Below are 57,671 nucleotides of genomic sequence, written 5' to 3' on the forward strand. Positions count from 1 at the left end.
AAGCTCTAGAGCTTTGCGAATTCAATCAAGTTAAGTTCCAAGTTCAGACCCGACCCCGTCTTGGCTCCTGTTTCGCACCCGGAGGATCTCGAATCACGAGCCTCCTGCCAACCTCAAACCTCCGGGTGCGCTGCACTCCATAGGGCCTGTCTCCTGAATCCTGGCTCCTGAACCCTGGCTCCGGTTTCGCACCGGGTCGCGGCCGTGAGTGATCGTTCCGATCGTAAGAAGCTGGTCATCGTCGCCAATCGCCAGCCGTACGCGCACGAACGGACCGAGGAGGGGATCACCGTGTCGCGGCCGGCGAGCGGGCTCGTCACCGGTCTCGAGCCGATGGTCGCGGACGTGGCGGGGACGTGGATCGCGCATGGAGGAGGATCGGCGGACCGTGAAGTGAGTCCCGAAGGGGTCGTTCAGGTCCCTCCCGATGATCCGACGTACGAACTGTCCCGGATCTGGCTCTCGGACGAAGAGATCGAAGGCTACTATCAGGGTTTCGCGAACGAAGCGCTATGGCCCCTCTGCCATCTCGTCTATGTGCGGCCTCGCTTTCGCGAGCGCGACTTCACGATCTACAGCGAGGTGAACGAGAAGTTTGCGGAACGGGCTTCGGCAATCGCCGGCGACGATGGGATCGTGCTCGTCCAGGATTACCATTTCGCGCTCGTGCCCGCGGCGCTGCGCCAAAGAAACCCCGATGTGACGATCTCGACGTTCTGGCACATCCCATGGCCTCCTCGGGAGATCTGGAGGATCTGTCCCTGGGCGCGGGAGCTGATCGAAGGGCTGATCGCATCCGACATCATCGGGTTCCACATCGACGAGTACGGCGAGGCGTTTCTCGACTGTGCGGATGATCTCGGTTTCGAGGTCGACCGGGAGGCGCGCGAGGTGCGCGCCGGTGAGCATACGGCGGCGATTCGAACCTATCCGATCAGCGTCGAATGGAGCGAAGACCGCCCCTCGCGGCAGTCAGGGCGCGATCTCGCCGCGGAGCTCGGTCTCGACGGGATGCACATCGCGCTCGGGGTCGACAGGATCGATTACACCAAGGGACTTCCGGAGCGGATCGAGGCGATCGAGCTCTTTCTGGAGAACTACCCCGACTGGCATGGCCGCTGGGTCCACGTGCAGCTAGGCTCGCCGAGCAGGACCGCCCTCGATGAGTACGCCACCGTGACCCGGCGCTTCCACGAAGCGGTCGATCGGGTCAACTCCCGATTTGCGTCGGATGAATGGCGACCGGTCGTTCTGGTCGAAGAAACGCTCTCCCGCGATCAGCTCGACCGTTACTTCGCAATGGCCGACACTGCGATCGTGACGTCCCTTCACGACGGGATGAACCTCGTTGCAAAGGAGTACATCGTTTCCTGTGTCGATGATGCGGGGGCGCTCATTCTCAGCCAGTTCGCCGGCGCCGCCGAGGAGCTCGACGAGGCGATCCAGGTCAACCCGTGGGACACTGTGGAGGTTGCCGGTGCGATCCATGCCGCGGCCGTGATGGGTGATGCCGAGCGCACGAAACGAATGACGGCGCTTCGCAACGTCGTGCGCAATCACACGATCCATGACTGGGCACGGCTTTTACTCCGCGATGCACGCGAAGTTGCAGCGAGGCGCCAGTGACGAAAGTCAGACTGCTGCTCGCAAGCGACTTCGACGGTACCCTCGCTCCCATCGTGCCGGTACCGGAGGATGCGGAGATCGACGAGGATGCGAAGGAGCTCCTGATCCGCGCGTCGCAGATTCCCGGCGTGGTCGTCGCACTTCTTTCGGGCCGCGACCTCGAAGATCTTTACAATCGCTCGGGCGGAATCCGGGCGATTCGCAGCGGGTCGCACGGCCGGGAGATCTCGAGCGAGAAGGGGGAGATGATCCGCACCGAGAACGGGATCGAGTCCCGGCCTCCCGACGAGTGGGTGCGCGATCTGGAGGCGAAGGGATTCCGACTGGAGAAGAAGAAATACGGCGCCGCGCTTCACTGGCGAGGCGTCGAGGGAGCCAGCGAGGCGTCGCCGGAGGTCGAGGCGTTTCGGGAATGGGCCGCCGGCGAAGGCCTGACACTACAGTCCGGAAGGGCAGTGCTGGAGGCGGCGCGTGGAAAAAGATCGAAGCGTGACGTGATCGAAGAGCTGACCGACGCCACGGAAGCCGAGCGGGTCGTCTACGCAGGCGACGATCTCACCGACTTCGGCGCGATCGAATGGGCGGCTGAACGGGGTGGCGGCTATTTCGTTCGGAGCAGCGAGCGAAATGAAACTCCGCGCAACGCGACCGTCGTAAATGGGATTGGCGAACTTCTGGAACACTTCGCGAATGAGCTGAGAGATCTCGAAAAGGAGAAAAGAGGATGAAACGAATGACGAGCATCGGGGCGCTGATCGCGGTTTCGCTGATCGTTGCCTCATGCGGAACCAGCTCGATGAATCCGTTCTCGCGTCCCGCTTCGCGAACGGGGACGTTCAGCGATTTCTTCATGCATGCACCGACCGGGGAGGTCATCGGCGTGGAGCTCCGGATCGTCGAGACTTCGACCGGATATCAGGGAGCGCTGCAGATAGGAAGTGGAACGGCGGGAGGGCTCTCACCGCTGGTCATCGTCGACGTCTATTACGAGGATGAAGATTCACTGTCGTTCACCGTTCCGGCCGATCATGCGTGGGCCGGGCGTTTCGAGGGGAACGTCCGCCGCGACGGGCTGGTCGGCACCTTCACGCTCTCCTCGGGGGAGGATCGCTTCGTCGTCCTCGACCGCGGCAGGAGCTTCTGGGACTGACGTGCCGATTCGAGGGCTCGTTCTCGATCTCGACGGGACGCTGATCGACTCGAACGATCAGCACGCCGAGGCGTGGCAGAAGGCGTTCGCGCACTTCGGGCGGATCCATCCGGTCGATCTCGTCAGAATGCAGATCGGAAAGGGCGGCGATTATCTCGTCCCCGATCTCCTCTCGGCGAAGGAAGTGCGCGAGATCAGTGAGGAGCTGCGGGAGTATCGTTCGCGCCTCTTCCGGGACTCCTATCGCGAGAGCGTCCGTCCGTTTCCGAAAGTCCGGGAGGCGCTCGAGACGTTTCGTGATCACGGCCTCCGGATGGTGCTCGCCAGCTCTTCCAATGAGGAGGATCTCGACTGGTTCGTCGAGCTGCTCGGCATCGCCGATCTGCTCGACGGCCGGACTACCGCGGACGACGTCGACGACCCGAAGCCCGCGCCCGACGTCTTCGAAGCGGCGCTCCGGACGCTCGACATGCCCCCGGAAGAGGTGCTGGTGGTGGGGGATACTCCCTGGGATATCCTCGCCGCTCATCGGAACGGCCTGGCGATCGCCGCGGTGAGGTCGGGCGGCTTTCCCGACGAGACACTCGAAAAGGCGGAGATCATCGTCGACGACATTCACGAGCTCGCCACGCATTGGGAGGATTTGCATGCAACAGTCTGAACGCGCGGAATCAGCCAGAGACCTGCATCGGCGGCTTCTGCTCGTCGATGGTCACTGCGATGCTCCATACCGCCTTCACCGTCACCAGACGGATCTGGGAGAGCGCGACGCCACCGCCCAGGTGACTCTGGAGTCGCTCAGGGAGGGCAATGTCGGCGCGAGCTTCTTCGTCGTCTATGTACCGCCGGTCTATGCCGGGAACGGCGCAGCGCGATTCGCCCGACGACTCTTCGACATCGTCGACAGACAGGTCGACCGCTATGAGGAGGATCTCGCGTTTGCCGACTCGACCGCCGGGATCGAGAAGGCCCGGGCGACGGGACGGACCGCGATTCTGATCGGCGTCGAGGGGGGGCACGCCATCGAGGACTCGCTCGAGGTCCTCGACGAGTTTCACGAACGGGGGGCGCGCTACATGACCCTCACCCACGTCAACAACAACAACTGGGCGGACTCCTCCGGCGAGCCGCCGCGTCACGGCGGGCTGACTTCGTTCGGGCGTGAAGTCGTCCGACGGATGAATCGGATCGGAATGATCGTCGACGTTTCCCACGTCTCCGACGATACGTTCGATCACGTGCTGGAAGAGACCTCGGTTCCGGTCATCGCAAGCCACTCATCGTGTCGGGCTCTCGCCGCGCATCCTCGAAATCTCACCGATCGGATGCTCCGCGATCTCGCGAAGAACGGCGGCGTCTGCATGATCAACTTTTTTACGGGATTTCTCGTTCCGGAAGCCGCAGAGGCCCTGACGAGCTCGAAGAGGAACCGTTCGGGACCGGCCGATGGGGAGTTCGAAGAAGTGGCACGCGACCGGCGCGACTGGGAGGGATTCATCTCCTGGTGGAGAGCCCTCGGGGTGCCGCCTGGCGACGTCGATACGGTGGTCGACCACATCGTTCACGCCGCGTCGATCGCCGGTCTCGATCATGTGGGGATCGGAACCGATTTCGATGGCGTGCCGGGTCTGCCGGCCGGTCTCGAGACGCCCCACGGTCTGGTATCTCTGACCGAGCGCCTGCTCGCCCGCGACTTCCGGGAAGAGGAGATTCGCGCGATTTACGGGAGCAATTTCATGCGGGTCTTCGGGCAGATCGAATCCGCCGCGCGTCCCTGACACGGAGAGTCGGATCGCTTGCTCTCGCAACTTGCAAACACTCCTCAATCCTGAGCAATTGACCGGCGCGTTTCGACGGCGAAGCGGACATGACACCCGTGAGTGCAGAAACAACCGCACTCGCGTACTCAAACCGACGTCATCCTGAGCGGGCGGTCGGGCGGGCAGGCGAAGGACCTCGCAGGTTGGGACATCAGACCAAGCGAAGCGCTGCAAAGGGTCGACTCCTCGGCAGTTCAGGATGACCTCGGGTCTCGTTTCGGAGATCCTGTTGCTTCGGAGGCGGCGATTCGGTAATCCGAAGACCTCGTTCAGTCTGCTGGTGCCCGGGGTGGCGAGAGGGGGATCAGTTGCCCGGATCTTCGGATTTTTGTTTTACGGAAACCCCACGTCTGGCAGGCGTCAATTTCGCACGTCGAATCGGTGTTGCCCGACCTTCGTCATCCTGACGACTGCAGAACTGGGGATCGATCCTGACGGTGTACGGCCTGCAGGTGACCCTTTTCAGCCAGAAGTCATCGAGCGCGAAGGCCGATTCAAAAAAATCTGACCGATGCGAAAGGAAAGATGATGAAGAGAATTTGCTTGATACTGATGGTTCTGGTGATGGCGGTTCCCGCCTTCGCTCAGGAGTTCACGGCGACCCTGACCGGTGCAGCGGAAGTCGGTGGTGGTGATCCGGACGGCTTCGGTAGGGCGAACATCGTGATTGAAGGTACAACGATTCATTTCGAGCTCTTCGTGCTGTACATCGAACCGCCGACGATGGCGCACATTCACGAGGGCCCAGCCGGGGTGAACGGACCGATCGTGGTCGACTTCATGCCGAACTTCGACGGATCGACTGCGACCGGCTCGGTGACGGCCAGCCAGAGCGTCATCGACAGGATCCTCGCAAATCCGTCCAGTTTCTACGTCAACGTTCACAATGTGCCCTTTCCGGGCGGCGCGATCAGGGGACAGCTCGAAGGCGGCGTCAGTGAGACGCTGATCTTCCCCATCGTCGGAAGCACCGAGGGTGTGAACAACACGCGGTTCGTCACGGATCTCAGGATCGTCAACCCGACAGATTCACCGGTCGCTGTGACGATTGAAATGTTTGAAGCCAGCTCTGATGGAATCCCTGTCCCGACTGCCACGGAGAACATCACGATTCTGCCGAATGTGCAGGCTGCTTTCGACGATGTCACCGGAGATTTCCTCGGACAGCCCGGAAAAGCGGGAGCGCTCGTTCTCCACGCCGATGGCGACATCGCCGCCCACGTTCGCGTGATCAACGATCAGCGGGGGATCAACGAGGGAACCGCCGGCATCTCGCTTCGAGGCCAGGCTCCATCGGAAGCGAAGACCAGCGGAGTTCTGCCGCTTCTCTCGCAGGCTTCTGCGGCTGATCGCGGGTTGGGTCTCGGTTTCCGGACGAACATCGGCTTCTACAATCCGGCTGATACATCCGGGCAGATCAGATTCACGGCGCATGCGGCGAATGGCACGATGATCGGCACCGCAGTCGTCGAGGTCGGGCCCTACCAGCAGACGCAGAAAGGGGTGTTCGACATGATCGACACGGTGATGGAGGGCAACCGCGTCCAGGACGACTTCTACGTCATCTGGGAGGCCAGCACGCCGGTATTCGTGTACGGAACGACCGTTGACAATACGACGGGCGATTCGGTTTTCGTAGACTGATCGCAATCTCGCGGCGGCGGCCGAGCCGGCCGTCGCCGCTTGCGGGTTGGAGGTTGGAGGTTTGAAGTTTGAGGTCAAAGCACGTGCTCGCGAGATCAATCATCACCGGGAGAGCGCGGCGCCTGCCGGGTCGGGACCACGCGACCTGGATCCTGTCCCCAGGTCCCAACCTTCTCCATCCGCCCCGGACGGTCACGTCGCTCAGTACCCGGGCCCCATCAGAAGAGTTCAGAAGGGCGAGTAGCTGAGACTCAGGCTCGACTCCGGTGGCGGAGCGGCCGAGATTCCGGAGGTGGCTCTCGCGAACCCGAACATTCGTCATCCTGAGCAAGTGACCGGCGCCTTGCGACGGTGAATCGGATATGACACCCGTGAGTGCAGAAACAACCGAACTCGCGTACTCAAACCAACGTCATCCTGAGCGGGCGGTCGGGCGGGCAGGCGAAGGACCTCGCAGGTTGGGACATCAGCCCAAGCGAAGCGCTGCAGGAGGGTCGAAGTCCAACAATTTCATGGCCGTTTCATCCTGAGCCGCCGAAGGACGGCGAAGGATCTGGTCGGGGGCTCGTGAACGCAGAGGCGCGCGAGGGCATCACGCGGATTCACGACCCGCCCCCAGATTCTTCGCCCGCGCTCCGCCGGGCTCAGAATGACGAGTGTTGTGTTTGCGCGAAGCGGCGAGTTTGTCGGGACTGGACCGGTTGTCGGACAGGTCGGACTCCTCGAACCTCCAACCTCCGTCTTTACATCGAATTTACATTGACCGACTTTCCCTTCACAGGCGCTTTCTAGAATCGGCGTGTGCTGAAGACAAACGAACCCGCAGGCGAGCGTGTCGAAGGAAGACGTTCGCCGGTCTCGGGACCGGGCAGGTCATTGAGCGGCGATATAGAATCCCGGCGCATGCAGGGTTCGGCCAGGGCAATCAGACGGTTCGCGTTGCTGGCGGCATTCGTTTCCCTTCCCGCGTTTGCCCAGGACGACGACGCTGCGGTCGAGCGGCTGAAAAACGAGCTCGAGAAGCTGAAAATCTCCGGCTATCTGCAGTCGGAGTATCTGACCAGAGACGAGGGGGTCGACGAATTCCGGGTTCGACGAGGACGCCTCAAGTTCACCTACCGGGCAAACGACTATGCGAGCTTCGTGATCCAGCCTGATTTTTCATCCGCAGGAGTCAGCGTGAAAGATGCGTATCTGGAGGTGACCGAGGACTGGACCGGCTGGGACAACACGCTGACTGCCGGGCAGTTCAAATGGCCGTTTGGCTTCGAGGTGCTCCAGTCCTCGAGCAATCGCGAGGTTCCGGAGCGCGCGCGGGTCATCCGGGAGCTGTTTCCCGGCGAGCGCGACCGGGGCATGATGTTCTCCGGAGAGATTCCGGGGGGACGTTACGACTACCGGATCGGGGTCTTCAATGGAAACGGGACGTCCGATTCAGAGGAGGTAGACTCGGCAAAAGACATCGTAGGGCGTTTTGGCGTCGGCTTCGGAGCGGTTCGCGGGGGAGTTTCCGGCTACCAGGGGGAAAGCAACGGCATGGACAAGACGCGCGCCGGTTTCGACGTTCAATGGGACACGCCGCTACCGGGTGTCGAGTTGAGGGCCGAGTGGATGACCGGTGAGGAAGAGGGAGCCGATGTCGACGGGTGGTACACCTATGCGATCTGGGATTTCACCGAACGGCAGACTCTCACCGTCCGAGTCGATGAGTACGACGACGAGATCGAGGCGATTACGACATTCGTAGGGGCGTACTCGTACGAGGTGACTTCGAACACGAAACTGATGGTTGCGCTCGAGCATCCCGACGAGGGAGGCGATGTCGGGACGCTGAGGTTTCAATACAAGTTCTGATGAACGCGGCCAAAGGGCCGCGGAGGAGATCCGATGAGACGGTTTCAGGGTATTTTTGCAGCGTTCTTCGCAGTCATTGCGTTGGCGGGTTGTGGAGGGGGCGAATCCGCGACCGGCGACAGCGCCGCAGCGGGGGGCGCCTCGGGCGAGATCAGCCTCGACGGCTCGAGCACGGTTTTCCCGATCACCGAAGCGATCGCCGAGGAGTTCAGAAGGAACCATCCCGGAGCGCGGGTCTCGATCGGGGTGTCGGGTACGGGTGGTGGATTCAAGAAGTTCTGTGCCGGAGAGACCGACATCCAGAACGCCTCGCGCATCATCAAGGAATCCGAGATCGCAGCATGCGCGGAGGCGGGGATCGAGTGGATCGAGCTTCCGGTGGCCTACGATGGGCTTGCCGTCGTTGTGAATCCGGAGAACGACTGGGTGAATATGATTACGGTCGAGGAGCTCAGGACGATATGGGAGCCGGCCGCGCAGGGAGAGATCATGCGGTGGAGCGACGTCCGTCCCGGCTGGCCGGACACGGAGCTTCATCTTTACGGTCCTGGAGTCGATTCGGGGACCTTCGATTACTTCACCCTGGCAATCAACGGAGAAGAGGGAGCGAGTCGCGGCGACTTCACGGCCAGCGAGGACGACAACGTGCTCGTCCAGGGGATCGCGAACGACCGGAACGCGCTCGGGTTCTTCGGATTCGCCTATTACGATGAGAACAGGAGCCGGCTGAAGATCGTCCCCGTCGATGACGGCGATGCGAGCAACGGCGCTGGCGCGATCGTTCCCTCCATCGACACGGTGCGCAACTCGACATACCAACCGCTTTCCCGGCCAATCTTCATTTATGTTCGAAAAGATGCGCTGGAAGAGCCGGTCGTTGCCGAGTTCATCGATTTCTATCTCGAAAATGCGGAGGATCTGGTAGGAGAGGTCGGCTACATACCGCTTCCGGCCAATGCATACAGGATGGCGCAGGCCAGGGTGGACGACCGGATAACCGGCTCGATGTTCGAGGACGCTGGCTCGCAAGTGGGTGTCTCGATCGAAGACCTGCTCAACGTCGAATCCCGGTCCGCTGCGCCAGACCGGCCGGCCGAAACGACGACGACCGAGTAGATCGTTCGCTGATGGAGAGAAGCCAGTTCGAGACTTCACTGAGCGTGCCGCAGGCGCCCAGCGAGCGTGCCGCTCACGTCATTCTGTTCATCTGCGGATTCGTTTCCGTTCTGACGACGATCGGGATCGTTTTGATTCTGGCCTGGGAGTCCTTCCAGTTTTTCCAGGTCGTGCCGCTTCGCGATTTTCTCTTCGATACGCAGTGGACGCCGCTGTTCAGCGAAAAGCACTTCGGGATCGCGGCGCTTCTTTCGGGGACGCTGCTGACGACGGTGATCGCGATCCTGGTCGCGCTTCCGCTCGGGCTGTCGGCGGCGGTGTTCCTGAGCGAGTTCGCGCACGAGAAGGTCCGACGGGTTCTGAAGCCTGCCCTCGAGGTCCTGGCGGGGATCCCGACGGTCGTGTACGGCTACTTCGCCCTCACCTTCGTCACTCCGATTCTCCAGAAGATCGTGCCCAATCTCTCCGGATTCAATGCATTGAGCCCGGGGATCGTGATGGGAGTGATGATCGTGCCGATCATCGCTTCGCTGAGCGAGGATGCGATCTATTCAGTCCCCCGGAGCATTCGTGAAGGGGGATGGGCGCTCGGTTCGGCGAGGCTTGCGACGATCATCAGAGTGGTCATACCTTCTGCCTATTCGGGCATCGCGGCATCGGTGATTCTCGGCTTCTCGCGCGCGATCGGGGAGACGATGATCGTGACGATCGCCGCCGGCCTGCAGCCGCGGCTCACCTTCGATCCGAGGGTTCCGATCGAGACGATGACCGCTTACATCGTTCAGGTGTCGATGGGGGACACACCTTCCGGAACGCTCGAGTACAAGACGATCTTCGCGGTCGGGATGGCGCTTTTCCTCCTGACGCTCGTGCTGAATCTGATCTCGTTCGCGCTGAGGCGAAGGGTCATGAAGGGGAGCGGATGAGCGAGCCGGTGATGACACCTCTGCTCGAAGACGACATCAACCTGATCGAGGATCCGGATCTGGTCGCGCGATCGCTCGACGAGCGCATCGAAACAGCGTTCAAGGCGATCTGTTTTCTCGCGCTCCTGCTCCCGCTGATGCTGCTCGCGGTCCTCTTCGGTGACGTCATGCTCGACGCGATTCCACGGCTCAGCCTCGATTTCATTCGAAACTTCCCGTCGAGGCTTCCGATCCGCGCCGGAATTCTCCCCGCGCTCGTCGGGAGCGCCTGGCTCATGGTGCTGACCGCGGCGATCGCGATTCCTCTCGGAGTCGGCGCGGCACTCTATCTGGAGGAGTATGCCCGGCCGGGTACCCTGACCTCGATCATCGAGATCAACATCGGCAACCTCGCGGGCGTCCCCTCGATCATCTACGGTCTGCTGGGGCTCGAGCTGTTCGTTCGGGTCATGCAGATGGGGCGGAGTCTGCTCGCTGGTGCGGCGACGCTCGCTCTCCTGGTACTTCCGGTCGTGATCATGTCGTCCCGCGAGGCGTTGCGAACGGTTCCGAACCCGCTTCGGGAAGCCGCGTGGGGCCTCGGTGCCGACCGGTGGCAGACGCTTCGCCGGGTGATTCTTCCGATGTCGGTCCCGGGCATCCTGACGGGCATCATCCTCAGTCTCGCCAGGGCGATCGGGGAAACGGCGCCTCTGATTGCTCTCGGAGCGATCACCTACATCGATTACCTCCCCGACTCGGTACGAAGCAAGTTCACCGCATTGCCGATCCAGATCTTCAACTGGGTTTCACGACCCGACCCGGAGTTTCATCTGAATGCAGCCGCCGGCATCGTCGTGCTTCTCGCGTTGATGCTGTCGATGAACGGAATCGCGATCTGGTTAAGGATCCGCCTCCAGAAACGAGCGAACTGGTGAGAGGAGCCCGATGATCGAGACTTTGAGCGAAAACACGGCGCTCGCCGAGCCCGGAGATAGAATGGAAACGATGGACGGGACCGCGCAGGCTGAGGAGATCAGTCCACAAACCCCGATCAAGCTGAGAACCGAAGGTCTCCGCGCCTGGTATGGCGATACGGAGGCGGTCAGGGGAATCGACCTCGAATTCGAGCAGAACTCGGTGATGGCGATCATCGGACCATCGGGTTGTGGGAAGTCGACCTTCATCCGCTGCCTCAACCGGATGCACGAGGTCGTGCCGGGGGCCCGAGTCGAGGGGAGGGTGCTGGTCGACGGGTACGACATCTACTCCCCGAAGGTGAACCCGGTGCGGGTGCGCCGGCACATCGGAATGGTGTTCCAGAAGCCGAATCCGTTTCCGACGATGTCGATTCGTGACAACGTGCTCGCGGGTCTGAAGCTCCAGGGAATCCGGGTATCCAACCCCGACGAGCTCGTCGAGGGGGCATTGTCGCGGGCGGCATTGTGGGACGAGGTGAAGGACGATCTTGACCGCTCGGGGATGAGCCTTTCGGGCGGCCAGCAGCAGCGTTTGTGCATTGCCCGGGCCCTGGCGCTCGAGCCGGAAATCATTCTGATGGACGAGCCGGCCTCGGCGCTCGACCCGATCGCCACGCAGAAGATCGAGGAGCTGATCTACGAGCTCAAAAACAACTACACGATCATCATCGTGACCCACAACATGCAGCAGGCAGCGCGGGTTTCGGACAGGACTGCGTTTCTTATGCTCGGCGAGCTGATCGAGTGTGACGAGACGCGCCAGATTTTCATGAAGCCTCGTAAGCGAATCACAGAGGATTACGTGACCGGGAGATTCGGTTGATTTCTGACGAGAGGGAGGGGGAGAGGATGAACAGGCATTTCGACCGTGACATACAGCGGCTGACGGAAAAGCTGCTCCGGCTGGGAGCGATGGTCGAGGATTCGATTCGTGACTCGATCACGGCACTGCTCGAAAGAGACAGCGACCTGGCGGAAGCGGTGATCAAGCGTGACAAGGAAATCGACGCTCTCGAGCTCGAGATCGACCAGGCGGTGCTGGAGCTCATCGCGACGATGCAGCCTGCCGCGGTCGACCTTCGATTCGTCGCCGCCATCATGAAGATCACGCCGGATCTCGAGCGGATCGGCGATCTCGCGCAGGACGTTTGTGAACGGGCCATCGAGCTCAATCGTGAGCCTCCGCTCAAGCGGCTCAGCGAGCTGGAGACTCTGGCGAGAACGGCGCAGGAAATGGTCCGGCAGGCGCTCGACGCATTCGTCAACCGCGATGCGGTCATGGCGAGAGAAGTGATTGCGAGAGACGACCTGGTGGATCACCTTACCGAGCAATCGTTCCGGGAGCTGCTCACTTACATGGCAGAGAGCTCCGACTACATCGGCCGGGCGATCCGGCTGACGTTCATCGGAAAGTACTTCGAGCGAATGGCCGACGGTGCGACGAATCTGTGCGAGATGGTGGTCTATCTCGTCGAAGGGAACGTGATCAAGCACGCGAAGCTCGCCGAGGCGCGTCGCTGAGATGCGCGTCGCTCTGATCGAGGACGATCGTGACATTGCGTACACGATCAGTCTCAATCTGGAGCGAGAAGGCTGGACGGTCGATCATTACACTAACGGCCAGGAAGGACTGGTTGCAGTCGAGCGAGCGGGGTACGACTTTCTGATCCTCGATCTGAACCTTCCCGACCTGGACGGTTTCACGATCTGCCGTGAGATTCGGCGTGGAGCCTCGACGCGCGATCTTCCCATTCTCATGCTGACCGCTCGAACCTCGGAGCGCGACCGGATCACGGGTCTGGAGCTCGGGGCCGACGACTATCTGATGAAGCCCTTCTCGCCGCGCGAGCTGATCGCCCGGGTGAAGGCGATCCGGCGCCGCAGCGACGGCTACGGGACCGAAGCGGCGGTCTACGAAGACAGAACCCTGCGGGTCGATCACGCTACGTTCCGGGTCAACGTCGAGGGGGAAGAGGTCCATCTGGCCCGCAAGGAGCTCGAGCTGCTCTGGTTGCTGATCCGGAACCGGCCGACGGTCGTTTCGAGGGATCGAATTCTGTCCGAGGTGTGGCAGATGGCGGACGACGTGGAGACGCGAACGGTCGATGCCCATGTCCGGAATCTGAGGAAAAAGATCGGGAAGAATCGGATCGGAACCGTCATCGGTTTTGGATACCGGTTCGAGGCGGATCCTCCCGAGAAACGGCTCTGAGCGCCCGTTGAGAGAGCTCGTCGTCGCCCTTCTGATCGCGGTTGCAGCAACGATCGTCGTCTGCGTTCCGGTCTTCGCTATGATCCGAATGGAAGATCGCGGCGCGGCGTTCCTCCTCGTATCGTCGGGGATGCTATTTGCGACTCTCTCCGCGCTTGCGATTGAGCGACGGCGCGCGACAGGGGCGAAGAGAAAAGTCGAGGATGAAGTGCGGGAAGTGCACGATCTTCTCCTCGACGATGCGTCCAACCCGACGGCAGTCTGGCCCTCGCTGACCGATCCGGCCGTCAGCGAGCTGGCCGAGCTCGTCGTGGAACGCCAGCTCGAGCTGACGGCGAGAAAGGACACGCTCGCCGGGATACTCGATGGGTTTGGCGAAGGAATTCTGGCAATCGATTCGAATGAGACGATCACGCTGGCGAATCAGCGATTGTTCGAGCTGTTCGACATCCGGACGGAGATCGTCGGACGCAAATACTACGAAGCAGTTCGCGACGTCCGGGTCAGAGACGTCGTGAAACAGGCGCTCGGAGGCTCCCCGGCGAGCGCGCGAATCCCGGTCATGTTCGGCTCGGAGCAGAGGACGTTGCAGTTGCGAGGGGCGCCGACGAGACGGGGAGACGCGGTTGCGCTCTTCGTCGACATCACCGAGCTCGAACGTCTCTCGAGAATCCGGCGGGACTTCATCGCCGACTTCTCGCACGAGGTCCGGACTCCGCTGACTGCGCTTCGGTCGTCGATGGAGACACTAGAGGAGGGGGGCCTCGAGCCCTCGCAGGAAAGCGAGTTGCGCCAGATCATGCTGAGGCAGCTCGCGCGTCTCGAGAAGCTCGTCTCGGGTCTGTCCGAGCTCAGGACCCTCGAGTCGGGAGAGGTGAAGCTGAAGCGCGAAGAGGTGGACATGGTCGCTCTTCTCGAGGGTCTCCGCAGGGATTTCGATACACGGGCGATCGAGGCGGGCGTGAAAATCAATCTCGACAGCATCGGCGAGACCGTCGTTCTGGGAGATCGGATCCGGCTCGAGCAGGTCTTCTCGAACCTGATCGACAACGCTCTTCGCCATGCGACCGACACCGAAACACTCCAACTGAATGTCGCGAACGAAGGGGATTTTGTCGTCGTCCGGGTGATCGATCAGGGTCCCGGCATTTCGCCCGCGGACCGCGAACGGATCTTCAATCGCTTCTATCGGATCGACAAGAGCCGCGAGAGTGGAGGTACCGGGCTCGGACTCGCCATCGTCAGGCATCTGGTGCTGTTACACGGCGGCTCGATCCGGGTCGAACCGGGCGAGCCGGACGGCTCCATCTTCGTCGTCTCCCTCCCTTCGGCCTGATGGCCGGTTGCCGGTCGCCGGTTGCCGGTTGCCGGTGTGCCAGTTGTCGGTTGCCCACCGCCACGAGCTTGCGTGATGTCCAGCATCACCGGGAGGGCGAAGCTCCTGCTGAGCCGCCCCGTCGCGTGCCACCGAAATGTCACCTGAGGACCATTCTGTCTCGGCCCGCTCTCGATCTTTGCAATTGAACGAACTTTCCGCCATTCCATGACGGTGCGGCTCGGCAGGAGCCTCGCCCTCCCGGGGGTGATGTTTGATCCTGCGAGGTCGCGGCTCCCTGCACGATCCCCCGCGGCGACTCGCAACTGTTGATTGGAGCGCCAACACACAGCCGGACACCCCGCCGAAAACTGCTGGACACGATGGTTTCGACCTCCGTATCTGAACGAGATGGAGCAGCCTGCCGCGCAGAATCCGGACGAGTCGCGAGCTCATCGGACGATCCTCCTCGCGCTGAGCCTCGCACTGCTGCTCGGCTACTTCTTCTATCTCTATACGAAGTCGTCCTACGCTGCGGGTGGCGCCGATTCGTCGGGCTACATGAATGTGGCTCTTCAGATGATGCGAGGGGATCCTGTTCGCGACCGGCAGCCCGAGATCGCCGGGATCCCGACGTCCTCCGAAGCATATCGACCTCTCGGATTCATCGAAGGCCCGCGGGCCGGAACGCTCGCCCCGTACTATCCGACGGGCCTTCCCCTCGCCATCGTCGCGCTCGTCGGTGTCACTGGCGAGTGGTCGGCCGCCGCGCTGGTCAACCCGATGTTTGCGACTCTCTCGCTGGCGGTGATGTTTCTTCTCGGCCGGGAGCTCGGCCTGTCTCGCGCACTCGCAGCAGCGGGCTCCGCGATCCTCGGACTCTTTCCCGCCTGGATCTTTCATTCGGTCCAGCTCATGAGCGACGTCGCCGCCGCGTTCTGGGTGATGCTCACGATTCTCGCCGTACTGAAGTCGACCAGACACGCCGCCTGGGCGGCTCTCGGGGGTTTCGCGTTTTCAATGGCCATCGCCACGAGGCCTACGAATGCACTCGCCATACTGGCGATCGCGGTGATCTTCCCGCTTTCGGGCAAAGCCGTCCTGGCATTCCTCGCGGGCGGAACACCGGTCGGCCTCTTCGTCGGATGGTGGAACGTCAGGGCTTACGGGCGCGCGATCACGACGGGATACGCGGGATTCGAGAATGACTTTGCGCTTCATTACTTCGAGGATCGCTTCACTCACTTCCTGCAGTGGATATCCCGCCCGGCAAGCCCCCTTCTCATCGGAGGATGGGCCCTCGTGCCTCTGCTCAGAGACGTCGGGCTCAGGCGCCGGATCCTCCTGATTGTCTGGTTTGGAAGCTACTTTCTCTTTTACTGCTTCTACCTCTTCTACGACGCCTGGTGGTACACGCGATTTCTTCTTCCCGGGATGCCGGCCCTGATCGTCGGGATGCTGCTCGTGATTCAGCGGGCTCTCGATTCGATACGCGATCGCTCGCTTGACGCGCGAGTGGTACGGGCGCTCGTGACCATGATTCTCGCCGGGATCGTCGTGAACGAGATCGACTGGAGCTCGGAACTGCACGCGCGAGAGATCGGGAGAAACGAGAACGCTTACCCTGAGGCGATTTCGCGATTTCGATCGAGTCTGCCTGACGACGCGGTGGTTCTTTCGATGCAGACCAGCGGAGCGTTCGCCTTCTACGGAGGCCGCACGCTTCGATGGGATCTTCTCTACGACCAGGACCTCGAGCGCCTCCACGCAGCCAGCCGGCGCGGAGATCTCCGCCTGTACGCGGTGCTCTTCGAGCACGAGATCGAGCCTGCCCGCGAGAAGATCGGCGGTCACTGGATGCGTCTCGGAAATCATCGTCACATCTCGTTGTGGCGAATCCTTTCGACGAGCGGGGAGTGGTGAGGGTCATTCGCAGGCGGTGGTGAACTGGTTTTGCTGCACGCACTCGAGGCGGGCAGGATATGGGGCGCAAGGGTGCGCCGCCATGGGACAGATTCGAGGAAGTCGACGCCATGGACTGCGGCGCACCTCTGCGCCGCCTTCAACGCAACGCCCCGGAGTGCGGCGCACCCTGCGCCGCATTTCTTCATCCCTCTTCATCCGTCAGATCATCGAGAGTCGGTTCGTAAAGGTCACCTGCGTTCAAACGGCCGATGCGAGTGACCAGTCGCCAGTGGCCGGTTGCCAGCTGCCACGAGCTTGCGTGATGTCCAGCATCACCGGGAGGGCGAGGCGCCTGCCGAGCCGCCCCGTCGCGTTCCACCGAAATGTCACCTGAGAACCATTCTGTCTCGGCCCGATCTCGATCCTTTCACTGAACGAACTTTCCGCCATCCATGACGGTGCGGCTCGGCAGGAGCCTCGCCCTCCCGGTCGGTGATGTTTGATCCCGCGAGGTCGCGGTTCGCCGAACATTCCCGCGGCGATTCGCAACTGTTGATACGCGAAGCAACACGAGCGAATGTCGACTCTCGCGAGATTCAAACCGACGTCATCCTGAGCGGGCGGCCGGGCGGGCAGGCGAAGGACCTCGCAGGTTGGTACAGTCAGACCCAGCGAAGCGCCGACCCAACATCCCCCTACTCACCGGCAACCGGCCACCGACCACCGGCAAACTCCGCCTTTCCGATAAGCTTCATGGAGGAGGTGCTCGCTTGAAGACGATCTGGAAAGTCCTGCCGCTTCTCTTGTTCGCTGCAACCGCTCTCGCGCAGCCGCTCACCATCGTCCGGGCCGATCGCTACGTCGACGTCGAGCGCGGGCGATACGTCTCCCCCGCCGTGATCGTCGTGCTCGACGGAAAGATCGAGTCGGTCAATCCCCGATCTGTTCCGGCGGGAGCGACCGAGCTCGATCTTTCGGGAAAAACGCTCCTTCCCGGCCTCATCGATTCGCACACGCATCTGACCTACGACATCGGTGGCGACTGGCTTACTCGTGCGGTGAAGGAGACGGCTGCCGATGAGGCGATTCGAGGCGTGCGCAACGCGAAGGTCACACTCGACTCCGGATTCACCACCGTCCGGAATGTCGGGTCCGGGGGTTTCGCCGACATTGCGCTGATGCGGGGGATCGAACGAGGATTGGTCGAGGGACCGCGAATCATCGCGGCAGGTCACTCGATCAGCATCACGGGAGGCCATTGCGACGCGACCGGCTGGGCGCCCGGGATCCTCGAGGGCGGACCGGAGAGCGGCATCGCCGACGGAGCCGACGAAGCTCTTGCCGCCGCGAGGTATCAGATCAAGCACGGCGCTAAGGTGATCAAGATCTGCGCGACTGCGGGCGTGCTCTCGTTCGAGGAGAGCGTTGGCGCTCAGCAGATGACGGACGAAGAGATGCGGGCCGTGGTCGAAGAGGCCGCGCGACACGAGCTGAAGGTCGCGGCGCACGCCCACGGGACCGAAGGAATCAAGGCGGCGATCCGCGCGGGGGTCGCATCGATCGAGCACGGTTCACTTATCGACGACGAAGCGATGCGGATGATGAAGGAACGACGGGTGTTCCTCGTCCCCACGACTTACCTCGTGGATGCGCTCGAGCTCGATGCGCTGCCGCCGCTGCTCCGTCGCAAGGCGGAATTCGTTCTTCCCGAGGCGCGAAAGCGGCTGCGCGAGGCGATTGCGGCGGAGGTGCCGATCGCCTTCGGTACCGACTCGGCCGTCTATCCCCACGGTGATAACGCGAAAGAACTGGGCGTTCTCGTCGATCTCGGGATGACGCCCGCGCAGGCGCTGCGAACCGCGACTCTGAACGCTGCGGAGCTCCTCGGTGTGGACGACCGCGCCACGATCGCGCCGGGGAAGCTCGCGGACATGATCGCGGTCGATGGCGATCCTCTCCGCGACGTTAGCGTGCTCGAGGATGTGGACTGGGTGATGAAGGGCGGCACGGTCTATTTCGACGAACGTGAGTGATGGCGGAGACGAAATTGCGGCGGCGAAGGCGGCGGCAATGCATGCTCTCAACTACCGGTTCCGCAGCGAGACGGAACTGCGGCGGCGACTCCTCAAGAAGGGGCATTCGAAGGGCGCCGTCGAACGGGTGATCGACGAGCTGCGAGCGGAAGGGTGGCTCGACGATCAGCGATTCGCGGACGAGATGGTCCGCTCGGCCGGCAGGCGGTGGGGACCGCGCCGGCTTCAGCGCAAGCTCGGCGAGCTCGGCGTCGACCGGGAGACGATCGCGCGCGCGATCGACGAGGTTCCCGACGAGGAGAAAAACGCCCTGCTCGAAGCGATGATCGAGAAGAAGCTCGACGAGATGGAACGGCGCAACCTCGACGCGGAGTCGGCAAAACGGCGGCTCGCATCGTTCCTCGAACGGCGGGGGTTCGAGGCGTCCGTCATACGCGATCGGATCTTTTCGATCGACTGGGCGGGGCGATTCGGGGGAAATGACCCTCCCGACGAGCCGGTTTGATCCGTAAACATCCCGATTCAGGCGGGATGCTGAAAAAAGGGAGCCGATGAAAGCGAGCGACGTCAGAGAAAAGTTCCTCAGCTACTTCGAGGAGCGGGGTCACGAACGGGTCGAGAGCTCGTCGCTGATTCCCGGCGGCGATGCCACCCTGCTCTTCACCAACGCCGGGATGAACCAGTTCAAGGACGTCTTCCTCGGCCGGGAGGAGCGCGATTACGAGCGCGCCGCGTCGTCGCAGAAATGTGTCCGCGCGGGTGGAAAGCACAACGACCTCGAGAACGTGGGCCGCACCGCCCGACACCACACTTTCTTCGAGATGCTCGGCAACTTCTCCTTCGGCGATTACTTCAAGAAGGATGCGGTCGAATTCGCCTGGGATCTGATCGTCAACGAGCTCGGGCTCGATCCGGAGCGCCTCTGGTTCACCGTCTTCGAGGGGGACGCCGAAGTCGGGGCCGACGAGGAAGCCGAGCGGATGTGGATCGAGGCCGGCGCGAAACCGGAGCGCGTGCTCCGCTTCGGACGGAAGGACAACTTCTGGCAGATGGGCGATACCGGCCCCTGCGGCCCCTGTTCCGAGATTCACTACTACCGCGGTGCCGACATGTCGAAGAACACCGTGGATCTCGTCAACGGTGAAGGGGACGACACGCTCGAGATCTGGAACCTCGTCTTCATGCAGTACGACCGCGACTCCAGCGGCACGTTGACTCCGCTTCCCGCCCCCTCGGTCGATACGGGCGCCGGGCTCGAGCGGCTCGCCTCGATTCTGCAGAACGTTCCGACCAATTACGACACCGATCTCTTCACGCCGGTGATGAGGAGGATCGAGAAGATTTCGGGCCACGAGTACGGAGGCTCGTTCGAATCGGAGCAGGACACGGCGGTTCGCGTTCTCTGCGATCACGCGCGCGCCTCGGCGTTTCTGATTGCTGACGGAGTGCTCCCTTCCCCCGAGGGACGTAGCTACGTGTTGCGGCGAATCATCCGGCGGGCGATCCGGTTCGGCCGGAAGCTTCCGGAACCGGTCGTGCTCAGCCAGCTTCTCGATCCGGTGATCGAGGCGATGGGGGAGCAGTATCCGAATCTGATCGAACGAAAGAGCGTGATCACGAAGACTCTCGAAGCCGAGGAGGAGCGCTTCGGCAGAACGCTGAGCGTCGGAATGGAGCGGGTCGGCGACGTGCTCGACGCGCTTCGCCAGCGGGGCGAGCGCGTCCTCGGAGGCGCCGAGGTCTTCCGGCTTTACGACACTTGGGGGATTCCGATCGAGCTGATCCGGGAGCTGGGCGAGGAGGAAGGCGTCACGATCGACGAAGCCGGTTACGAAGAGCAGATGGCCTCGCAGCGAGAGCGCGCGAAGGCCGCGTCGAAGTTCCGCAGCGAGGACGTCGAGGTTTTCGCCGAGATTGCCGAGCGGGTCGGCGAGATCACCTTCGTCGGCTACGACGACTACGTCGACGTGGAAACGAAAATCGAGGCGCTCGTCATGGATGGCGAGGAAGTCGACCGGATCCCCGCAGGAAAGTCGGGGCACGTCGTGCTCAATCCGACGCCGTTTTACGCGGAGGCTGGCGGCCAGATCGGCGACACCGGAACACTCGTGTTCCCGGGGGGCAATGCCGAGGTGCGGGACACGATCAGGCCGGTCGGTGATCTGGTGACCTCGATCGTGACGGTGACCGACGGCGAACTGAAGAAGGGAGCGAGCGTCGTCGCGAGCGTGCCGCGACCGGTACGGCGCGCAACGACGTCGAATCACACGGCTACGCATCTGCTTCATCAGGCGCTCAAGGACGTGCTGGGTGAGACGGTGCAGCAGGCCGGATCGCTCGTCGCGCCCGACCGGCTGCGGTTCGATTACAGCTGGAACAAGCCGCTCACCGAAGACCAGATTCGGCAGGTCGAGGACATCGTCAACGAGCGGATCCGCGAGAACCTCGACGTCGGCAAGCGGGTGGTACCGATCGACGAGGCGCGATCGCTCGGTGCCGTCGCGATGTTCGGCGAAAAGTACGGGGACATGGTCCGGATCGTGTCGGCTGGCGATTACTCGCTCGAGTTCTGCGGAGGGTGCCACGTCAACCGGACGGGCGACATCGGAGTGTTCAAGATCGTGTCCGATCGTTCCCTCGCCTCGGGGGTGCGCCGGATGGAGGCCGTGACCGGTCCCGGTGCGGTCGAGTACATCCGCGAGCTCGAGTCGGGCATGCGTGCGGCGCAGAGCGCGCTCAACGTCGGGATGGGTGAGGTCCCGAGGACGATCGAGCAGGTGCAGACTCGCCAGCGTGAGCTCGAGCGCGAGGTGCGCGATCTTCGGATGAAGCTCGCGGCAGCGGGAGCAGGTGCGACGTCATCGTCCGATGAGGGGATCGTCGAGGTCGCGGGACTGCAGCTCATCGTCCGGCGCGCGGACGAGGTCCAGGGTGGCGATCTCCGCAACCTCGCCGACACGCTTCGAAAGAAAATCGATCGAGGAGTGGTCGTGATCGGCAGCGCGCACAAGAAGAAGGCGACGCTGCTGGTGGCCGTGACGTCGAACGTGAGCGAATCACTCTCGGCAAAGGACATCATCGACAGGCTCGCCCCGATCGTCGATGGCCGCGGAGGGGGGAAGAACGACCTGGCGCAGGCGGGTGGAAAAGCGCCCGAGCAGCTCGACGAAGCGCTCGCGAAGGCGAAGGACGTCGTCGGCGATCTGATGAGCGTCGCGACGGGATGAGCCCGGCTTCAGAGACGCACACCCATGAATGGGGGACGCAGCCCGAGATGTTCGGACCGCGCCATGAAACACGGCTCGGGATGTTTCTGCGTCGCACCGCACGGCTCGAGCGCGGCTCTCGCATCCTCGACGCTGCGGTCGGGCTCGGTCAGCTCGCCGGTCGAATGACCTCGCAGGGGCATCGCGTCTTCGGGATCGACTACTCGTTTCAGGCGGCGCTCTTCGCGAAACGAGCGGGGCGCGCGTCGACGGTCGTCGGCGATCTCGCCCGCATGCCGTTCCGCGACGGCTCGTTCGACGCGGTCACCTCCGGGGAGACGCTCGAACATCTCGACGACGACGAGCCGGCGGTCTTCGAGATTGCGAGGGTGCTCCGGGAACGGGGGCGCTGCTTCGTCACCGTCCCGGCGCTCGAAATGCTGAGAACGTCCTCGGACGATTACTACGAGCATCGCCGGCGCTACGAAAAACAGGAGATGCGAGAGCTCTTCGAATCCGCCGGCCTCGAGATCGAGGATCTCAGCTACTGGGGCTTTCCGATCGTGCTGCTGTACGACACGGTGTTTCTCATTCCGATGAACAAACGGCGCGCGAAGAGTGACGTTGCCGATGATTCAGCCCTGCGCGCGATCGCGGCGACGGGGAAGAAGCGCTGGCTCGTCCGCGCGGTTCAGGCGGTGTTCTCGATCGACCGCCTCTTCTCATGGGTGCCGTTCGGCCCGGGCCTGGTGCTGTCTGCCGAGAAGAAGAGCTCATAGCGCCGGTTATCAACCGGACGGCCCGCCGCTTTCCAAGCGGCGTCCGTCAGCTGCACCGTCAGGCGAGAGCAGATCAGCCGCGCGCCTCTGACTGGTCGGTCCTTTCCCGATGCAGGAACCGAATCCCCGGCCATTGCGAGCGCCCTCGCCCGAATGAGAGAAACGAATTTGCCCGGCGATCTCCGAACGGAGAGACGAAAAGGGGCGCAACCGTGCGGGGCAATCGAGTTGCGGTAAACTCCGGGATGAGGCCTCCCGAATTACTGAACAAGAATGTGTCTGGTTTCCCAATTTCGATTCGGTCCACATACAAAGTCAGTCGGGGAGTGAACTCTCTCGCTCGCGCTGAGATGAGGACAGGTTAGTCCATGGCGAAGCTGAAGAGGCGAAAGCAGTACGGCGTATGCACCTTCTGCGGCAAGGAAGGTGAGGTCACTGACGAACACATTTTTCCGGAGAGCTGGTATCCCGACGACACCCCTAAAAACGAGCCGAAGTGGATCGCCCCCTCGTGCTACGAGTGCAACCATGTGAAGTACGCCCCTAAGGAGGCGCGCATCTTCCCGTTCCTTGCGATGACAGCTGAACCAGATCATCCCGGAGCGAAAGGAATCGGCCAGCGAGGCTTTCGCGCGGCCGACGAGACTCAAGGAAAAAATGATAGAGACAAGGCTGCACGCGCGCGGGTGCGTGAGTTGATGCGGGAGCGGATGCAAATCGTCAAGCCGCATGAAGTAGCCGAGGGTGCTGACTATCTCGGTTGGCGCCATCAGAACAATGAACTCTTGACGACATACGTGAAGGAGGAAGACATTCTTCCTGTGATTGGGAAGATTGCGCGGGGCGTGATGTATCTAGTGGCGGGAAAACGCGTTGATGAGCGGTACAGTGTTCACCCGTTTCGCGAGTTGTCGAAGGTGCCCTCCAAGTTCAAGGATCGGAAATCAGACTACTCAACCTCGTGTGGCCCGGGAATAGTCGTGGACATCGCCTTCTTCCAGCCACATCTCGAGCCGCCGGCGGGGTTCTTACAGATGAAGGTTTGGGATACGCATATTTGGTATGTCGCCATCATTCCGAAGCCCGAGCTTCGAGAGGAGCTCTTGAAGCCCTCTTTTACGGAGTCGTTGAAGAGCGAATCGGGCGAATAGCCGACGTCTTACTCAGCGCGACAGCGAGCGGGAAACACGACATTGTTCGACTACCTATTAAGCGGGAATCATTCGGAGATAGCGAAATTCGAAGAGCGCAATAGGAAACTCATCAGAGTCCTGCCCGACCTTCAGAACGCGGTCGAAAGGGCCTATCGCGACCTGCCGTCTGGCGAGAATCCCTCCGATCTTGTAATTTTCGCTCTAGGAAGACGGTGCGCTATCGACTTCGACGACATCCTGCTCCTCTGCACTGCGGGCCGGCGGTTCAACGCGAGAGGAGTGATCCGTGGAATGTTCGAACGGATTGTCACGGCGTGGCATCTTCATCTCCATCCTGAACAAACAATGGACTTTGTCGACTATGACTTCATTCAGAGGCGGAAGGTGGCTAGAAAGATCGAGGACGTCTGGGGCGTAAAGGCTGAGAATGAGAAGGCCTACGGCGCTCTCCTTCAAAGCGCCGCCGAAGTGGAGTCGCGTTTTCGGAAGACTAAATGTAAGAAGTGCGAGACGACGGAGCTCAACCACAGTTGGTCGAAAATGGACATGGTGAGCATGGCAGCCAGCGTAGGTGAGCGCCTCGAGCAGCTCACGATCATGGCTTACTATGAGACTCTCGGCCATTCCCATGCGACATTCAGGTCGATGTCCGAGCAGTACCACGAAGTGGATGGAGCGATCCATCCGGCACCAGTCGATTACGGAGCTGTCGACAAAATCATGGAACTCGCACATTTGATGCTACTCGAGTCATTGCTCCTGCAGCATGAACACTTTGAAAACGAAGAGCTGCTCCACCTCTGGAGGGGATGTATGGCTGACTTCCGAGAGATATGGCAAGCCAGTAGAGAGGTGAGGCCTTGTGATATTTGACGCCCGGTATTGGAAAAAAGACCTTCGACGCAGTGCGTCGGCGCTGGTTCGTCGTTCCACGCAGATTCGATGGAGCTCAGCCTCGTATTCGCTACTCGAACGATCAGTCATGATCGGTTTCTTCGCGGTTCGGCGTCTGATCGAGAGTCGCCGGTTGAAAGAGGACTTTGACGTCATTTCGGTGGATGTGGTCTCTTTTCCAACTCTAGGAAAAAACACTGGATATTCGGGGAAGCGGCAGGATAGCTCAGGCCCGTTGTGAGGAACTTTTGGAGGGCCGTTTGCTCGTTTGTCTGGTGGAATCTCGGCGAGGCCGACCGAGATCCCGAGGCAGGGCAGCACGGGTCGGGGTCTCGCCAAACGTTCCCTTTGGAGAGGTATCGTTATCTTCCGCCATGGTCGCGATCGAGTTGCCTTTCTTGGTCACTAGGTTGTTCCTTTCTTCTGAGAGTTTGGCGCCTTCGAAGCGGTGGGCCGGGTGCCTGAGCCAGACTTGCTGGTTTTTTCTTTGGGGAGCTTAGCCCCGTCGGTAGCGTAGCCCTTCTCAAGCTTTTCCCAGCCTGAGGAATCGTTCTTCTTTCGTCGGTCGTTCATCACTTTTTCTCCCTAGGTTTTGTTGGTTTCGGATGCGGGATGCGGTCTAGAGGCAACTTAGCTGGATCTGGAGTATGCCCGCCCTGATGTCTCCTACGGCCCGGATCCGAAGTTTGTTTCGCTTTGCCGTCCATCCCCCTGTTCTTGTCGGACATCGTGCTTTCCTTTCGTTGAGTTGATGCTTGCAAAAAGGCCGAATAAAAACACTGCGATAAAGAATGCGATCGCGGCGCCAAAGTTCAGCCAGCGTGTGTACTGCGTATACATATTGCGATCCTGATCATTCGGATGAATCCAGTCGTGGTACCAGACATCGAGGTAGGAGATTTCGACTTCGGTAGCCTTCTGGCTGGAGAGAAGCGAAAACAGGATGAACAGGATTGCGATTGCGAAGAGCAGCCATGCCGAGTTGAGGTACGCGAGTGAGTCCGCCGCAGGTGTTGTAAACTGAAGAAAAGTTACCGACAGCGCGATCGCACCCGACGAGAGCGTCAACACGGCGCGATCGAAACTTCCTGAAGTCTGACGCTTGGAATCGATGAGCCGGTTGCGCTCCGCAATGTAGAGAGGGTAGATGTCAGGCTCACTCTGGTCGGGTATCGCAGGCCCTGGATCCGAAACTGCGCGGCCGCGTCCTAGACCCTCCTCGCAGTTGCTTGTTGCTTGACGCCGCGTATCAGGCTTTTCGCAGTGAGTCGGCGTTTCAGGGGTGTCGATAATTCTGCCCGGCTGTTCGTTCATCGATTCGTCCAATTCGTGCGGTGCTCTCCAGCTGTGATGGCTCGCTCTGACTCGTTGGTATACCACCGAATGCAAAGATTGTCAGATATCTTATCGTTGATCTTCAGGGCGCTCCTAACCCTTCTCCTGCGCGCGTGGTCGGCGCCGTATTATTGAGGGGTCAGGAAAACCGCTAGAGTATTAGGGACTCTTAGTCACGTCCTGGTGTGACCCCATGCCCAGTCTCCTCCGACCGAGACGAAAATTTCCGACGTAAATCCTCTTCTTAGAAAGGCTCTCTTTACTTGCTCTTGGACATCATTCCGGACGGCCGCCGCACTCTGGCCATTGAATTTTCCTGCTGTCGTCGTGGTCGGCAGCCGAACCGAGTTGCCGCTGTCGCTTGTGAGGGTTGAGGAGAGTCCCATGGCTTCCAGGTCCTGGTAGGCGTTGAGATAGTCCTCTCGGGAGGCGTCTTCAAGGTCGAAGGTGCAGACGACGAAGTAGCTCATTCCAGTGGCTCCTATATTTTTCTGGGGCTGCCTCGGCACCAGCCCCAGTTGACGTTGTTACCTGACAGGTGCGTTACTGGACTGCTTGACGAGGCTGATTGCGTGCTGACAGTCGGAGCGGTTTCGATAGCCTTCGCCCTGCGCGACGATCTCGTGGTTTCCCGCCTTGAGGCGCCATCGGTAGTGGCCCTGCGTGTCCGTATAGATCTCGAAGTACATCGGCTTCTCCTTTCCGACACCGTCTCTGCCCCGCTTGCCGATGGAGAAAGGAGCCTTCAGGACGGCATCTGTGAATTCTGTTCGCAAACACGAACATTTGTGAACCGCGCTATATTTCCTGTTGTTCACGAAAACTGGTAGGATTTCACTCAGGGGGTCCCGGAGATGGCTACGATGGGTGAGCGGATACGTGAACTACGAGATCGGGAGGCCCTCACGATCGAGGAACTGGCGGCGCGGAGTGGAATGAGCAAAGGCTTCATCAGCGAGATCGAGAACGACAAGCGAAAGCCTGGGGCGGATTACCTATTACGTCTTGCCAACACGCTCGGTGCCTCGCTTGATTACTTGATGCGCGGCGAAGCGGAAGAGACTGCCGTCACGAGGCCCGTGATGATTCCACACGAGCTCTCGGTCTTGGCGGAGGAACTCGATCTTTCTTACCCCGAAACTCTGGAAGTCTTGGCAGCACACAATTCTGTGGTGGCGAGGCGCAGCAGGCGCGGTGTGAGGAAGTTCACCGTGGAGGACTGGCGGCGACTCCATGATGCGATTCGACAGGTGTATGACGGTGGGGACTGATGTTGAATTTTACGCTGATGCTTTGGCGCGAGACCTAGGCATCAAGCCAAGTGATCTCTCGTCAACTGAGGCAATTCTCGAGCACGTGCGACAGAAAGTTCTCAGATTTCTCGACGAGGTGCCGTGCGAGAATCTTGAAGGTCTGCTCCAACTCGTCGCGAACAAGGTCGGCACGCGCTTCGAGAGAGTTGTCACAACCGGCGACTTGAACCGTATCAAAGCAAAATATGTTGATCGTGGTGAACTGGGATTCGTTCAACTCGACAGCTTACTCGAAGACGATTCCTTTGGCGTCACGATTCGACTACGCCACCCGCGTCCGGGTGACTTGCCATTCGTATCGGTGATCGACTGCAGGGGCGAAAAAGCATACCGCGAGTACTTCACTCAGTGGCACGAGGTCGGACACCTCCTGATCCTCACACGCCAACAACGACTGATGTTTCGCAGAACCCACGAAGCCCGAAAACATCCTGAGGAACGACTCGTGGACGCGATCGCAGGCAGGATCGGGTTCCTCGCTCCGATGGTTCGACCACACCTCAGCCTGCCGCTGACGCTGCAGGAGATAGACGACTTTCACGAGAGATGTTGCCCACAGGCAAGCCGCGATGCCACCATCATCGGAGTGATCAACGCCGTCAATCAATCGCTCGTTTACCTCCAAGCTCGACCAGGACTCAAGAAGAAACACCAGCGACAAAAAAACTTCTTTCCGGAGCCGCCTCAACTCCGAGTACGAAACATCCGAACAAACCAAACCGCGAAGGACCAGAACCTGATCATCTACGAAAACATGCGAGTACCTGAACGATCTATCATCAGCCGGATACACGAAGGCCTACTCCAAGCAGGCAACGCTACGGAGAACCTTGACTGGTGGGAAACATCGAGCGGCGGAAGCCAACAGTCAAGGCCTGTTCAGGTAGATGCACGAAGACGAGGAAACATCGTAGAAGCCATCATTATCGGGCTCTGACCTTAAACGCGCCTCGACCGATGACCCGGACTCGAGGCGTTGAGCTAAAATTGTTGCCTCTGATCCTGACTCTCACGGGTGGGTACACCTCCGGGAACCGGATGGATGGACATCAATGATCACTGGCGAGCTCAAATCCAAAATCGATCGCATCTGGGACACCATGTGGTCCGGTGGTATCTCCAACCCGCTTTCCGTCATCGAGCAGCTTACCTACCTGCTTTTCATCAAGCGCCTCGACGAGCTCCAGACACTCAAGGAAAACAAGGCCGCGCGCACCGGCAAGCCGGTCGAAGACCCGATCTTCGAAAAGGGCGAGGATGCGCTCCGCTGGTCCCGATTCAAAGAGACTGCACCCGAGCAGATGTTCGAGACGGTCAAAGACGAGGTCTTCCCGTTCATCAAGTCGCTCGGCTCGAACGGCCACGACGACCCCGAGCGCGCCAGCACCTACACGCATCACATGAAGGATGCGATCTTCATGATGCCGACGCCGCGCGTGCTCGCCAACGTCGTCGATCAGCTTGATGCCATCGACATGGCCGACCGCGACACCAAGGGCGACCTCTACGAGTACATGCTCGGCAAGATCGCCTCGGCGGGGCAGAACGGCCAGTTCCGCACGCCGCGTCACATCATCAGGCTCATGATCGAGATGACCGCTCCGACGCCGAAGGACGTCATCTGCGACCCGGCGTGCGGCACGGCCGGGTTTCTGATCGCCGCGTCCGAGCACCTCGTCGATCACTACAGCGACGTGATCTACAAGTCCGAGAATTCCCGCAGAAAGTTCAATTCGGGCACGTTCCACGGTTATGACTTCGATTCGACCATGCTCCGGATCGGGTCGATGAACATGCTGCTGCACGGCGTGGAGAATCCCGACATCCGCTACCGCGACTCGCTGGCGCAGGCCGACCAGCTCGAGGAAGACAAGTACACCCTCGTCCTGGCCAATCCTCCGTTCGCGGGCAGCCTCGACTACGAATCGACGGCGAAAGATCTCCTGCAGGTGGTGAAGACGAAAAAGACCGAGCTGCTCTTTGTCGCGCTGTTCCTCCGTCTGCTGCAGACCGGCGGCCGTGCGGCGGTCATCGTGCCCAACGGCGTGCTCTTCGGCTCGTCCAAAGCCCACAAGGCGCTGCGCAGGATGCTGGTCGAGGAGCAGAAGCTCGACGCCATCATCTCGATGCCGTCCGGCGTGTTCAAACCGTACGCCGGCGTTTCCACCGCTATTCTGTTCTTCACGAAGACCAACTCCGGCGGCACGGACGAGGTCTGGTTCTACGACATGCAATCCGACGGGTTCTCGCTCGACGACAAGCGTACCCCGCAGCCCGGTAAGTCCGACCTACCCGACATCCTCGATCGGTGGAACAACCTCGCGGGAGAAGCGGACCGGGAGCGTACCGACCAGAGCTTCCTCGTCCAGAAATCGGAGATCGCCGACAACGACTACGATCTTTCCATCAACCGATACAAGGAAGTGGAGTACGAAGCCGTGGAATACGATCCGCCGCAGGTGATTCTCGAGCGGCTCGCGAAGCTGGAAGCGGAGATCGAGACCGGGCGGAGGGAGCTCGAGGAGATGCTGCGGTGAAGTGGGAGCAGGTTCCAATTGGCAAGGTTTGTCACGTTGTCGCTGGTGGGACACCCAAGCGCTCGAAGGCTGAATTCTGGGGCGGCAACGTTCCTTGGGTGAAGATTTCGGACATGCTCCAAGGAACAATCCAGTGTACTGACGAGTGCATCACCGATCAGGGCCTGAAGGAGAGTGCGGCAAAGCTTCTGCCGGTCGGTACGATATTGATCTCAATCTTCGCAACGATCGGCCGGACTGCAACTCTCGGAATCGAAGCCGCTACGAACCAGGCGATCGCCGGTGTGCTGCCGAAAGAGGCAGGGATGCTTCATCCGCCGTTCCTTCGCTACTGTCTTGAAGATCGAGCTGCACATCTCCAAAATCTCTCGCGGGGAGTAGCGCAAGCGAATATCAACGGATCGGTCTTGAAGCAGACCCCGATCCCCCTCCCGCCACTGCCGGAGCAGAAGCGGATTGCAGCGATCCTCGATGCGGCGGATTCGTTGCGCGCCAAACGCCGCGAAGCACTTGCCCAACTCGACACACTCCTCCAGGCCACCTTCCTCGACCTTTTCGGCGATCCGGTCACTAACCCGAAGGGATGGAAGGTCGTTGAACTCGGACAGCACACGAGCAAAGTTGGAAGCGGAGCCACGCCACGTGGCGGCGAGGACTCGTACAAAGACGAGGGAGTTGCGCTCATCCGCAGCATGAATGTCCGCGACGGCTCGTTCCTTTGGGACGATCTTGCAAGGATCGACGACGCGCAGGCACAGAAGCTCGACAATGTAGTCGTCCAGGGTGACGACGTCCTCCTTAATATCACCGGTGCGTCGGTCGCTCGGGTTTGCTCTGTTCCGCTTGAGGTTCTTCCCGCGCGTGTAAATCAGCACGTTTGTATCATTCGACCCTCCGGCACGATCAACGCCAGATTTCTAGAGAAACTGTTGCTGTCGGGATCGATGAAGCACAAGCTCCTCGCCATAGCGGAGAGCGGGGCGACTCGCCAGGCAATAACTAAGTCACAGGTCTTATCGCTGACGATTCCGCTTCCGCCGATGTCCGAGCAGCAGCGGTTTGCCCGCATCGTCTCCTCTACAGAGCAAGAAGTGGTCGGCCAGAACCGGCATCTCGCCGAGCTCGACAACCTCTTCGTCTCACTCCAGTCACGGGCGTTCCGGGGAGAACTCTAGGGCAGCGCGATGGCCGTGGACGTCTCCCCCAACTTCGCGTTCCTGGCCCAGGAGTTTTTCCACGTGGCCGAGTCGGCGACAATGGCCGAGCGGAGCATCTACGGGGATCCGCGGGCGTCATGCTTCCACGCCCGCCACACCCTCGAACAGCTCGTCAAGCGCATCTTCAAACTCGATGAGCGGCTCACACCGCCGCGCGTGACGAACCTCGACGGGTATCTGAACGAGCCGCCGTTTCGAGAGATCGTGGGCGAGACGATCTGGCAGAAGGCCGAATACGTCCGCAAAGCCGGCAACGACGCCGTCCACGGCAACAAGACCCCCGAGCCGGCAGCGGCGCTCGACGTCATGCGCGAGCTCTATCACCTCCTCTACTGGGCCGGCCGCACCTATCTGCGCAAGGGAGCGGAGAAGCTCGAGGGGGTGACGTACGACGAATCGATCATCCCTCCGGCGCTGGCCGGTGCGCCCGTGTCGATCGAGAAGCTCGAAGCGATCACGAAAGAGCGGGATGCCGCCGAGGAGAAGCGCCGCGAACTGGAGACGCAGGTCGAGGAGCTCCGGCAGCGCGTAGCAGCGATCCGTGCGGAAAACGAGAAAGTCCCCGACAGGCACGACTACGACGAAGCGGCGACGCGCAAGCGGATCATCGACCTGGAGCTCGCCCGGGCGGGCTGGGCGCTCGATCAGCCGCGCGACCGCGAGTACGAAGTGACCGGAATGCCGAAACGCTCGGGCGAGCCGGCCGAGGCGGGCGGCAGGGGATACGCCGACTACGTCCTCTGGGGCGACGATGGCAGGCCGCTGGCCGTGGTCGAGGCGAAGCGGACGATCGTCGACTCCCGCCGCGGCCAGGAGCAGGCGCGGCTGTACGCAAACTGCCTGGAGACGATGCACGGGCAGCGGCCGCTCATCTACTTCACCAACGGGTACAAGACCTGGCTCTGGGACGACCTGATGTATCCGCCACGCGAGGTGGCAGGATTCTGCAAAAAGGACGAGCTGGAGACGCTGATCCGCCGCCGGGAGCAGCGAAAACCGTTGGACGTGGCGCAGGTGAAGGACGAGATCGCCGGGCGGTACTACCAGAAGCGCGCGATTGGAAGCATCGCGCAGCACTTCGCGTCGGGGCATCGCAGGGCGCTGCTGGTCATGGCGACCGGTACCGGCAAGACCCGCACAGCGGTGGCGCTCGTCGACCTGCTGCAGCGGGCCGGCTGGGTGAAGCGGGCGCTCTTCCTCGCCGACCGGAAGGCGCTGGTCCGGCAAGCGGTCAATGCGTTCAAGGCGCATCTACCCGAATCGAGTCCGGTCAATCTCGTGACGGAAAAGGACAAGTCCGGGCGGGTTTACGTCTGTACGTATCCGACGATGATGGGGCTGATCGACGAAACACGACCCGGTGCCGCCGGCAGCGAGACACGCTTCGGAGTCGGGCACTTCGACCTAGTCATCATCGACGAGGCGCACCGGTCGGTGTATCAGAAGTACGGTGCGATCTTCCGCTACTTCGATTCGCTGCTCGTTGGGCTGACCGCGACGCCGCGCGATCAGGTCGACCGCAATACCTACACGCTCTTCGGCCTCGAGCCGGGCATGCCGACCGACGCCTATGAGCTGGAGACGGCGGTGGCCGACGGCTTTCTCGTGCCGCCGCGGGTCGAGCAGGTGAACCTGAGATTCCCGCGTGAGGGGATCAGCTACGACGACCTCACCGAGGAGGAGCAGGATGAGTGGGAGTCGACCGACTGGGGTGACGATGGAGAAACCCCTGCGATGCCCGACCGCGTTGAGCCGCAGGCGATCAACAACTGGCTCTTCAACGCCGACACGGTGGACAAGGCGCTCCAGCACCTGATGGAGCACGGACACAAGGTCGACGGCGGTGACCGGCTGGCCAAGACGATCATCTTCGCCCGCAGACACGAGCATGCGCTTTTCATCGAGCAGCGGTTCAACCACCACTACCCGCATCACGCCGGTAAGTTCGCGCGGGTGATCGACAACTACGAGACGTATGCCCTGAGCCTGATCGACGACTTTTCGCGGAAGGAGAAGGACCCGCACATCGCGATCTCGGTGGACATGCTCGACACGGGGATCGACATACCGGAGGTCGCGAATCTCGTCTTCTTCAAGCCGGTGTACTCGAAGATCAAGTTCTGGCAGATGATCGGCCGCGGCACGCGCCTGGCGCCCGACCTCTTCGGTCCTGGGATGGACAAGGAAGACTTCCGCATCTTCGACTTCTGCTACAACTTCGACTTCTTCAGGGTGAACCCGGACGGGATCGAGCGGACGGGCGGGATGCCGCTGGGTGCCCGCCTGTTCCGCTCGCGCGTGCAACTTCTCGGACACCTGCAACGAGTGCTCGACCTCGATGCGGACGACAGGGTGCGCACGCGCGTGGCCGACGCTCTGCACGCCGAGGTGGCGGCGATGAATCCCGATAACTTCGTGGTGCGGATGCATCTGGAGCCGGTGCAGCGGTTTCAGGAGCGGGCGGCGTGGAACGCGTTGAGCGAAGAGGATCGTCAGGCGCTGGAGGAACGGATTGCGGGGCTCCCGAGCGAGATCGAGACGGACGCGATCGAGTCGCGTCTCTTCGACATGATGGCGGTGCGGATGCAGCTCGCGCTCATCGAGAACGATGTAAGCACGTTCGAGACGGCCCGCAACCGGGCGGTGGCCCTCGCGATGCTGCTCGAGGAAAAGAGCTCGATCCCCGCGGTACGGGATCAGCTCGGTTACCTCGCTTCGATGCAGGAGACCGAGTTCTGGACCGGCATCGGGGTGGCTGACCTCGAGGAGATGCGGCTGCGGCTGCGTGGGCTGGTGCCACTCCTCGACAGGAAACAGCGACACATCGTCTACACCGACTTCGAGGATCAGATCACGGACGTCGTTTACGACGGCGCGGTCGGGATCCCGCGGATGACCGGAGCTCAGTACCAGAAGAAGGTCGAGCAGTTCCTGCTGAACAATCTGAACGACATCGTGATCCATCGGCTGAGGACGAATCAGCCGCTTTCGGAGTCGGATCTGGAGGAGCTGGAGAGGATGCTCGTGGAGATCGGCGAGGAGGACGGCGAACAATTGCTCTCGGGTCTGCTGGCGCGAACCGAGACGCCGTCGCTCGTCTATTTCGTCCGCCGCCTCGTCGGCATGGACCGGAGCGCTGCGCAGGCAGCATTCGCGGACCTGTTGAGCGACCGGAGCCTGACGCCTCCGCAGATTCGATTCGTCGAGATGATCATCGAGCAACTGACCGCCCGCGGCGTAATGGAGCCCGGCGCGCTCTACGAAGCGCCGTTCACAAGCCTGCATGCGGGCGGGCCCGACGAGCTGTTCGCCGGGAAGGAAGAAGTGATCCGGGGAATGTTCGACGCGATCATCGCCACCCAGCCACCGCGGGCGGCGGGCGAAGTGGGGTAAAGGCTTACGCGGTAGAGGGTCTACGAGTAGTGGAGTCTCGAGCCCGAGACCGAGTGAGCCGGCCGTAACGTTGATACGGACGCGGCAGGCTGCGATACTGGTCGCAATCGAAGATCGGAGCGGCCTGCGCGCTGCTGAGCGCGGAGTCTTTAATGCATTCGAAGCGGAGAGCGTATGGAATACCAGTCAGGAGACCTCGTCAGACACCCAAAGCGGCCTGAATGGGGAGTTGGCCGCGTCATCATGGTCGACGCGGATGGAAAGCTGTCCATCAGTTTCTCAAAGGGGGGATCCAAGAAGCTAGTTCCTCAACCGCTAGAGAAACTCAGTCGAACAACAGATTCCGTACGCATCTATCACCGAGAGTTCCTGGAGAATCAGGGTAAGGCCTATAAAGGAACGAGATCCGCCGGAAAAAACCGCCACCGAATTACGCATTGCTACAGCTGCAAATCTCGTCTCGACAATTCCGTGGATCTCGAATGCATAAGTTGTAGCTGGATTATCTGCTGGTGTGGTGCATGCGGTTGCGGCTACGGGACGCCAGAAAATGCCTGACAAAGCCATTCATCCCGGGGTTGCGGCCGTCCCCGCCCGGCGGGGCCGGCCATCACCCCGCTCCGCGGGGCTACTTTCTGACCGCCCCTGCCGGGGCGGATCGATCTCTTTGGTTGGGCGACGCTATTGGCGTCGGAGCCTAACGAGCAGTTCACGAGGAGTAGAATGAGATCTCGCGAAGATGATCGCAGACACCGAATACCGAAGGTCTGACCCTTTACCCCGCTCGGGGAAGGGACGTTGGCGGACGCTCGCGGGCCTCGGCGGGTCCTCGCGAGCATCGCCCGCTGGGTTTTGGCAACAGCTCGCGAAGCGGCGCAATGATGGAGACATCATTTGCCCTACTCTCCGAGGCGCGTCACGAGCCGGCGATCGATGAAACGCCCGGTGAGATAGACCGCGATCGTCACGACGATCGCGGGGAGGGTGCCGCCGGTCGATGCCGCCATGAAATAGGTCGCCGTTCCCGCGGCCCATGCCGCAAGAGCCGCCGGCGAAAATCCGAATCTTCGTCCGTACGGTCCGTCGGCGCGATAGAGATCGTCGACAGTGACCGGAATCCGGAGCAGGAAGAAATGTGCGAACAGCAGAGCGCCGACCGGGACGAGAGACGCGCCGAGAAGAACCATGAAGTCGGCGTACCGGTCGAGCCACTGCCCCGAGAACGCGCCGAGAGTCGTGCCGATGATGCCGATCGACCAGATCGAAAACTGCTGATTGATTCGCGGGAAGAGACTCCGGAGCGCGAGCGCTGACAGATAGATGTTGACGAAGTTGGTCGTGATCGTGGCGACCGTGTGCAGGACCGGGCCGAGCGCGCCGAGCCCGAGCGCGGCGGTCATCGCTCCCGGGTCGTGAGATCCCGCGACCCGCGCCGCGACCAGACCGAGCGGCATGAACCAGAGGCTCGTCAGGGCGAGCGCGCCGAAGACGGCAACGGCGCTTCCCCGCTCGGACCGGGTGTAACGGGTGTAGTCGGCGAACATCAGGATCCACGAGACCTGGTAGGCGATCACGATGTCGAGTGCGTTGAACCATCGCCCGTCTGCCGCTTCGGATAGCGGCACCGGGGGGAGCCGAGAGAGCGCGATGGTGAATGCGAGACCTGCGAGGATCATGAGAGGAACGGAGAATCGCGCCGCGATGGCGACCGCGCGCGGTCCCGCGGCGACGACCGCGGTGGCGGCGAGCCCGAGACCGATCGACCAGACCCGCCCGCTTCCTCCCGCCACCTGTGTGGCTGCCGACGCGGCGATTACGTTGTTCAGCGCGATCCATGCGAAATTCATCAGATAGAGGGCCACGGCGACGATCGCGGAACCTCGTATTCCCAGTACGGCGCGGGTGGCGATGATCGACGGAACACCGAGCCGCGGACCGATCGGTGCTAGCGACGCGACGATCGCGGAGCCGGCGACCACTCCGCCGACGATCGTGAAGACGGCCGTGTAGAAGGTGAAGCCCGACGCGAGACTGGCACCGACCTGAAGCGTCGTCGCAACGATGTTCGCGGCCGCAAAAATCAAGAAGACGTCGAGCGGCCGCTGAGTGCGCTCGTGTATAGGGACGGGGCCGATCTCGACCGGTTGCATCGGAAGAGTGTAGGAGCGTGAAATGAAAATGAAAATGGGTGGTCGGTCATGCGCGACATAGGCTGATCCGGCGTTGCAGCCGGACGTGGCGGGCCGCCATACCGAGTCGCGAGCTCGAACGTTGAGGTGGCCGGTGGTGCGCCCTGGACTGAACGCCCCAGCCGTTAGACGACCATGCAGGCAGGGCGCTAGAATGAGGTCATGAGCAGAGAATTCGATGTAGTGGTGGAACAGGATTCAGAAGGCTTTTATGTTGCTTCGGTCCCCGCTCTGCCCGGCTGTCATACTCAGGCCAGGTCATTGGACGAGCTCATCACTCGTATCCGAGAGGCCATCGCACTTTACCTCGAAGTAGAAGCGGTAGAGACGGAGAAGCTGAACTTCGTGGGTGTCCAGCGCGTTTCGCTGTGAGCACCTTTCCCGCCCTCACGGGTAAACAGCTGATCAACGCACTAGAGAAGCTTGGTTTCGAGGTCACGCGAACCAAGGGCAGCCACCATTTCCTGCGGCACGCGGATGGCCGCGTTACCGTCGTGCCTGTGCACTCTGGTGAGGACATCGGGCCAGGACTCCTCAGTAAGATTCTCCGAGATGCCAAGATTTCTCGCGCGATTCTCCGTGATCACCTCTAAGTCGCATAACCCGATGTAGTGATTTCGGATGGAGACCGCCGGTTGGAAACCGGCGGGCCGGCCGCTTGCGAAGCGGCGCTACCGAGAGCGGCGCTACGCGAGGACGGCGATCGTCGCGCCGTCGCCGCCCTCGCGTTCGTCTCCGGGGCGCCAGGATTCGATTGCGGGATGCTTTCGCAGGTATTCGCGGATCGCGTCGCGCAATCTCCCCGTTCCGTGGCCATGGATCAGCCTGACGGCGCGCTTGCCGTCCAGGATCGCGCGATCGAGAAAGACGTCCGATTGCTCGAGCGCTTCCTCGACCCGCTGGCCGATCAGATTCAGCTCCGCATCCGCTGCGATGGCTTCGGCTTGCGGCTGTGGTGCGGCCGGGCGGCGGCCACGCTTCGGCTCCGGCTCGGTTGCAGCCGGCTTCGACGTCACGATCAGATTCGCGGCGGCGACCTTCATCCGCTTTCCACGAACGATGATCTCCGCCTGATCGCCATCGATCGAGCGCAGCTCTCCTTCGAAGCCGAAGGTCGTGTCCTTCACGGTTGCGCCCGGGACGAGCTTGCCAGCCGACTCCGGCGCCTCCTCCTCGATACCATGTCGCTCGAGCTGCTTGTCTGCTTCGTCGAGGATTTCGCTCGTCACGTCGCGAACGACCGAGCGGGGAGGAGCGGCCGCGTTGGCTTCCTGCTTCAACCGGGCAACCTCTTCGCGAAGGCGTGATCGGATCTCCCGCCGGATCTGATCGGTCTCCGTTTTCCATTCGCGTCCCAGCTTTTTCTTCTGCTCGCGAACTTCAGCCAGCCGTCGCTCGAGCTCGTTCCGGATCGAGGCGAGCTCCCGTTGTTCTTCCGCGATCTCCTCGGTGCGAGCCTGATTTTCACGAATCGCCGACTGAAGACCGGAGAGAAGGCGGTTGATCTCGGCGCTGCTCTCCCCGACGAGCTTCGCCGCGTTCGAGAGGATGCTCGCCGGCAGACCGACTCGCCGAGCGACTTCGAGCGCGCGGCTCCGCCCGGGCAGCCCGCGGATCAGACGGAACGTCGGCTCCTGACTCGACTCCTCGAACTCCATCGATGCATTGACGACCCGATCCTCCGAGATGGCGAATGTCTGGAGGCGCGTGAGATGGGTCGTGACGATGAAGAGGCACCCGACTTCCAGCAGATGCCGTGTAACGGCCGTCGCGATCGCCGAGCCTTCCTCGGGGTCGGTGCCGGAGCCGATTTCATCGAGAAGGACGAGCGACTGCTCCGTGGTCGAGTCGAGGATCGAACGGAGTCGCGTCATGTATCCGCTGAATGTCGAAAGATGCCCGAGGACATCCTGTTCGTCGCCGATGAGAAGGTGGATCCGGTCGACGATCGGAATCAGCGTCCCCTCGGAGGCCGGGACGGGAAGACCGGAAGCAGCCATGGCCGAGAGGAGCCCGGCGGTCTTGAGCGCCACGGTCTTGCCGCCGGCATTCGGACCGCTGATGACGAGACCTCTTCGACCCTGCTCCAGCTCGACCGTGACCGGTACGACGCGCACCGCGGTTTCCTCTCCGAATTCTGCGGTTCGAAGCGACGCGAGGCGCTCATCGAGGAGGGGGTGCCTGCCATCGATGATACGAAGTTGCCGGTCCCGGGTCAGCGCGGGGCGGGTGGCTTCGATCCGGGCGGCGATCACGGCTGCGGCCTGTGTGGCGTCGAGCTCCGCGATGATCGCGGCTGCCCCCGCGATCTCCTCGCGGTGCTCGAGAATCTGTTCCGCGATCAGCTCGATGATTCGCCGGATCTCCTCGTTCTCTCTCATGAGGAGGTCCGCGATCTCGTTGTTGACCTCGACGACTTCCATCGGCTCGAGAAAAACGGATGCGCCGGAACCGGAACGCTCGTGAAGGATTCCGGGGACGTCGGCGCGCCGCTCGGACCGGACCGGGATGCAGTAGCGATCGCCTCGTATCGTGACGATCGGCTCCTGCACCGAGGCCGCCTTCCGTTTCATCAGGTCGTTCAGGACGGTCTGGGCTTCGTTTCGGCGCGAATGAACCTGGGACCGGAGGCGCCGGAGCTCGGGGGTGGCGTCTTCGCGAAGCTTTCCGTCTCTGGTGAAGAACCGGCCGACGACGCGAAGGAGCTCGTCGAACTGTGGAATCGAACGGCCTGTTTCGGTCAGCAGAGGGACCTCGAGCGCGGTTCGGGTGAGCGCTTCCCGGACGGCGTGGAAGGACCGGACTGTTCGAACGACCATCCAGCCGCTCTCCAGATCGATGGCCGATCGCTCGAGAATCGAATCGAGATCGTCGATTCCCGAGAGGGGGAGCAGGCCGTCCCCCGCGATGAAGCGCTGCATCTGGAACAGCCGCTCCTGCAGCAGCTCCGCCTCTTCGAGTCTGGAGGCGGGTCGTCTCGCGAGGAGAGATCGTCTGCCGGCATCCGTCCTGGTCTCGAGAGCGACGAGCCGGAGAACTCTCGGCAGGTCGAGCTGTGCCAGAGAGGGATCGATTTTTCGGGTCATAAAGAAAAGGCTCGCGATTGCGAGCCTCGTCGGTACTCAGTTTTCATTTTCGGGATCAATAGCCCGAAGAGCGGCGCTCCTCGGCGAGCTTGCGAAGCACTTTCTTGCGGGCGGCCATGGCCTTGCGCTTGCGTTTCTCGCTCGGCTTTTCGTAATGCTGGCGCTTCTTGACTTCGGAGAGGAGACCGGATTTCTCGCACTTTCGCTTGAAGCGGCGCAGTGCGTTCTCGAAACTTTCGTCTTCTTTGACGGTGACTACTGGCATGTCTGGTTCACCCCCTCTCCGGCTTTTTCGAGCCCGATCGCTGAGGATCCGGCCCTTCGTTTTGACGGAACGGGACGAGGCGCGCCTCTATTTCAAGAGACAGGGGTCAGGAGACAGGAGCCAGGATCCAGGAGTCAGGAGGCAGGGTTGAAGAGCGAAGCGCTCGTCATTCTGAGCCCGGCGGAGCACGGGCGAAGAATCTGGGCGGGGGATCGTGAACCACCGTTGACGCTCACTCGTCACTTTCTTTCACGAGCCGCCCCCAGATCCTTCGCCGTCCTTCGGCGGCTCAGGATGACAAGCCGTCAGGATTTAGGGAGTCGGTATCGAAGGACGCCCGTCCGCCTCTCCTTAAATCCTTAAATCCTCATATCCTCATATCCTGGCTCCTGCTTCCTGGATCCTGATTCCTGAATCCTGGCTCCTGGCTACCTGGATCCTGCTTCACTCCCACTTCCGGTCGGCCTTCTTCCGGTCGGCCCGGTCGGAGGCGAAGGTCGTGATCATCAGCCAGGAGGCGGCGACGACGGCGATCGAGAAGCCGATCACAGAGAGGCCGTTGTAACCGGCGATCACGAAGCCACCCCCGATCCGCATGGCGAGAGCGGAGGCGACGAGAAGCGCCGCGATCACGAGACCGACGGTGATCCGGTTCGCGATCTTGTGAACACCCTTGAGAAGGTCCTCGATCTGCGAGAGCCGGACATTGACGCCCATCTGGCCCGTGGCGATCCTGTCGAGGATGTCCCTCGACCTTTGCGGGAGCTCGGTGAGAAGGCGATCGGCATCGAGCAGCGCCGTGTAGAAGTTTCGTGGCCTGATCCTCTGGCGAAGCTTCAGCACAGTCAGCTCCTGGGCGTAATCGTGGATGGCGGTGCGGGGGTTGTAGTCGGGGTCGAGCGATCGTGTGACCGTATCGAGATGGAGCAGAGTTTTCGCGAGCATCGAAAGCTCGCTCGGGAGCTTGACCTTGTTGGATGTCGCGACGCGGATCACGCGGAAAAGCATCTGACCGGTGTTGAACCGTCGAGGATCGATTCCCTGACACTCGGTGACGATCGAGGAGACGTCCCGGACGAGATCGTTTCGGTTGAAACCCTCCTGGGGCTCTCCCATTCGAAGGCACGTTTCGGCGACCTCGTCACCCCGGTTGTTGCCCAGCGCCAGAAGCAGCCGCATGACGTAGTCCTGAAAGACGCTGCTGATCTGGCTCACCATGCCAAAGTCGAGGAGGACGACCTTCCCCTCCGAGAGGAAGACGTTGCCCGGATGCGGATCGCTGTGCCAGAAGCCGTCGATGCAGATCTGCTTCATCCAGGCCCTGGTCACGACGTCCGCGAGCGCGGTGTAATCGTGCTCGGTCATGGCGAGCTTCGACATCGAGGAGATCTTCCGGCCTTCGACCATTTCCATGACGAGGACGCGGCGGGTCGTCAGGTCGTCGATCACGGTCGGTATGTAAATCTCCTCGAAGTCGGCCAGGTTGGCCCGCAGGGCGTGAGCATTGGTCGCTTCCTGACGGTAGTCCAACTCGTGGCTGAGAACCCGTCTGAACTCCTCGACGGCCGCCTCGATGTTCATGAGACGCCCCAGTTCCGAGTGGCGCTCCAGTTCCTCGGCGAGATCGTGAAGCGCCTCGAGATCCTCCCTGATCCCGTCTTCGATGTCGGGCCGCTGAACCTTGACGACGACTTCGCGCCCGTCGCGCAATACGGCGCTGTGAACCTGACCGAGCGATGCCGCGGCGATCGGGACGTTGTCGAAGGTGGGAAAGAGCTTCGACAGCCGCACCCCGAGCTCCTCTTCGATGATCTTTTCGACCTCGGCGAATGAAAATGGCTCGAGGTCGTCCTGGAACTCCTCGAGCGCGGCAATGTACTCCGGAGGAACCACGTCGCGCCGGGTGGAGAGGATCTGGCCGAACTTGATGTACGCCGGGCCCATCTCCTTGAGCTGCTTCGCGAAGGACTCGGCCCGGGCCTTTACATCGGGCTCCAGCCGTTCCTCGTCATCGTCGGGCACGATCGTGGTCTGGTCGACTTCGATGGTGAAGTCCTTCCGCCCGTATCGTGTGAAGAGGGACAAAAGACGGGTGTAGCGCCCCGCATGCTTCAGTTTCATGAAGTGCGCGATTCTGCAAGAAAGAAGCCCCTGTTTCAGGCGGCGTTTCACGCCCGGGAGAAGGTTGGAAGTTGGAGGTTGGAGGTTGGAGGTTGGAAGTCGGAAGTCGGAGGTTGGAGCAGCTCGAGCCGCAAACGAGCTTGTGCTCACATCCCGGGAGAGGGTCGGGCCTCCGGCCGGAATTTCCCCCGGGGGAGAATCATTCTGGGTCCACGCAGCGTGGGGCTGTAGCTCAGCTGGGAGAGCGCCTGAATCGCACTCAGGAGGTCGTCGGTTCGATCCCGATCAGCTCCACCAACCTCCCTTCGAAAGACGGTTGGAAGTTGGAGGTTTGAGGTTGGAGGTCAGCGTTAGTGCCTCCTCGTGAGCCTCCGTGGCAAGTTGATGCACGGTAACTCACGATCCCTCGCCCAGATTCTTCGCCCGCGCTCCGCCGGGCTCAGAATGACGAGTGTTGTGTCTGCGCGAAGCGACGATCATGGACGAATGTTTGCTCTCGCGTACCCCACTCCCTCGCCATCTAAGCAAATGATCGACGCTACGCGCCGGTGAAGCGGAAATGAACGTGAAAGTCGGCGCTTCGCTGGGCCTGAATGTACGCATCCTGGAGGTCCCTCGCTTGCCCGCCCGCAGGTACGCCGAATCGAAACAATTCGCAAGCTCGCCGCCCCTCGGGACGACGGGGCGGGTTGAGGGTTTTTTCGAGGTTTCAATCCGGCGTGTGGTCGGTCGTAACCTGCGGCATTCGAAGCCAGACGCCGCGACGATGCAGTCACGTCACAGATCTCCCCGCCCCGTCGTCCCGAGCGGGCGGTCGGGTGGGCAAGCGAGGGACCTTGCAGGGTGGGACATCAGGCCAAGCGAAGCGCTGCAAGTGGGTCGAAGTCCAACAAATTTCGTGGTCGTTTCATTAGGAGCCGCAGGCTCGTGATCAGACGTTTTGCGCCCGAAGGACCTCGAATCACGATTCACCGGGGTTCATCGAAACGATCCGGGGACGAAATCCGTATCAAGAGAGACAAGTTGGAGGCTCGGGGTGGAGGAAAGTGAATTGAATCCTCCAACCTCAAACCTCCAACCTCAAACCCCGAGAAATCGGTTTGGTAAATATTTTGCTCCATGAGAACCCGACCTGGCGTTTGACGGCCCCGGCGGGAACGCGTATTCTGCAGTCACTGTTATTGGGACTGCTTGTCCCTGGGGGCGGAGCGGAGGAAGAAGGAAAAATGAAAGTCAATTATTACCCCGATTCAAAGGGTGCCAAGGGGCGGGGAATCGTCGCATTTCTCGAGGCACACAAAGTACGGCATCAGCTCGTCGAGCCGACGCCGGCTCTTCGCAGGAGAATCTGTGGCGGGGTTGACCTGCCGGCGATCGAGGTGGATGGACGCTTTTTCGTCAACCCGAACAGAGACGCCCTTCGAAAGATCCTCAGAAAGGGTTGAGACCCGATTCTGCGAGTGACGTCATCATGGCCGGAATCGATCTGGCCGGTGCCGGTTTCGACATCAGGTAACCCTGGAGCAGATCACACCCCGCAAGGACGAGGGCCTCGCGCTGCTGCTCGGTCTCGACCCCCTCGGCAACGATCCCGAGCCCGAGCCGGTGTCCCATCGCGATGATAGCCTGAACGATCTCGTTGGCGTCCGCGTTGGTCACCATGTCCTGGATGAAGCTCTGGTCGATCTTGAGCCGGTCGATCGGCAATTTCTGCAGATAGGCCAGCGACGAGTAGCCGGTCCCGAAATCGTCGACTGAAATCTTGACGCCGAGATTGCGCACTGCCGTCAGGGTTGCGATCGACGCGGCCGGATCCTGCATGGCGGTGCTCTCGGTGATCTCGATCTCGAGTCGGGACGGATCGATGCCGGTCTCGGCGATGAGCTCCTCGATCGACTCGGCAAAATCGGAGCGCTGGAGCTGGGACATCGAGACGTTCACCGAGATGCAGAGCTCGGAGAGCGGACCCTCCGACCATTCCACGAGTTGCAGCGCCGCCTTTCGAATGACCCACTGTCCGATCGGAAACATCAGACCGAGATCCTCCGCCACCGTGAGAAACGTCATTGGCGGAATGAGTCCGAGGTCTGGATGATCCCATCGAAGCAGGGCCTCGAAGCCGCGGACTTTGCCCGATGAGGCCTCGTGGATCGTCTGATAGTGGAGAGTCAGCTCTCCCTGCGACACGGCGCGGCGGAGTCCGGTCTCCATCGCGAGTCGCTCCAGGGTCCGGGCGCTGACGCTCGCGTTGAAAGCCTGGATGTTGTTCCGTCCGTTCTCCTTCGCCTGGTACATGGCGGTGTCGGCGTTCTTGAGCAGAAGGTCGGCGTGAGCGCCATCGTCGGGATAGACGGCGACTCCGATGCTCGTGGTCACCGATATCTCGCGGTTCGCAACACTGAATGGATGGCGGATCGCCTCGAGAATTTTCCTCGCGATCCGGATCGCATGCGATGAGGACCCGATCTCGGTGAGAAGAATCGTGAACTCGTCACCACTCAGCCGCGCCACGGTGTCGGTCTCCCGCACGGAAGCGACGAGCCTGCGCGCCACGGCCTGGAGCAGCGCATCGCCGATGTTGTGGCCGAGCGAGTCGTTGATGACCTTGAAGCGATCGAGATCGAGAAAGAGAACCGCGAGATGCGAAGGGGAGCGCTGGGCCTGCGAGAGCGCGACATTGAGCCGGTCTCGGAAGAGGAGACGGTTCGGAAGCTCGGTCAGCGGGTCGTGGTAGGCGAGGTGGCGGATCTGTTCTTCGGCCTGTGCGCGCTCGGTGATGTCGCGGACGATGACGACCATCGAGCCGGTATCCAGCTTCGTGATCGAGACCTCCTGCGTCAGGACGACCCCGCCGACGTTGACGGCGGGCACCTCGCCGCTCCACTGGCTGCTTTCCTCCAGTCTCGGAACGATTTCCCGGGCGAACCGTCGACCCTCGTCACCGGAATAGAGGTCCATCCAGCGCCGTCCCTGAATCTGCTGAGGCGTCTGACCGTACATTCTCGCCAGCGCTGGGTTGGCATACTCGACCCGCCCCAGGACGTCGATGATCGCGATTCCGTCCATCGATGACTCGATCGCGGCCGACTGCATCTCCAGCAGCTCCTCCGCGCGCCGCTTTTCGGTCACGTCGCTGATGATCGAGTAGAGCAGCGTTCGACCCCCGGTCTCGAAGGGTCCCGAGAACACCTCGACGTCCCGAATCTCGCCCGACGCCAGACGGTGTCTGAATGAAAAGAAGCTCCGCTGTCGTTGCGAAGCGCGCTCGAGCTCCTGCCGGATCTCGTCCCGGGTGAGCGTATTGATCTCGTGAATCGTCATTTTTCGCATCGATTCGAGGTCGTAGCCATAAAAATCGAGCGCCGATTCGTTCGCATCCACAATCGCGCCATCCCTCGGATCGAGCACGAGCTGGACTGCCTTGTTGTTCTGGAACATCTGCCGGTAACGGAGCTCGCTGCGGCGCAGAGCTTCCTCGGAGCGTTTCTGCTCGATCGCGATGGCGAGGTGACGCGAAACGAAAACGAGAATGTCCCGGTCCCGCTCGGTGTAGCGAACCTCCTCGTCGTAGCTCTGCAGCCCGATGACACCGATCGTCTCTCCCTCGATCTGAAGTGGGGCTCCGAGCCAGTCGATGCTCGCAGCGCCGACGTCCTCGATCTCATCCTCCTCGACCAGCTGGCGAAAGACTTCCGGTGTGGCGAGGATCGCCTTGCCCGTCCTGAGCACGTAGGCGGTCAGTCCATGGCCGCGCCGGATGACTGGAGGATTCGGGTCGCGCTCGTCCACGAAATAGGGGAAGCGGATCATCCCGTCCGGCTCGCAGAGTGCGATGTAGAGGTTCGCCGCCGGCATCAGCTCCCCCACGATTCCGTGAATCCGCGGGAAAAGCTCGTCGAGCGAGGGTGCCGAACGGGTGACTTCCGAGATCTTGAGCAGACTCGGGAGAAGCGACTCGTCGGAGCGAGTCCGGACCGGCAGGCTCTTGCTCATTACGATGATTTTACCGCGGTTCGTCCTCGGACTCGTGCCCGTCACTCTTTCCGATTGCTCGCATCCGTCGCCAGTTCTCCATCAGGAAAAGACCGGCAATGATCATCAGGAGGAACTGGCTCAGAAGAAGACCGGCGACGAACAGAGCCGCCGAGATCACGATGGAAGTCCATGTCGAGATCCGGAATGCATTGATCGGCGTCGTCACGTAATGGAGTCCGGCGTGAACCGCCTGACCGCCATCCATCGGGTGTGCGGGAATCAGATTGAGGATTCCCCAGTAGACGTTTGCCGCGATCAGATAAGGGAAGAGCACGGCGAGCATCGGATCGGAGGCGAGCGCCGGCGTGAACATCCAGATGAGATAACAGAGACCGGCGAGGACGAAGCCGGCGAGCGGTCCCGCGAGCGAGATGACCAGCTGCTGCCACGGTTTGCGGGGTTGATCATTGTAAGTCGCTCCCCCGAATCCCCCGAGGGTCACGAGACTCGAACCGAGTCCGAGCATCCCGATCGTCGCCGCGTGCCCGAGCTCGTGGACCAGCACCGAGACGAACAGGATCGGAATCCAGAGGAGCGCTTCATGAAGCGGAGCGCCCCCTTCCAGATACATCAGCACGAAGAAGGCCACGAGTATGAGGAAACTGATTTCGAGGCGGATTCGGGTACCGCGGATCGAGCCGAGATCGATCATCGGCGCGTCAGCCGCACCATACGGCGAGAGCCGCGGCCGGGTGGTCGAGTGAATAGCCGTCCCCGTCGGAGACGATTCTGGCCCCGTCGAGCTCCTTCGCGGCCATGTCGTCGAGGGCAACGGTCAGACCATCGATCTCGATCGTGACGTCCCCCTCCACGGGAGCGTCGGCGGATGCGAGCCGGTAACCACTTCCGCCGCAACCGGTCGTGAACGCGATCCGGAGAATGCGCGAATCCAGCTCTTCCCTGAGCTGATCGACCGTCTCGCGATCGGCCTGGATCGAAGGCGTCACGCGCCTCCCTTCACCAGAACGTTCAGCGCGTCCTCGCGCCGGAACCAGTCGGGGTAATGATGGAGCATCTCCCTTTCGCGTTCCAGAAGAGTTGCATGCGAGCGTTTCGTGTGCGCGAGATAACGGTAGAGAACCGGAATCGGGGAGCGGTCGTTGCCGGCGTGCTCGCGAAGCCGGCTCTCGATCGTTCGCTCCCGGCTGATCAGCCACTCGAGCTGTTCCGGGTCGGAGAGCTCTTCCTTCAGGATCTCCTCGAACCGGAGATCCGATCCGAGAGTCACCTTCATCCGTTCGACGTTCTCCTCGAGGTAGTGGATCTCCAGAATGTCGCGAATCGCCCGTTCGTCCTCGGCGAATGATTTGAACAGCCTCGCAAGAATCGGATTGTTGATGTGCTCGGCGAGCTTCTGGAAGGTCTTGTATGCCTCGATCGTGTACTGGAAGTAGAGAGGGAAGAACCGGGCGGTGTCGGCCGGGGGTGCTTCGGTGGCTGTTGCGCTCATTTCGGAAATCCTTTCAATCGATCTCGACTGCGGAAACGACGACGTCGCCTCTCGCGTAGCTCTGACACGCGAGACGGTACGGCCTGCTCATCTCACGACTCTCCTCGACCGGCGACATCGGCGTCAGATTCTCCCATCCTTCGGCGACGTTGAGAAGGCAGGTGCCACATGCCCCGTCGCCACCGCAGATGTGTGTGATCCTGACGCCCGCCCCCAGAGCGGAATCGAGCAACGTTCCGCTCGCACGACATGAAATCGACGTCGTGCCGTCGACGAAGGTGACCGTCGCTGCCATTCTAACCCGCTGATCCCGATTCGACGGCGCGGTGCGCCATGTAGGAGCTGCGAACGAGCGGTCCGGATTCGACGTGATGGAATCCGAGTGCCCGGGCGGCCTCGCCGAGCCGATCGAACTCGTCGGGAGTGTAATAGCGGCGGACGGGATGATTCCTTTCGGAGGGAGCGAGGTACTGGCCCATCGTGAAGATGTCGACTCCCGCTTCGCGGCAGTGCCGCGCAACCTCGAGGATTTCATCCTCGTTCTCTCCCAGGCCGAGCATGATCGACGACTTGGTGAGCATCGGTTCGGATGCCCGGTCCTTCGCCGCGCGAAGGAGATTGAGCGATCGCTGGTACTTCGCGACGGGACGGACCTGACGGTAGAGCCGCGGAACCGTCTCCAGATTGTGGGCGAGGATCGCCGGGCGCGCGGCGATCACGACGTCGAGGGCATCGAGATTCCCTTCCAGGTCCGAGATCAGGACCTCGATCGTCGCACCGGTGCGGCTGCGGACAGCCGAGATCGTGCGCGCGAAATGAGCAGCTCCTCCGTCGGGAAGATCGTCGCGGTTGACCATCGTGATCACGCAGTGCTTCACGCCCATCGCCTCGCACGCCTGTGCCACCCGTTCCGGCTCGTCGTCCTCGACCGCGCGCGGGGTTCCTCGCCCGACCGCGCAGAACGTACAGCGCCGCGTGCAGATGTCGCCCAGAATCATGAAGGTAGCCGTTCCGGCAGACCAGCACTCGTGAATGTTGGGGCAGCGCGCCTCCTGGCAGACGGTGTTGAGGGAGAGATCGTTGATGAGTCCCGCCACGGGAAGCTCGGCCAGGTTGCCGGGAATCCTGATCCGGAGCCAAGGTGGCCGGGTACCGGCCCGTTTGTTCAGAGGTGTCGAGCTCATCGCGTCCGGAAACCGGTAACCGGGGAGCCGGGGGGAGTGTTCCGGGGAGGAAGGTTGGAGGTTGGAGGTTGCCAGTTGCCCGTTGCCGGTTGCCAGTTGCCGGTGCCAGTTGCCGGTTGCGGGTTGCCGGTTGCCGGTTGCCGGTTGCCAGTTGCCAGTTGCCGGTTGCCGGTTGCGGGTTGCCGGTTGCCAGTTGCCAGTTGCCAGTTGCCGGTTGCCGGTTGCCGGTTGCGGGTTGCCGGTTGTCGGCGTGCAACTAGGTTGATGGTTGCCACTCTTGTCCAGGTTGATTGTTACCACCCTCAGATGGCGGCAGGAGCAGTGGGAACGTGGAAAAGGACTGCGGGTGCTCGTCTCTCCGGTCAGCCCGCGCGAGCGGGCAACAGATCTTAGCCCCCGGCTTCAGCCGGGGGACAGAATCTTTCCCAAATTTAGTGTCGAGCCCGCTTCAGCGGGCGACAGAGTGGTAACCATCAACCTATACATATCTGGCCCGGCGGAGCGCGGGCGAAGAATACGGGCGCGGGATCGTGAATCACCGCTCCACGCACTCCGCAATGCGATTCCGGAAACCGGCACCGGCAACCGGTTCGACGTAGAATTCCGCGCATGCTTCGGAAGATCGCACGGAGAGCACGCAATGAGCTGAGACGGCTCTGGAATCGCCCGAAACTGGAAGGGGATCGGATCCACGTCGGCTGTGGGACTGCCGTATTCGAAGGGTGGGTGAACCTCGATCTCCGCCCTCTTCCGGGCGTGATTCCGCACGATGTGCGGGACGGGATTCCGCTCGATCAGCTCGAATTCATCTATGCCGAGCACTTTCTCGAGCACCTCACATGGAACGAAGGGGCTCGATTTCTCAGCGATTGCCGCCGGGCGCTCCGCGACGATGGCGTCCTACGGATCTCGACACCGAACCTCGACTGGGTCTGGGCGATGCAGTATCACCCCTACGAGTGGGAGTCGGCTGATGAACAGATTCGCGATTGCTTCTGGATGAACAAGTCGTTTCGCGGCTGGGGCCATCAGTTCATCTACAATCGTGCGACGCTCGAAGCAGCACTGCGGAAGGCCGGGTTCGCCGAGATCACCCACCATCGCTACGGGGAATCGAATCACGAGCAGTTGCGCGGACGGGAATCCCACGAAACCTACAGGGACACCCCGGAGATCCCGCACGTGATCGTCATGGAGGCGACAGGCCGCGCACAACCGGGGCGAGAAGAGCAGCTCGAGCAGAGCGAAGCGGATTTTCTGGAGGCTGTCGAGGCCTGAAGGATCGGTTGCCGGTTGCCGGTGGTTGGTGCTCAGGGTACGACCCAGGTAAATTTTGACCAGATATGTCTAGGTTGATGGTCACCACCCAGGTGGCGGCAGGATCTGACGGAAATCGAAAACGACGCGAGGATGAGCTCCTTTCCGGCAGCCCGCGCCAGCGGGCGTCAGATCTTAGCCCCCGGCTTCAGCCGGGGGACAGGCTGCGTCCTTAATGGACTGTCGAGCCCGCTTCAGCGGGCGACAGAATGGCCCGAGTCGCGCCTTCAGAAGATCCAGTTCGTGAACCGGTCTACGAATGGGTAGAGGAGAAAGAGCAACGCTCCCATCGCGAGCCCCACGCAGTCCAGGCTGGAAATGATCGTGTCGTCAGCTGAAAGACGCGCAAGTCCCCTCCGACGGTTTCGCTTCACGGGAAATTGCAAAGGAAATTCGGTTCTGTCGCCCGCTGAAGCGGGCTCGACACTAAATTTGGGAAAGCTCCTGTCCCCCGGCTGAAGCCGGGGGCTAAGATCTGTCGCCCGCTGGCGCGGGCTGACCGGAGAGATGAGCCAGTGCCCGCACCCGCTTACCGCGTTCCGACTCGCAGCGCGCGGAGCGCGCCGCGAACGACCAGGCAGGAGCCTGGCGGTCCAAGCTCGAATCGAACACTCCAATCTCCAACCTCCAACCTCAAACCTTCCTCAAACGACGGCCGGGGAGAAGCTCGCGATGATCGATTCGAAGACGCGGAAGCCGTCTGCGCTTCCGAGAATCTTCTCCGAGCGCCGTTCCGGATGCGGCATCAGTCCGAGAACGTTGCGGCCCTCGTTGCAGATCCCCGCAATGTTTCGAGCCGAGCCGTTGGGATTGGCGCTCGCCGTGATCCGCGCTTCCTCGTCGCAGTAGCGGAAGATCACCCGGTCGTTCGCTTCGAGCATGTCGAGCGTCGCTTCGTCGGCGTAGTAGTTTCCCTCGCCGTGAGCCACGACGAGATTCAGAATCGTCCCAGGGGAGATCTGGCTGGTGAACGGCGTGTCGTCGGATTCCGTTCTGACTCTGACGTCTCTGCAGACGAACCGCAGATGCTCGTTTCTCATCAGGGTTCCGGGAAGCAGGCCGGTCTCGGTGAGGATCTGAAATCCATTGCAGATTCCGATCACCAGCCCTCCGCCCGCGGCGTGGCGGTTGACCGCATTCATGACGGGAGCGAGCTTGGCGAGAGCTCCGGCCCGGAGATAGTCGCCGTATGAGAAGCCGCCCGGGATGACGACACAGTCGACGTCGGAGACGTCATCGCGGCGATGCCAGAGCATCTCGACCTCGTGCCCCGCGACCGCGGATGCAACGTGCTCGGCGTCGTGATCACAGTTCGATCCCGGAAGAACGACGATGCCGAACTTCATACGGTGGCCTCCTTCAGCGTGATCCGGGCGCGCGATAGAGAGCGAGCTCGCCCTCGGGATTCGTCGCGAAGACGCCATTGCGTTGTACGTCCCAGACCACCGCCCATGCCTTCACATTGTAAAGGGAGAGCGGCTCGACGTGGCGAACCGAACCGGTGAACGAGCCCGATTCGCCGCAACGATGCTCGGCGAAGACGACCTCACGATCGGTCCTCCCCGGTGCGAGAACCTGAGGTCCCGAAGGATCCGCGAGGCAGATCTTCTGGCTGCTCGTCAGTTGACCGAAAGCGAGCGACACACGCGGCATCTCGCCCGTCGTGTCGAGCGAGCTGGCAGACGGTTCGGCCAGCGGAACCTGCGCGAGCCAGTCGTCTGCTGTGACCACGAGCGATGCGTCGCCGGCGGCGAAGAGAGCCGCCGTGATCTTCCGGTCGGTCTGCAGAGGGACTCGGCGAATCTCGCGAAGCGGGCTGGTCGACCAGAGCGCCGCCACCGTCGCCTCTCCGGACGGAAACTGTTCGGCTCCGATGACGGCGAACATCGCCCCGTCGGCGGAAACGGCGATGGCCATCGGCTCCGGCTCGGCGATCGCGCGGACTGCGACGCCTCCTTCGCCGTCGAAGACGTGAACGTCCCGCCCGAGGATGTAGATGAAGCGGCCGGCGGGATCGGGAATCGCGTCCCGGATCATTTCTCCTTCGAGCGTGATCTCCCGTTCGATCGCCAGTCTCGGAATCGAAACGATCGTCACGCTCTCGTCGGATCCGTTGGCGATGATCAACCGGGATCGGGGCTCGTCGATCCGTACCGAGACGAGATCCTTCGTCGCGGCGATGTCGGGGTCGTCGAGGACGAGCTCGCTCAGAATCTCGCCACGGTCCGGATCGATTCTGACGACCGACTGCCGCGCCGCCAGACCCGCGTAGAGCGTTCCGTCGGAGGCGAGCGCGAGACCTCGCGGGCTCCCGGGAAGCGCCCACCGTTTGACGACGCTCTTCGAGCGGCTTCGAAGAAGCTCCAGCGGGGTGGATGCGAAAGCCGGGAAGGATACAGCGAGAAAAATCGAGCAGCTCAGAGCGGCGAGAAGGCGCTCAATCCTCGATCTCCCATTTGTAGTCTTCGACGACCGTGTTCGCGAGCAGACGGCTGCACATCGCTTCGACGGCCTTCTCGGCATCTTCCCTTTTCGTTCCATCTTCGAGTGTGATTCGAAACACCTTGCCTGCGCGGACATCTTCCACCGAATCGAAACCGAGGGTTTCCAGCGAGTGCTGGATGGCCTTCCCCTGGGGGTCGAGAACGGATGGCTTGAGCTCTACGGTGACGGTGGCTTTCATGGCAGTTTCAGAAGAGCGACAGCTGGGTCGGGCGGATCGGTCGCGGTGGCGGCGCGACGCCGCCGATCTCGAAGAGCTCGGTCGCACCGGCCTGATTCGAGATCGCCAGCCGGGGGTTGATGCCGATGTCGAGGAGCGCGCTGCTCACGAGCGACTCCACGAGCTCCGGCGTATTGTTCTGTTTCGACAGATGAATCATCACGAGCGTGTCGAGGTATTCGCTCGCGAGCGAATATGCGGCACTGACGGCGTCATCATTCGAGAGATGCCCCACCGAGGAGAGAATTCTCCTCTTGAGGAACCACGGGTAGGTGCCTCTCCGCAAAGTATCGACGTCATGGTTGGCTTCGAAAAAGACCGCGTGACAGTTGGCGAGGTGGAGCTTGATCGCGGGGCTGAACCATCCGAGATCCGTGGCCAGCCCGACCCGGATGCCGGCGCGTGACTCGATGACGAACGAGGAAGGATCGAACGCATCGTGAGGAGTCTTTCGCGCGTGGACCATCAGCTCGCCGATCCGGAACGAGGAATCGTTCTGGTACTCGACGATCTCTACGCCTTCATCGTCCCGCAGAAACCAGCCGGCCTTCGTTCCACGGGTGACGTAGACGGGAATCCCGAATTTCCTGGAGATTTTCTCGGCTCCCCGGATATGATCGCTGTGTTCGTGAGTGAGGACGATCGCGTCGATCTGGTCGAGGGAGCGGCCGATCATTCCGAGGCGCTTCGCCATCTGCCGGGGCCCGAATCCCGCGTCGACGAGAATGCTGGTACCGTCGCACTCGAAAAAGTGCGAGTTTCCTTCACTGCCTGAACCGAGGGATGCGGTCTTCATTGGATCGAGGGATCGGTGGTCAGAAACCAGCCCGCTCTTCAAGATAACGCATCCGCCCGAAAACCGGTAGTGCGTTTGCACGAGGCGAGCACCGGAAAAGAAAGCGGGAGGAATGATGGAGAGATTTGTGGTGGAGGGTGGGCGCAGGCTGTCGGGCTCGATTCGTCCGGGAGGTAACAAGAACGCGGCGCTGCCGATTCTGGCCGCGTGTCTGCTGACCGAGGAGCCTGTGACGCTGCGGAACCTTCCGGACATCCGTGATGTTCGCATCATGCTCGAGATCATCGAGGGGCTCGGGGCGAGTGTCGAGCGTCTCGATCGGAACGTCGTCCGGATCCACGCGAAGGGGGAGTGCGACTCGGTGCCGGACCTTCAGCTTTCGAAGAAGGTGAGGGGCTCGATTCTGTTCGCTGGTCCTCTTCTGGCGAGATGCGGACGGGCGGTGATCAGCAAACCGGGAGGTGACGCGATCGGGCGGCGGCGTGTCGACACGCATCTGATTGCGCTCGAGGCGCTCGGTGCCCAGATTGTCGTCGACGAGACCTCGTACATGATGAGCTGCAGGGGCCTGACGGGGTCGAAGATGTTTCTGGACGAGGCCTCGGTCACCGCCACGGAAAATGCGGTCTCGGCGGCGGTTCTCGCGAAGGGCGAAACAGTCATCTACAACGCGGCCTCGGAGCCCCACGTCCAGGACCTGTGCAAATTTCTCAACGGTATGGGGGCGAAGATCGAAGGGATCGCAACGAACCAGCTCATCATCCATGGGGTCGACAGGCTCAGTGGCGGAGAGTTCACGATTCCGAGCGATCACATCGAGGTCGGCTCCTACATCGGTCTCGCCGCGGTGACTCGAAGCGAGCTGCTCATCGAGCAGGCGGTTCCGCACCACATGTACGCGGTGCGGATGATGCTCGAGAAGCTCGGGGTGAAGATTCTGGTGGAGGGAGACGATATCCGGGTGCCGCGGAATCAGGAGCTCCGGGTCCGCTACGATCTCGGCTCTGCGGTGCCGAAGATCGACGACGGCACCTGGCCTCAGTTTCCGGCGGACCTTCTTTCGATCATGCTGGTCATTGCAACGCAGTCGGATGGCACCGTGATGATTTTCGAGAAGATGTTCGAGTCCCGGCTGTTCTTCGTCGACAGTCTGATCGGAATGGGAGCGAGAATCATCCTGTGCGATCCGCATCGGGCGATCGTCGTCGGTGCTTCGACGCTCCACGGTTCGGACATCACGAGCCCGGACATCCGTGCCGGTATGGCGCTTCTTCTGGCTGCGCTTTGCGCGAAGGGAACCAGCGTGATTCACAACGTTCATCAGATCGACCGCGGCTACGAAAGGATCGACGAGAGGCTCGTGGCACTCGGTGCATCGATCCGGCGCGAGGAGGATCGTTGAGCACTGCCCCGACCGGGATGCAACTGGTTCAGGCCATCGATCTCGCCCGGGGAAGAACGATTACGTTCGGGAGAATTCCACTCGTGATGGGGATCGTGAACGTGACTCCCGACTCGTTCTCGGACGGAGGAGTTCACTATCGGTCGGATGTCGCCATCGATGCGGCGATCCGGATGGCCGAAGAGGGGGCGGCAATCGTCGATGTCGGAGGCGAATCCACCAGACCGGGGGCGCTCCCCGCGAGCCTCGAGGAAGAGCTCGAGCGAGTAATGCCGGTGATCGAGGGGATTCGCCAGCGGTCGGAGATCGCGATCTCGATCGATACCATGAAAGCGGAAGTGGCGCGCAGGGCGCTCGATTCGGGCGCCGACATCGTGAACGACGTCACGGCGATGAGGCACGACGCTGAAATGGCGGGGGTCGTCGCTTCGTCGGGCGCTCCGGTGATTCTGATGCACATGCGCGGAGAGCCGCGCACCATGCAGAGCAACATTCACTACGACGACCTCATGGGAGAGATCGCGGCGGAGCTGGCCGAGCGTGTCGAGGCAGCCGGGGCTGCCGGAATCGATCGGTCCCGGATCCTGGTCGATCCGGGAATCGGATTCGGGAAGACGTTCGAGCACAACGCGGAGATCCTTCGGGATTTCTCCACTCTCGAGGCTCTGGGCCCGGTGGTGATCGGCGCTTCCCGCAAGGCTTTCATCGGTCATGTGACGGGTCGCGCAGCCGGTCCGGATCGGGTCGCCGGCTCGCTCGCGGCAGTCGCGGCGGCGGCCGCGGGCGGGGCCGCCATCGTCCGCGTTCACGACGTCGGTTCGACGATTGATTTTCTGAGGGTGTACGATGCCATCCGCGGCGGGGGTGAATGAGCGAGTTTTTTCAGAAAATCGCCTCGATCGAATTCGGGTGGCGGGACTTCATCGACATACTGGTCGTGGCGATCATTCTGTACAACATCCTCGTTCTCATCAGGGGAACCAGGGCGATGCAGATGCTCCTCGGGCTCCTCGTCCTGTTCGCGACGAACTTCGTCGCGGAGCTGATGAACTTCGCTGCGCTCGACCAGCTCTCCGGCGCACTTCTGCTCTACATTCCGTTCGCCATCATCGTTCTGTTTCAGCACGAGATCCGGAGGGCGCTGGCATCGTTCGGCCGGACGCCGCTCGTGTCGCTGCTCCAGGAAAATCGAACGCGGGGGGAGGACTATTCGCCGATCGTCCGGACCGCAGAACGACTGGCGAGCGAAAAGACCGGCGCGCTGATCGTGCTCGAACGGACGCAGAGTCTCAAGCTCTACACCGACAGCGGCAAGCGGCTCGATGCGATCGTCTCCTCGGAGTTGCTGATCAGTCTGTTTCAGCACACGACTCCGCTTCACGATGGCGCCGTGGTGATTCAGGGGAGTCGCGTCATCGCAGCGGGGGTCTTTCTGCCGCTGAGCAGCTCGACGAAAATCTCCAAGCAGTACGGTACCAGGCATCGTGCGGCTCTCGGCCTCAGCGAAGAGACGGATGCATTCATCGTGGTGGTTTCGGAGGAGAACGGCTCGATGGGAGTCGCTCTCGACGGCGTCCTTTACGAGAATCTGAGTCCCGAGACACTGGCTGAAATGACGAAGATACACGTGATCAACGACAGGTTGGGGAGGCGCTGATGATCACGGCACTGTCGAACAACCTCGTCCTGAAGCTGATCGCGTTGGGTCTTTCGCTCGGGTTGTGGCTGATCGTCACGGCGCAGCGACGCGAGCAGTTGTCGGAGCAGGCCTTCCGACTTCCTCTGATCTTCACCGGCATACCGGAGAGCCTGATCGTCACCTCGAGCACCGAGGAGCTCCCCGAGGCGGTCAATGTGCGGTTGCGAGGCCCGGAATCGAGACTCGAAGCATTCTTCGCGCGCAATCGAGCGGTCCAGCTCAATCTGAGCGACGCGCAGCCGGGGGAGGTCGACAAGCCGGTGAGAGCGAGTGACATCGAAGTGCCGCGCGGCGTCAGAATCATCTCGATCGATCCTCCCCGCGTACACCTCCACCTCGAGCGGAGACAGGAGCGGCAGGTCGCGGTCCGCCCCTTCCTCGCCGGCGATCTCCCTGCCGGCTTTCTTCTCGGCGACACCACCGTCAATCCCGACAGGGTCAGGATCTCCGGACCCGAAAGCGTCGTCGCAGACGTCACCGAAACGGCGACCGAGCGGATCATTCTCACCGGACGGAGGACCTCGTTCTCGCAACGGGTCGGCCTCGTGGTCGATCACCCGCAGGTCCAGATCGTGGAGCCCGCCAACGTCGTGGTCACGGTCGTCGTCGTCCCGGTCGAGCCGCCGCTGGATTTGCCGCCCGTCGAGCTGGAGCGGGAAGCCGCGGAATGAGTCGAAAGCTCTTCGGAACCGATGGGATCAGGGCGAAGGCCTCCGAGTACCCGCTCGACGATCCGACGATCTTCGCGCTCGGCCGGGCTCTCGTGAGGGAGCTCCGTGAATCGGAGCAATCGCTGACGGTTCTTCTCGGAAGGGATACGCGCGAATCGGGTCCGAAAATCGCGCAGGCGCTCGCTTCCGGGATTCACGCAGAGGGGGGGAGAGCCGAGGACGGTGGCGTGATGCCGACCCCTGCGGTCGCCTGGATCGCGAACGAGCTCGACTTCGGCGCGGGCATTTCGATCTCGGCGTCCCACAATCCGTGGGAGGACAACGGGATCAAGATTTTCGGTCACAA

The 57,671-nt window shown here is 61.7% G+C and carries 54 protein-coding genes and 1 tRNA gene (1 of these 55 running past the window's edge); 37 read left to right on the forward strand and 18 right to left on the reverse strand.

The features are described from left to right. Positions 1-204: 204 nt before the first annotated feature. The 21 genes from KY459_12060 (at position 205) to KY459_12160 (ending at position 24,572) form a co-directional block, all read left to right on the forward strand. Positions 205-1,626, forward strand: coding sequence for a trehalose-6-phosphate synthase (locus KY459_12060; GenBank protein MBW3565451.1), 1,422 nt, complete (start codon positions 205-207; stop codon positions 1,624-1,626). Continuing rightward, positions 1,623-2,354, forward strand: a complete 732-nt coding sequence (gene otsB, locus KY459_12065) for a trehalose-phosphatase (protein MBW3565452.1) — start codon at positions 1,623-1,625, stop codon at positions 2,352-2,354. Before KY459_12060 ends, otsB begins: the two co-directional genes overlap by 4 nt. Beyond that, positions 2,351-2,776, forward strand: a complete 426-nt coding sequence (locus KY459_12070) for a hypothetical protein (protein MBW3565453.1) — start codon at positions 2,351-2,353, stop codon at positions 2,774-2,776. The genes otsB and KY459_12070 overlap by 4 nt, the downstream gene beginning before the upstream one ends. Before the next feature lies 1 nt (position 2,777). Beyond that, positions 2,778-3,437 carry an HAD family hydrolase gene (locus KY459_12075; GenBank protein MBW3565454.1) on the forward strand — a complete coding sequence of 220 codons (660 nt, stop codon included), beginning with the start codon at positions 2,778-2,780 and terminating at the stop codon, positions 3,435-3,437. After that, complete coding sequence (locus KY459_12080) at positions 3,424-4,554, forward strand: dipeptidase (GenBank protein ID MBW3565455.1); 1,131 nt, start codon at positions 3,424-3,426, stop codon at positions 4,552-4,554. Before KY459_12075 ends, KY459_12080 begins: the two co-directional genes overlap by 14 nt. 570 nt (positions 4,555-5,124) lie before the next feature. Beyond that, positions 5,125-6,240, forward strand: coding sequence for a CHRD domain-containing protein (locus KY459_12085; protein MBW3565456.1), 1,116 nt, complete (start codon positions 5,125-5,127; stop codon positions 6,238-6,240). 903 nt (positions 6,241-7,143) lie between these two features. Then, positions 7,144-8,094 carry an OprO/OprP family phosphate-selective porin gene (locus KY459_12090; protein ID MBW3565457.1) on the forward strand — a complete coding sequence of 317 codons (951 nt, stop codon included), beginning with the start codon at positions 7,144-7,146 and terminating at the stop codon, positions 8,092-8,094. Between the two features lie 33 nt (positions 8,095-8,127). Then, on the forward strand, positions 8,128-9,210 hold the full coding sequence (locus tag KY459_12095) for a PstS family phosphate ABC transporter substrate-binding protein (GenBank protein ID MBW3565458.1): 1,083 nt from the start codon (positions 8,128-8,130) through the stop codon (positions 9,208-9,210). Positions 9,211-9,221: 11 nt separating this feature from the next. Further along, complete coding sequence (gene pstC, locus KY459_12100; protein MBW3565459.1) at positions 9,222-10,136, forward strand: phosphate ABC transporter permease subunit PstC; 915 nt, start codon at positions 9,222-9,224, stop codon at positions 10,134-10,136. Between the two features lie 11 nt (positions 10,137-10,147). After that, positions 10,148-11,053 carry a phosphate ABC transporter permease PstA gene (gene pstA, locus KY459_12105; GenBank protein ID MBW3565460.1) on the forward strand — a complete coding sequence of 302 codons (906 nt, stop codon included), beginning with the start codon at positions 10,148-10,150 and terminating at the stop codon, positions 11,051-11,053. Between the two features lie 70 nt (positions 11,054-11,123). After that, positions 11,124-11,918, forward strand: coding sequence for a phosphate ABC transporter ATP-binding protein PstB (pstB, locus tag KY459_12110; protein MBW3565461.1), 795 nt, complete (start codon positions 11,124-11,126; stop codon positions 11,916-11,918). Between the two features lie 26 nt (positions 11,919-11,944). Further along, positions 11,945-12,616, forward strand: coding sequence for a phosphate signaling complex protein PhoU (gene phoU, locus KY459_12115; protein ID MBW3565462.1), 672 nt, complete (start codon positions 11,945-11,947; stop codon positions 12,614-12,616). Between the two features lies 1 nt (position 12,617). After that, positions 12,618-13,307: a response regulator transcription factor gene (locus KY459_12120; protein ID MBW3565463.1), complete on the forward strand. Its 690-nt coding sequence runs from the start codon at positions 12,618-12,620 to the stop codon at positions 13,305-13,307. A gap of 7 nt (positions 13,308-13,314) precedes the next feature. Next, positions 13,315-14,643: a PAS domain-containing sensor histidine kinase gene (locus KY459_12125; protein ID MBW3565464.1), complete on the forward strand. Its 1,329-nt coding sequence runs from the start codon at positions 13,315-13,317 to the stop codon at positions 14,641-14,643. A gap of 390 nt (positions 14,644-15,033) precedes the next feature. Beyond that, positions 15,034-16,545, forward strand: coding sequence for a hypothetical protein (locus tag KY459_12130; protein MBW3565465.1), 1,512 nt, complete (start codon positions 15,034-15,036; stop codon positions 16,543-16,545). Positions 16,546-17,318: 773 nt separating this feature from the next. After that, positions 17,319-18,560 (forward strand): amidohydrolase family protein, encoded by a 1,242-nt coding sequence (locus KY459_12135; protein ID MBW3565466.1) that lies wholly within the window; start codon positions 17,319-17,321, stop codon positions 18,558-18,560. Then, positions 18,553-19,065 (forward strand): recombination regulator RecX, encoded by a 513-nt coding sequence (locus KY459_12140; protein ID MBW3565467.1) that lies wholly within the window; start codon positions 18,553-18,555, stop codon positions 19,063-19,065. Before KY459_12135 ends, KY459_12140 begins: the two co-directional genes overlap by 8 nt. A gap of 46 nt (positions 19,066-19,111) precedes the next feature. Continuing rightward, the gene (gene alaS, locus KY459_12145; GenBank protein MBW3565468.1) at positions 19,112-21,787 is read left to right on the forward strand and encodes an alanine--tRNA ligase; all 2,676 of its coding nucleotides are present in this window, start codon (positions 19,112-19,114) and stop codon (positions 21,785-21,787) included. Next, positions 21,784-22,545 (forward strand): class I SAM-dependent methyltransferase, encoded by a 762-nt coding sequence (locus tag KY459_12150; protein ID MBW3565469.1) that lies wholly within the window; start codon positions 21,784-21,786, stop codon positions 22,543-22,545. Before alaS ends, KY459_12150 begins: the two co-directional genes overlap by 4 nt. 368 nt (positions 22,546-22,913) lie before the next feature. Next, positions 22,914-23,696, forward strand: a complete 783-nt coding sequence (locus tag KY459_12155; protein ID MBW3565470.1) for an HNH endonuclease — start codon at positions 22,914-22,916, stop codon at positions 23,694-23,696. A 42-nt stretch (positions 23,697-23,738) separates the two neighbouring features. Beyond that, positions 23,739-24,572: a hypothetical protein gene (locus tag KY459_12160; GenBank protein ID MBW3565471.1), complete on the forward strand. Its 834-nt coding sequence runs from the start codon at positions 23,739-23,741 to the stop codon at positions 24,570-24,572. 687 nt (positions 24,573-25,259) lie between these two features. Here KY459_12160 and KY459_12165 read toward each other — a convergent pair. From KY459_12165 to KY459_12175, 3 genes are all read right to left on the reverse strand, one after another. Continuing rightward, entirely contained in the window at positions 25,260-25,907 is a 648-nt protein-coding gene (locus KY459_12165; GenBank protein MBW3565472.1) for a hypothetical protein, read from the reverse strand. A gap of 194 nt (positions 25,908-26,101) precedes the next feature. Continuing rightward, entirely contained in the window at positions 26,102-26,398 is a 297-nt protein-coding gene (locus KY459_12170; GenBank protein ID MBW3565473.1) for a hypothetical protein, read from the reverse strand. Between the two features lie 57 nt (positions 26,399-26,455). Further along, positions 26,456-26,617: a DUF1508 domain-containing protein gene (locus KY459_12175; protein ID MBW3565474.1), complete on the reverse strand. Its 162-nt coding sequence runs from the start codon at positions 26,615-26,617 to the stop codon at positions 26,456-26,458. 174 nt (positions 26,618-26,791) lie between these two features. On the opposite strand from KY459_12175, the gene KY459_12180 reads away from it, so the two are divergent. From KY459_12180 to KY459_12205, 6 genes are all read left to right on the forward strand, one after another. Next, positions 26,792-27,199, forward strand: a complete 408-nt coding sequence (locus tag KY459_12180; GenBank protein MBW3565475.1) for a helix-turn-helix domain-containing protein — start codon at positions 26,792-26,794, stop codon at positions 27,197-27,199. Further along, the gene (locus KY459_12185; protein MBW3565476.1) at positions 27,189-28,178 is read left to right on the forward strand and encodes a hypothetical protein; all 990 of its coding nucleotides are present in this window, start codon (positions 27,189-27,191) and stop codon (positions 28,176-28,178) included. The genes KY459_12180 and KY459_12185 overlap by 11 nt, the downstream gene beginning before the upstream one ends. 115 nt (positions 28,179-28,293) lie before the next feature. After that, positions 28,294-29,778: a type I restriction-modification system subunit M gene (locus KY459_12190; GenBank protein ID MBW3565477.1), complete on the forward strand. Its 1,485-nt coding sequence runs from the start codon at positions 28,294-28,296 to the stop codon at positions 29,776-29,778. After that, positions 29,775-30,953 carry a restriction endonuclease subunit S gene (locus tag KY459_12195; protein MBW3565478.1) on the forward strand — a complete coding sequence of 393 codons (1,179 nt, stop codon included), beginning with the start codon at positions 29,775-29,777 and terminating at the stop codon, positions 30,951-30,953. Before KY459_12190 ends, KY459_12195 begins: the two co-directional genes overlap by 4 nt. 9 nt (positions 30,954-30,962) lie before the next feature. Next, positions 30,963-34,388, forward strand: coding sequence for a DEAD/DEAH box helicase family protein (locus tag KY459_12200; protein ID MBW3565479.1), 3,426 nt, complete (start codon positions 30,963-30,965; stop codon positions 34,386-34,388). Positions 34,389-34,562: 174 nt separating this feature from the next. Beyond that, the gene (locus KY459_12205; protein ID MBW3565480.1) at positions 34,563-34,946 is read left to right on the forward strand and encodes a DUF3553 domain-containing protein; all 384 of its coding nucleotides are present in this window, start codon (positions 34,563-34,565) and stop codon (positions 34,944-34,946) included. Positions 34,947-35,287: 341 nt separating this feature from the next. Here the strand turns inward: KY459_12205 and KY459_12210 are convergent, their stop codons facing one another. Next, entirely contained in the window at positions 35,288-36,538 is a 1,251-nt protein-coding gene (locus tag KY459_12210) for a cytosine permease (protein ID MBW3565481.1), read from the reverse strand. Between the two features lie 201 nt (positions 36,539-36,739). Between KY459_12210 and KY459_12215 the strand changes: the two genes are divergently transcribed. Together KY459_12215 and KY459_12220 are read left to right on the forward strand one after the other, a co-directional pair. Then, positions 36,740-36,949, forward strand: coding sequence for a type II toxin-antitoxin system HicB family antitoxin (locus KY459_12215; GenBank protein MBW3565482.1), 210 nt, complete (start codon positions 36,740-36,742; stop codon positions 36,947-36,949). Then, positions 36,946-37,170 carry a type II toxin-antitoxin system HicA family toxin gene (locus tag KY459_12220; GenBank protein ID MBW3565483.1) on the forward strand — a complete coding sequence of 75 codons (225 nt, stop codon included), beginning with the start codon at positions 36,946-36,948 and terminating at the stop codon, positions 37,168-37,170. The genes KY459_12215 and KY459_12220 overlap by 4 nt, the downstream gene beginning before the upstream one ends. A gap of 93 nt (positions 37,171-37,263) precedes the next feature. On the opposite strand, the gene KY459_12225 is transcribed toward KY459_12220, so the two are convergent. The 3 genes from KY459_12225 to KY459_12235 all read right to left on the reverse strand — a co-directional run bounded on the left by KY459_12225 (position 37,264) and on the right by KY459_12235 (position 42,049). Further along, complete coding sequence (locus KY459_12225; protein MBW3565484.1) at positions 37,264-39,663, reverse strand: Smr/MutS family protein; 2,400 nt, start codon at positions 39,661-39,663, stop codon at positions 37,264-37,266. 55 nt (positions 39,664-39,718) lie between these two features. Next, complete coding sequence (gene rpsU, locus KY459_12230) at positions 39,719-39,928, reverse strand: 30S ribosomal protein S21 (GenBank protein MBW3565485.1); 210 nt, start codon at positions 39,926-39,928, stop codon at positions 39,719-39,721. A 444-nt stretch (positions 39,929-40,372) separates the two neighbouring features. Then, on the reverse strand, positions 40,373-42,049 hold the full coding sequence (locus KY459_12235) for an AarF/ABC1/UbiB kinase family protein (GenBank protein MBW3565486.1): 1,677 nt from the start codon (positions 42,047-42,049) through the stop codon (positions 40,373-40,375). A gap of 221 nt (positions 42,050-42,270) precedes the next feature. On the opposite strand from KY459_12235, the gene KY459_12240 reads away from it, so the two are divergent. Further along, positions 42,271-42,346, forward strand: a tRNA-Ala gene (locus KY459_12240). Positions 42,347-43,275: 929 nt separating this feature from the next. Continuing rightward, positions 43,276-43,494 carry a hypothetical protein gene (locus tag KY459_12245; GenBank protein MBW3565487.1) on the forward strand — a complete coding sequence of 73 codons (219 nt, stop codon included), beginning with the start codon at positions 43,276-43,278 and terminating at the stop codon, positions 43,492-43,494. Here KY459_12245 and KY459_12250 read toward each other — a convergent pair. Genes KY459_12250 through lipA form a run of 6 tightly spaced genes read right to left on the reverse strand, consistent with a single transcriptional unit; the run spans position 43,481 to position 48,718 of the window. Beyond that, entirely contained in the window at positions 43,481-46,042 is a 2,562-nt protein-coding gene (locus KY459_12250; GenBank protein ID MBW3565488.1) for an EAL domain-containing protein, read from the reverse strand. The two genes, KY459_12245 and KY459_12250, sit on opposite strands and share 14 nt — an antisense overlap. Positions 46,043-46,052: 10 nt before the next feature. Then, a complete protein-coding gene (locus KY459_12255; protein ID MBW3565489.1) occupies positions 46,053-46,736 on the reverse strand; it encodes a hypothetical protein in 684 nt (227 codons plus the stop codon). A gap of 7 nt (positions 46,737-46,743) precedes the next feature. Beyond that, on the reverse strand, positions 46,744-47,031 hold the full coding sequence (locus KY459_12260) for a hypothetical protein (protein MBW3565490.1): 288 nt from the start codon (positions 47,029-47,031) through the stop codon (positions 46,744-46,746). Further along, on the reverse strand, positions 47,028-47,534 hold the full coding sequence (locus KY459_12265; GenBank protein ID MBW3565491.1) for a hypothetical protein: 507 nt from the start codon (positions 47,532-47,534) through the stop codon (positions 47,028-47,030). The genes KY459_12260 and KY459_12265 overlap by 4 nt, the downstream gene beginning before the upstream one ends. 13 nt (positions 47,535-47,547) lie before the next feature. After that, complete coding sequence (locus KY459_12270) at positions 47,548-47,829, reverse strand: (2Fe-2S)-binding protein (GenBank protein MBW3565492.1); 282 nt, start codon at positions 47,827-47,829, stop codon at positions 47,548-47,550. Position 47,830: 1 nt separating this feature from the next. Further along, the gene (gene lipA, locus KY459_12275) at positions 47,831-48,718 is read right to left on the reverse strand and encodes a lipoyl synthase (GenBank protein MBW3565493.1); all 888 of its coding nucleotides are present in this window, start codon (positions 48,716-48,718) and stop codon (positions 47,831-47,833) included. Between the two features lie 609 nt (positions 48,719-49,327). Here lipA and KY459_12280 point away from each other — a divergent pair. Continuing rightward, positions 49,328-49,996, forward strand: coding sequence for a hypothetical protein (locus KY459_12280; protein ID MBW3565494.1), 669 nt, complete (start codon positions 49,328-49,330; stop codon positions 49,994-49,996). A 266-nt stretch (positions 49,997-50,262) separates the two neighbouring features. On the opposite strand, the gene KY459_12285 is transcribed toward KY459_12280, so the two are convergent. From KY459_12285 to KY459_12305, 5 genes are all read right to left on the reverse strand, one after another. After that, complete coding sequence (locus tag KY459_12285) at positions 50,263-50,409, reverse strand: hypothetical protein (protein ID MBW3565495.1); 147 nt, start codon at positions 50,407-50,409, stop codon at positions 50,263-50,265. Positions 50,410-50,679: 270 nt separating this feature from the next. After that, complete coding sequence (gene purQ / locus KY459_12290; protein ID MBW3565496.1) at positions 50,680-51,381, reverse strand: phosphoribosylformylglycinamidine synthase subunit PurQ; 702 nt, start codon at positions 51,379-51,381, stop codon at positions 50,680-50,682. Positions 51,382-51,394: 13 nt separating this feature from the next. Beyond that, a complete protein-coding gene (locus tag KY459_12295) occupies positions 51,395-52,558 on the reverse strand; it encodes a hypothetical protein (protein MBW3565497.1) in 1,164 nt (387 codons plus the stop codon). Beyond that, complete coding sequence (purS, locus tag KY459_12300) at positions 52,473-52,718, reverse strand: phosphoribosylformylglycinamidine synthase subunit PurS (protein ID MBW3565498.1); 246 nt, start codon at positions 52,716-52,718, stop codon at positions 52,473-52,475. The genes KY459_12295 and purS overlap by 86 nt, the downstream gene beginning before the upstream one ends. A 7-nt stretch (positions 52,719-52,725) precedes the next feature. Continuing rightward, positions 52,726-53,553: an MBL fold metallo-hydrolase gene (locus KY459_12305; protein MBW3565499.1), complete on the reverse strand. Its 828-nt coding sequence runs from the start codon at positions 53,551-53,553 to the stop codon at positions 52,726-52,728. 115 nt (positions 53,554-53,668) lie between these two features. Here KY459_12305 and murA point away from each other — a divergent pair, with 115 nt between their 5' ends. The 5 genes in view from murA to glmM are tightly spaced (at most 23 nt apart) and all read left to right on the forward strand, a layout consistent with a single transcriptional unit that may run on beyond the window. Continuing rightward, entirely contained in the window at positions 53,669-54,955 is a 1,287-nt protein-coding gene (murA, locus tag KY459_12310; protein MBW3565500.1) for a UDP-N-acetylglucosamine 1-carboxyvinyltransferase, read from the forward strand. A gap of 23 nt (positions 54,956-54,978) precedes the next feature. After that, the gene (gene folP, locus KY459_12315; protein ID MBW3565501.1) at positions 54,979-55,827 is read left to right on the forward strand and encodes a dihydropteroate synthase; all 849 of its coding nucleotides are present in this window, start codon (positions 54,979-54,981) and stop codon (positions 55,825-55,827) included. Then, positions 55,824-56,612, forward strand: a complete 789-nt coding sequence (gene cdaA, locus KY459_12320; protein ID MBW3565502.1) for a diadenylate cyclase CdaA — start codon at positions 55,824-55,826, stop codon at positions 56,610-56,612. Before folP ends, cdaA begins: the two co-directional genes overlap by 4 nt. Further along, positions 56,612-57,325, forward strand: coding sequence for a hypothetical protein (locus tag KY459_12325; protein ID MBW3565503.1), 714 nt, complete (start codon positions 56,612-56,614; stop codon positions 57,323-57,325). Before cdaA ends, KY459_12325 begins: the two co-directional genes overlap by 1 nt. After that, positions 57,322-57,671, forward strand: partial view of a phosphoglucosamine mutase gene (gene glmM, locus KY459_12330; protein ID MBW3565504.1) — the start only. The gene runs 1,003 nt beyond the window's last position; only the first 350 of its 1,353 coding nucleotides appear in the window; the start codon lies at positions 57,322-57,324; its stop codon lies beyond the right edge, outside the window. The genes KY459_12325 and glmM overlap by 4 nt, the downstream gene beginning before the upstream one ends.

Source organism: Acidobacteriota bacterium (assembly GCA_019347945.1).
GTDB lineage: Bacteria > Acidobacteriota > Thermoanaerobaculia > Gp7-AA8 > JAHWKK01 > JAHWKK01.

Coding starts and splice junctions, on each gene's coding strand:
- murA (MBW3565500.1), top strand. CDS start 53,669: ATGGAGAGATTTGTGGTGGAGGGTGGGCGCAGGCTGTCGGGCTCGATT.
- KY459_12095 (MBW3565458.1), top strand. CDS start 8,128: ATGAGACGGTTTCAGGGTATTTTTGCAGCGTTCTTCGCAGTCATTGCG.
- pstA (MBW3565460.1), top strand. CDS start 10,148: ATGACACCTCTGCTCGAAGACGACATCAACCTGATCGAGGATCCGGAT.
- rpsU (MBW3565485.1), bottom strand. CDS start 39,928: ATGCCAGTAGTCACCGTCAAAGAAGACGAAAGTTTCGAGAACGCACTG.
- KY459_12265 (MBW3565491.1), bottom strand. CDS start 47,534: ATGAGCGCAACAGCCACCGAAGCACCCCCGGCCGACACCGCCCGGTTC.
- KY459_12070 (MBW3565453.1), top strand. CDS start 2,351: ATGAAACGAATGACGAGCATCGGGGCGCTGATCGCGGTTTCGCTGATC.
- KY459_12200 (MBW3565479.1), top strand. CDS start 30,963: ATGGCCGTGGACGTCTCCCCCAACTTCGCGTTCCTGGCCCAGGAGTTT.
- KY459_12245 (MBW3565487.1), top strand. CDS start 43,276: ATGAAAGTCAATTATTACCCCGATTCAAAGGGTGCCAAGGGGCGGGGA.
- phoU (MBW3565462.1), top strand. CDS start 11,945: ATGAACAGGCATTTCGACCGTGACATACAGCGGCTGACGGAAAAGCTG.
- KY459_12175 (MBW3565474.1), bottom strand. CDS start 26,617: ATGTACTTCGAGATCTATACGGACACGCAGGGCCACTACCGATGGCGC.
- KY459_12255 (MBW3565489.1), bottom strand. CDS start 46,736: ATGATCGATCTCGGCTCGATCCGCGGTACCCGAATCCGCCTCGAAATC.
- pstC (MBW3565459.1), top strand. CDS start 9,222: ATGGAGAGAAGCCAGTTCGAGACTTCACTGAGCGTGCCGCAGGCGCCC.
- KY459_12155 (MBW3565470.1), top strand. CDS start 22,914: ATGGCGAAGCTGAAGAGGCGAAAGCAGTACGGCGTATGCACCTTCTGC.
- KY459_12210 (MBW3565481.1), bottom strand. CDS start 36,538: ATGCAACCGGTCGAGATCGGCCCCGTCCCTATACACGAGCGCACTCAG.
- KY459_12280 (MBW3565494.1), top strand. CDS start 49,328: ATGCTTCGGAAGATCGCACGGAGAGCACGCAATGAGCTGAGACGGCTC.
- KY459_12180 (MBW3565475.1), top strand. CDS start 26,792: ATGGGTGAGCGGATACGTGAACTACGAGATCGGGAGGCCCTCACGATC.
- alaS (MBW3565468.1), top strand. CDS start 19,112: ATGAAAGCGAGCGACGTCAGAGAAAAGTTCCTCAGCTACTTCGAGGAG.
- KY459_12170 (MBW3565473.1), bottom strand. CDS start 26,398: ATGAGCTACTTCGTCGTCTGCACCTTCGACCTTGAAGACGCCTCCCGA.
- KY459_12120 (MBW3565463.1), top strand. CDS start 12,618: ATGCGCGTCGCTCTGATCGAGGACGATCGTGACATTGCGTACACGATC.
- cdaA (MBW3565502.1), top strand. CDS start 55,824: ATGAGCGAGTTTTTTCAGAAAATCGCCTCGATCGAATTCGGGTGGCGG.
- lipA (MBW3565493.1), bottom strand. CDS start 48,718: ATGAGCTCGACACCTCTGAACAAACGGGCCGGTACCCGGCCACCTTGG.
- KY459_12085 (MBW3565456.1), top strand. CDS start 5,125: ATGAAGAGAATTTGCTTGATACTGATGGTTCTGGTGATGGCGGTTCCC.
- KY459_12080 (MBW3565455.1), top strand. CDS start 3,424: ATGCAACAGTCTGAACGCGCGGAATCAGCCAGAGACCTGCATCGGCGG.
- KY459_12090 (MBW3565457.1), top strand. CDS start 7,144: ATGCAGGGTTCGGCCAGGGCAATCAGACGGTTCGCGTTGCTGGCGGCA.
- pstB (MBW3565461.1), top strand. CDS start 11,124: ATGGACGGGACCGCGCAGGCTGAGGAGATCAGTCCACAAACCCCGATC.
- KY459_12250 (MBW3565488.1), bottom strand. CDS start 46,042: ATGAGCAAGAGCCTGCCGGTCCGGACTCGCTCCGACGAGTCGCTTCTC.
- purQ (MBW3565496.1), bottom strand. CDS start 51,381: ATGAAGTTCGGCATCGTCGTTCTTCCGGGATCGAACTGTGATCACGAC.
- KY459_12205 (MBW3565480.1), top strand. CDS start 34,563: ATGGAATACCAGTCAGGAGACCTCGTCAGACACCCAAAGCGGCCTGAA.
- KY459_12305 (MBW3565499.1), bottom strand. CDS start 53,553: ATGAAGACCGCATCCCTCGGTTCAGGCAGTGAAGGAAACTCGCACTTT.
- KY459_12190 (MBW3565477.1), top strand. CDS start 28,294: ATGATCACTGGCGAGCTCAAATCCAAAATCGATCGCATCTGGGACACC.
- KY459_12165 (MBW3565472.1), bottom strand. CDS start 25,907: ATGAACGAACAGCCGGGCAGAATTATCGACACCCCTGAAACGCCGACT.
- KY459_12270 (MBW3565492.1), bottom strand. CDS start 47,829: ATGGCAGCGACGGTCACCTTCGTCGACGGCACGACGTCGATTTCATGT.
- purS (MBW3565498.1), bottom strand. CDS start 52,718: ATGAAAGCCACCGTCACCGTAGAGCTCAAGCCATCCGTTCTCGACCCC.
- KY459_12225 (MBW3565484.1), bottom strand. CDS start 39,663: ATGACCCGAAAAATCGATCCCTCTCTGGCACAGCTCGACCTGCCGAGA.
- KY459_12150 (MBW3565469.1), top strand. CDS start 21,784: ATGAGCCCGGCTTCAGAGACGCACACCCATGAATGGGGGACGCAGCCC.
- KY459_12325 (MBW3565503.1), top strand. CDS start 56,612: ATGATCACGGCACTGTCGAACAACCTCGTCCTGAAGCTGATCGCGTTG.
- KY459_12215 (MBW3565482.1), top strand. CDS start 36,740: ATGAGCAGAGAATTCGATGTAGTGGTGGAACAGGATTCAGAAGGCTTT.
- KY459_12235 (MBW3565486.1), bottom strand. CDS start 42,049: ATGAAACTGAAGCATGCGGGGCGCTACACCCGTCTTTTGTCCCTCTTC.
- KY459_12130 (MBW3565465.1), top strand. CDS start 15,034: ATGGAGCAGCCTGCCGCGCAGAATCCGGACGAGTCGCGAGCTCATCGG.
- KY459_12295 (MBW3565497.1), bottom strand. CDS start 52,558: ATGCCGAGAAGGCCGTCGAAGCGATGTGCAGCCGTCTGCTCGCGAACA.